This window comes from Salinivirga sp., assembly GCF_055145285.1.
The window spans coordinates 1-57,671 of the sequence record NZ_JBSRDC010000062.1 but is presented as its reverse complement, the minus strand read 5'-3'; the positions used below and the strand labels follow the sequence as shown (position 1 = coordinate 57,671).

At 39.5% G+C, this 57,671-nt stretch carries 43 protein-coding genes and 5 tRNA genes (1 of these 48 running past the window's edge); 11 read left to right on the top strand and 37 right to left on the bottom strand.

The genetic code is table 11. From position 1 onward, the window contains the following. Positions 1–493, bottom strand: partial view of a carotenoid biosynthesis protein gene (locus tag ACTB0Y_RS12770; RefSeq protein ID WP_463207212.1) — the 5' portion only. 170 nt of this gene lie to the left of the window's left edge; the window shows 493 of its 663 coding nt (coding positions 1–493); its start codon is at positions 491–493; its stop codon lies off the left edge, out of view. A gap of 9 nt (positions 494–502) precedes the next feature. After that, positions 503–1,975: a 1-hydroxycarotenoid 3,4-desaturase CrtD gene (gene crtD / locus ACTB0Y_RS12765; protein ID WP_463207211.1), complete on the bottom strand. Its 1,473-nt coding sequence runs from the start codon at positions 1,973–1,975 to the stop codon at positions 503–505. Between the two features lie 216 nt (positions 1,976–2,191). On the opposite strand from crtD, the gene ACTB0Y_RS12760 reads away from it, so the two are divergent. Together ACTB0Y_RS12760 and ACTB0Y_RS12755 are read left to right on the top strand one after the other, a co-directional pair. Next, entirely contained in the window at positions 2,192–3,691 is a 1,500-nt protein-coding gene (locus tag ACTB0Y_RS12760) for a phytoene desaturase family protein (RefSeq protein WP_463207210.1), read from the top strand. Further along, positions 3,657–4,490: a phytoene/squalene synthase family protein gene (locus tag ACTB0Y_RS12755; protein ID WP_463207209.1), complete on the top strand. Its 834-nt coding sequence runs from the start codon at positions 3,657–3,659 to the stop codon at positions 4,488–4,490. The genes ACTB0Y_RS12760 and ACTB0Y_RS12755 overlap by 35 nt, the downstream gene beginning before the upstream one ends. A 27-nt stretch (positions 4,491–4,517) precedes the next feature. Here ACTB0Y_RS12755 and ACTB0Y_RS12750 read toward each other — a convergent pair whose 3' ends face one another. From ACTB0Y_RS12750 to rpsU, 21 genes are all read right to left on the bottom strand, one after another. Next, positions 4,518–6,362, bottom strand: coding sequence for a tetratricopeptide repeat protein (locus tag ACTB0Y_RS12750; RefSeq protein ID WP_463207208.1), 1,845 nt, complete (start codon positions 6,360–6,362; stop codon positions 4,518–4,520). Positions 6,363–6,428: 66 nt separating this feature from the next. Then, positions 6,429–6,887 carry a DUF4293 domain-containing protein gene (locus ACTB0Y_RS12745; protein WP_463207207.1) on the bottom strand — a complete coding sequence of 153 codons (459 nt, stop codon included), beginning with the start codon at positions 6,885–6,887 and terminating at the stop codon, positions 6,429–6,431. 115 nt (positions 6,888–7,002) lie between these two features. Next, a complete protein-coding gene (locus ACTB0Y_RS12740) occupies positions 7,003–7,866 on the bottom strand; it encodes a hypothetical protein (RefSeq protein ID WP_463207206.1) in 864 nt (287 codons plus the stop codon). 92 nt (positions 7,867–7,958) lie between these two features. Then, the gene (locus tag ACTB0Y_RS12735; RefSeq protein WP_463207205.1) at positions 7,959–8,282 is read right to left on the bottom strand and encodes a DUF3467 domain-containing protein; all 324 of its coding nucleotides are present in this window, start codon (positions 8,280–8,282) and stop codon (positions 7,959–7,961) included. A 117-nt stretch (positions 8,283–8,399) separates the two neighbouring features. Further along, positions 8,400–12,671 (bottom strand): DNA-directed RNA polymerase subunit beta', encoded by a 4,272-nt coding sequence (gene rpoC / locus ACTB0Y_RS12730; RefSeq protein WP_463207204.1) that lies wholly within the window; start codon positions 12,669–12,671, stop codon positions 8,400–8,402. A gap of 49 nt (positions 12,672–12,720) precedes the next feature. After that, entirely contained in the window at positions 12,721–16,536 is a 3,816-nt protein-coding gene (rpoB, locus tag ACTB0Y_RS12725; protein WP_463207203.1) for a DNA-directed RNA polymerase subunit beta, read from the bottom strand. Between the two features lie 104 nt (positions 16,537–16,640). Next, on the bottom strand, positions 16,641–17,015 hold the full coding sequence (rplL, locus tag ACTB0Y_RS12720; protein WP_463207202.1) for a 50S ribosomal protein L7/L12: 375 nt from the start codon (positions 17,013–17,015) through the stop codon (positions 16,641–16,643). A gap of 40 nt (positions 17,016–17,055) precedes the next feature. Further along, positions 17,056–17,571, bottom strand: a complete 516-nt coding sequence (gene rplJ / locus ACTB0Y_RS12715; RefSeq protein ID WP_463207201.1) for a 50S ribosomal protein L10 — start codon at positions 17,569–17,571, stop codon at positions 17,056–17,058. A 21-nt stretch (positions 17,572–17,592) separates the two neighbouring features. Next, positions 17,593–18,288 carry a 50S ribosomal protein L1 gene (gene rplA, locus ACTB0Y_RS12710; RefSeq protein ID WP_463207200.1) on the bottom strand — a complete coding sequence of 232 codons (696 nt, stop codon included), beginning with the start codon at positions 18,286–18,288 and terminating at the stop codon, positions 17,593–17,595. 24 nt (positions 18,289–18,312) lie between these two features. After that, the gene (rplK, locus tag ACTB0Y_RS12705) at positions 18,313–18,750 is read right to left on the bottom strand and encodes a 50S ribosomal protein L11 (RefSeq protein ID WP_463207199.1); all 438 of its coding nucleotides are present in this window, start codon (positions 18,748–18,750) and stop codon (positions 18,313–18,315) included. Between the two features lie 21 nt (positions 18,751–18,771). Beyond that, entirely contained in the window at positions 18,772–19,305 is a 534-nt protein-coding gene (gene nusG / locus ACTB0Y_RS12700; protein ID WP_463207198.1) for a transcription termination/antitermination protein NusG, read from the bottom strand. Between the two features lie 24 nt (positions 19,306–19,329). Then, entirely contained in the window at positions 19,330–19,524 is a 195-nt protein-coding gene (secE, locus tag ACTB0Y_RS12695; RefSeq protein WP_463207197.1) for a preprotein translocase subunit SecE, read from the bottom strand. A gap of 14 nt (positions 19,525–19,538) precedes the next feature. Beyond that, positions 19,539–19,611: transfer RNA gene (locus tag ACTB0Y_RS12690), tRNA-Trp, on the bottom strand. 40 nt (positions 19,612–19,651) lie between these two features. Then, the gene (gene tuf / locus ACTB0Y_RS12685; RefSeq protein WP_463207196.1) at positions 19,652–20,842 is read right to left on the bottom strand and encodes an elongation factor Tu; all 1,191 of its coding nucleotides are present in this window, start codon (positions 20,840–20,842) and stop codon (positions 19,652–19,654) included. Positions 20,843–20,905: 63 nt separating this feature from the next. Beyond that, positions 20,906–20,977: transfer RNA gene (locus tag ACTB0Y_RS12680), tRNA-Thr, on the bottom strand. Between the two features lie 9 nt (positions 20,978–20,986). Continuing rightward, positions 20,987–21,059, bottom strand: a tRNA-Gly gene (locus ACTB0Y_RS12675). 6 nt (positions 21,060–21,065) lie between these two features. Further along, positions 21,066–21,148 (bottom strand) — tRNA-Tyr (locus ACTB0Y_RS12670). 24 nt (positions 21,149–21,172) lie between these two features. After that, positions 21,173–21,246 (bottom strand) — tRNA-Thr (locus ACTB0Y_RS12665). 87 nt (positions 21,247–21,333) lie between these two features. Beyond that, entirely contained in the window at positions 21,334–21,633 is a 300-nt protein-coding gene (gene hpf / locus ACTB0Y_RS12660) for a ribosome hibernation-promoting factor, HPF/YfiA family (protein WP_463207195.1), read from the bottom strand. Between the two features lie 22 nt (positions 21,634–21,655). Next, positions 21,656–22,531 carry a tyrosine-type recombinase/integrase gene (locus ACTB0Y_RS12655; protein WP_463207194.1) on the bottom strand — a complete coding sequence of 292 codons (876 nt, stop codon included), beginning with the start codon at positions 22,529–22,531 and terminating at the stop codon, positions 21,656–21,658. A 46-nt stretch (positions 22,532–22,577) separates the two neighbouring features. Continuing rightward, positions 22,578–22,775, bottom strand: a complete 198-nt coding sequence (gene rpsU / locus ACTB0Y_RS12650; RefSeq protein WP_463207193.1) for a 30S ribosomal protein S21 — start codon at positions 22,773–22,775, stop codon at positions 22,578–22,580. A gap of 193 nt (positions 22,776–22,968) precedes the next feature. On the opposite strand from rpsU, the gene ACTB0Y_RS12645 reads away from it, so the two are divergent. Continuing rightward, complete coding sequence (locus ACTB0Y_RS12645; RefSeq protein ID WP_463207192.1) at positions 22,969–25,128, top strand: elongation factor G; 2,160 nt, start codon at positions 22,969–22,971, stop codon at positions 25,126–25,128. Positions 25,129–25,200: 72 nt separating this feature from the next. On the opposite strand, the gene ACTB0Y_RS12640 is transcribed toward ACTB0Y_RS12645, so the two are convergent. From ACTB0Y_RS12640 to ACTB0Y_RS12620, 5 genes are all read right to left on the bottom strand, one after another. Further along, the gene (locus ACTB0Y_RS12640; RefSeq protein WP_463207191.1) at positions 25,201–26,622 is read right to left on the bottom strand and encodes a gliding motility-associated C-terminal domain-containing protein; all 1,422 of its coding nucleotides are present in this window, start codon (positions 26,620–26,622) and stop codon (positions 25,201–25,203) included. A gap of 92 nt (positions 26,623–26,714) precedes the next feature. After that, on the bottom strand, positions 26,715–28,580 hold the full coding sequence (gene yidC, locus ACTB0Y_RS12635) for a membrane protein insertase YidC (protein ID WP_463207190.1): 1,866 nt from the start codon (positions 28,578–28,580) through the stop codon (positions 26,715–26,717). Positions 28,581–28,588: 8 nt separating this feature from the next. Then, positions 28,589–30,208: a CTP synthase gene (locus ACTB0Y_RS12630; RefSeq protein WP_463207189.1), complete on the bottom strand. Its 1,620-nt coding sequence runs from the start codon at positions 30,206–30,208 to the stop codon at positions 28,589–28,591. Positions 30,209–30,223: 15 nt separating this feature from the next. Continuing rightward, positions 30,224–32,548 carry a TonB-dependent receptor gene (locus ACTB0Y_RS12625; protein WP_463207188.1) on the bottom strand — a complete coding sequence of 775 codons (2,325 nt, stop codon included), beginning with the start codon at positions 32,546–32,548 and terminating at the stop codon, positions 30,224–30,226. A 102-nt stretch (positions 32,549–32,650) separates the two neighbouring features. Beyond that, the gene (locus ACTB0Y_RS12620) at positions 32,651–34,792 is read right to left on the bottom strand and encodes a DUF349 domain-containing protein (protein ID WP_463207187.1); all 2,142 of its coding nucleotides are present in this window, start codon (positions 34,790–34,792) and stop codon (positions 32,651–32,653) included. Positions 34,793–35,071: 279 nt separating this feature from the next. On the opposite strand from ACTB0Y_RS12620, the gene trmD reads away from it, so the two are divergent. The 3 genes from trmD to ACTB0Y_RS12605 are packed head-to-tail and all read left to right on the top strand — an operon-like array spanning position 35,072 to position 37,639. Next, on the top strand, positions 35,072–35,755 hold the full coding sequence (gene trmD / locus ACTB0Y_RS12615; protein WP_463207186.1) for a tRNA (guanosine(37)-N1)-methyltransferase TrmD: 684 nt from the start codon (positions 35,072–35,074) through the stop codon (positions 35,753–35,755). 13 nt (positions 35,756–35,768) lie between these two features. Continuing rightward, positions 35,769–37,013, top strand: coding sequence for a M28 family metallopeptidase (locus ACTB0Y_RS12610; RefSeq protein WP_463207185.1), 1,245 nt, complete (start codon positions 35,769–35,771; stop codon positions 37,011–37,013). Beyond that, complete coding sequence (locus tag ACTB0Y_RS12605) at positions 37,010–37,639, top strand: HD domain-containing protein (protein WP_463207184.1); 630 nt, start codon at positions 37,010–37,012, stop codon at positions 37,637–37,639. Before ACTB0Y_RS12610 ends, ACTB0Y_RS12605 begins: the two co-directional genes overlap by 4 nt. Positions 37,640–37,786: 147 nt before the next feature. Here the strand turns inward: ACTB0Y_RS12605 and ACTB0Y_RS12600 are convergent, their stop codons facing one another. Together ACTB0Y_RS12600 and ACTB0Y_RS12595 are read right to left on the bottom strand one after the other, a co-directional pair. After that, positions 37,787–40,126, bottom strand: coding sequence for an ATP-binding protein (locus ACTB0Y_RS12600; RefSeq protein WP_463207183.1), 2,340 nt, complete (start codon positions 40,124–40,126; stop codon positions 37,787–37,789). Between the two features lie 21 nt (positions 40,127–40,147). Beyond that, positions 40,148–41,239 carry a sensor histidine kinase gene (locus ACTB0Y_RS12595; protein ID WP_463207182.1) on the bottom strand — a complete coding sequence of 364 codons (1,092 nt, stop codon included), beginning with the start codon at positions 41,237–41,239 and terminating at the stop codon, positions 40,148–40,150. Positions 41,240–41,399: 160 nt separating this feature from the next. Between ACTB0Y_RS12595 and ACTB0Y_RS12590 the strand changes: the two genes are divergently transcribed. Continuing rightward, the gene (locus ACTB0Y_RS12590; protein ID WP_463207181.1) at positions 41,400–42,179 is read left to right on the top strand and encodes an FkbM family methyltransferase; all 780 of its coding nucleotides are present in this window, start codon (positions 41,400–41,402) and stop codon (positions 42,177–42,179) included. Between the two features lie 115 nt (positions 42,180–42,294). On the opposite strand, the gene ACTB0Y_RS12585 is transcribed toward ACTB0Y_RS12590, so the two are convergent. From ACTB0Y_RS12585 to ACTB0Y_RS12560, 6 genes are all read right to left on the bottom strand, one after another. After that, a complete protein-coding gene (locus ACTB0Y_RS12585; protein WP_463207180.1) occupies positions 42,295–44,586 on the bottom strand; it encodes an NADP-dependent malic enzyme in 2,292 nt (763 codons plus the stop codon). A gap of 110 nt (positions 44,587–44,696) precedes the next feature. Beyond that, positions 44,697–46,307, bottom strand: coding sequence for a dipeptidase (locus ACTB0Y_RS12580; RefSeq protein WP_463207179.1), 1,611 nt, complete (start codon positions 46,305–46,307; stop codon positions 44,697–44,699). Positions 46,308–46,348: 41 nt separating this feature from the next. Next, positions 46,349–47,002, bottom strand: a complete 654-nt coding sequence (locus ACTB0Y_RS12575) for a deoxynucleoside kinase (protein ID WP_463207178.1) — start codon at positions 47,000–47,002, stop codon at positions 46,349–46,351. 75 nt (positions 47,003–47,077) lie between these two features. Then, complete coding sequence (locus ACTB0Y_RS12570; protein ID WP_463207177.1) at positions 47,078–48,067, bottom strand: NAD(P)H-dependent glycerol-3-phosphate dehydrogenase; 990 nt, start codon at positions 48,065–48,067, stop codon at positions 47,078–47,080. A 163-nt stretch (positions 48,068–48,230) separates the two neighbouring features. Further along, positions 48,231–49,151 (bottom strand): DUF6263 family protein, encoded by a 921-nt coding sequence (locus tag ACTB0Y_RS12565; RefSeq protein WP_463207176.1) that lies wholly within the window; start codon positions 49,149–49,151, stop codon positions 48,231–48,233. 30 nt (positions 49,152–49,181) lie between these two features. After that, positions 49,182–50,351, bottom strand: a complete 1,170-nt coding sequence (locus tag ACTB0Y_RS12560) for a hypothetical protein (protein WP_463207175.1) — start codon at positions 50,349–50,351, stop codon at positions 49,182–49,184. A 178-nt stretch (positions 50,352–50,529) separates the two neighbouring features. Here ACTB0Y_RS12560 and ettA point away from each other — a divergent pair, with 178 nt between their 5' ends. Further along, a complete protein-coding gene (ettA, locus tag ACTB0Y_RS12555; RefSeq protein WP_463207174.1) occupies positions 50,530–52,221 on the top strand; it encodes an energy-dependent translational throttle protein EttA in 1,692 nt (563 codons plus the stop codon). Positions 52,222–52,317: 96 nt separating this feature from the next. Here ettA and ruvB read toward each other — a convergent pair whose 3' ends face one another. Continuing rightward, on the bottom strand, positions 52,318–53,337 hold the full coding sequence (ruvB, locus tag ACTB0Y_RS12550; RefSeq protein WP_463207173.1) for a Holliday junction branch migration DNA helicase RuvB: 1,020 nt from the start codon (positions 53,335–53,337) through the stop codon (positions 52,318–52,320). A gap of 126 nt (positions 53,338–53,463) precedes the next feature. On the opposite strand from ruvB, the gene ACTB0Y_RS12545 reads away from it, so the two are divergent. The 3 genes from ACTB0Y_RS12545 to ACTB0Y_RS12535 all read left to right on the top strand — a co-directional run bounded on the left by ACTB0Y_RS12545 (position 53,464) and on the right by ACTB0Y_RS12535 (position 57,346). After that, positions 53,464–53,892, top strand: coding sequence for a low molecular weight phosphatase family protein (locus tag ACTB0Y_RS12545; protein ID WP_463207172.1), 429 nt, complete (start codon positions 53,464–53,466; stop codon positions 53,890–53,892). A 41-nt stretch (positions 53,893–53,933) separates the two neighbouring features. Further along, entirely contained in the window at positions 53,934–55,988 is a 2,055-nt protein-coding gene (locus ACTB0Y_RS12540; protein WP_463207171.1) for a hypothetical protein, read from the top strand. 140 nt (positions 55,989–56,128) lie between these two features. Then, positions 56,129–57,346 carry a 6-phosphofructokinase gene (locus tag ACTB0Y_RS12535; RefSeq protein ID WP_463207170.1) on the top strand — a complete coding sequence of 406 codons (1,218 nt, stop codon included), beginning with the start codon at positions 56,129–56,131 and terminating at the stop codon, positions 57,344–57,346. The last annotated feature ends 325 nt before the right edge of the window (positions 57,347–57,671 follow it).

Sequence of the window (57,671 nt, the reverse complement as noted above, 5' to 3'; positions counted from 1 at the left end):
CCTCCCATGTCCACATACCGGTGTAAATTGCAAATGGCTCTAACGCAATATCAAAAATAAGCATCATGGTGGCAGCTACCACAGGGACAAGCCAGGGGTTTGTTATTTTTTGACGAGCCATAAGATTAGTAGCCAGCACAAGCAACAACCAGTTAACCCCTATAAAAAGCGGCGTTTCGAACAACTTAATTCCCAGTATATTGCCATAAGTATAAGCACCAAAAGGCCAGCCGGTATTTACCCCCACAACTTCAATTGCGTATCCCAGTAAATAAACCAAAATAAAAATTCCCCAATGTCGCCAATTTAAATCAGCCCAGGTAGCTATGAAAAGCATAGTCAGGCTAAAAAACAGATTTAAAACGGTAAGATTCACAAAAAGGTCGTGGGTATAGGGTATTAAAAAACCCAACACACCGATGATATAGACGGACACAATGGTTCGGACTAACTTTTCATTGCTTACAGTAATATTTTCAAACAATTTTCGCATACCTGCAATCTATTTTTCGTTTTGAATATCTTCACTTACAATGCCTGCTGAAGCAATACATAATGGGATACCACCTCCCGGATGCACGCTTCCTCCTACGAAATGCAATCCTTTAAACCTGCTCATGCGGTTAGGGTGTCGCATAAATGCAGCAAACCTGCTATTGGAGCTACTGCCATATATTGAGCCTCCGGCAGATGAAGTTTGTTCTTCAATGGTGAGCGGCGTTCCAATTGTTTCAGAAACAATATGTGAAGCCACGTCATTTTTAAGCATTCTGTTTAATTTACTCAAAATATTTTCGCGCATTTCAGACATAACTGTTTCATTATATTGTCCTTTATTGACAGGAGCATTAATCATCACAAACCAATTTTCCATTCCTTCGGGAGCATCGCTTCCGGTGACTTTATTACTTATAAAAACATAAACGGTTGGGTCGTGATATAGTAATTTTTTACGGAAAAGATATTGAAACTCTTCTTTGTAATTTTCAGCAAAAAATATATTGTGTAAATCCAGATTGGGAAATTTTTTATTCATACCCCAGTAAAAAATAACAGCCGAACTCGATTTCTCCATTAATCTTAGTCTGAGGGGCAGATTTCTGTTTGGCATTAAATGTTTGTAGAAATTTGTTACATCCATATCATTTACCACACGATCGGCCGAAAAAACCCCGCCGTTAACTTTTAAACCTGTTGCTTTTTTTTCTTCCAAAAGCACCTCCTGTACCCGGGCATTGAAGCGAAAATCAACACCTAACTTTTGGGCATGTAGCACAAGTTGTCTTACAATATCATACATACCTTTCTCCGGAAAATAAGCACCATCAGTATGCTCAAGGTGCGAAATCATATTAAGGGTTGCAGGGGCTTTGTATGGGTTCGATCCGTTATATGTTCCATAGCGGTCAAAAAGTTTTATAAGATGCTTGCTCTTAAAGCTCCTTTTATTACGCTGATGCATGGAAAACAACATATCTAACTTGTGCAGCTGGCGCGCCACTTTTTTTCCTGCATCTGATTTGAATGTTTCCCAGCGTGCAAAAGGTTTAAAAATAAAAAGGTCTGCAGAGAGGTCGTACATCTCGCCCATCTTACGGAGATAATTATGAATGCGCCATACCGGCTCATTTACTTTTTCGCAGGCTTCTGTGGCAAAGCGTTCCGGATCGGCCCAGGCATTAAGCACAGTGCCATCTTCATAATAATATTTGCAAACAATATCGAGCTTGCGATACTTAAAAGCATCAGATGGTTCCACTTCTCCTAAACTTAATAACTCATCTACTAAACCGGGAAGTGTAAATAACGAAGGCCCTGTATCGAATCGAAATCCATCCTTGTTGATCTCATTCAATTTTCCACCCGGATTTCCGGCTTGCTCAAATACCGTGACTTGATGTCCTTTGGCCGCAAGTCTAATGGCCGATGCAATTCCTCCAATTCCAGAACCTATTATTGCGATTTTTTCATTCATCTTTAAACATTTTTTAACAAACTCGTTTTGCAAAGACCAACAAATTCTGCAAAACAATCTTCACGATTATTAAACCTTGTCTAATTTACAAACTAATATAAATGAGCCAAATCAATGATTTTTGTATAATCTTGTTTAACTGTCAAACAAAAATTTCACTTCCTTGTTGAACAGTTGAATAATTTTGTTTAAATATTTAACGCAAACAATACACAAATGCCAAATGCATTAATTATAGGTGCCGGGCTTGGGGGATTAACAACAGCGCTTAGATTATCCAGAAGGGGTTACAGCGTGCATATGGTTGAGCAATATCACCAGGCTGGCGGCAGGCTGAATCAACTAAAAAAAGATGGTTTCACTTTTGATATGGCCCCCTCCTTTTTCAGCATGAGCTATGAATTTACTGAATTTATAAACGATGCTGAAATCCCCATGCCTTTTGAGTTTATAGAACTAGACCCACTCTATTCTGTCAACTTTCGCGATACAGGTGCAACATATAACATTTATAAGAATCTTGACAAATTAGCTAATGAGTTTAAAGCTGTTGAGCCTGAATTCCGCGAAAACATTGAAAAATACCTCAACTCTGCCGGTAAATTTTTTCACGACAGCACTGACCTTGTCATCAAACGCAATTTTAGCAATATAGCCGAATACATTCTTACCCTGGCGAGGGTTCCCTGGGGCCATGCTCCTAAAATGCTTCGATCTTTCTGGACCGAAGTTAGTAAATACTTCACCTCGAGAGAAGTAAAAGAAACACTCTCGCTGGTTGCATTTTTCCTTGGGGCCACACCATTCGATACACCTGCTATATATTCCCTGCTGTCCTATACCGAACTGGTCCACGATGGCTACCATAATGTTAAAGGTGGTATGTACAAAATTGTGGAAGGATTAATCAGGGAAATGGAAAAACAAAATATAGATATTACCTATCATACTTCAATTCAAAGTTTTGAATCGAATGGTAATAAAGTAACTGCATTTGTTGACCAGAAAGGAAAAAAATGGGAAGCAGATATTTTTGTAGTAAATGCAGATGCAGCGGTATTCAGAAATAAAATAATGAATAAAAAATCATACAGCACACCTAAACTCGATAAGCGAAAATGGACCCTTGCCCCATTTACCATGTACCTTGGAATAGACAAAAAATTACCTGAACTGGAACACCACTCCTATTTTCTGGGCGACAATTTTAAAGAATATGCCAGTAAAATATTTAAAAACAGCATTTCATTAGACAAACCATACTATTACGTAACCAACGTTTCCAAACACAATGCAGAATGTGCTCCTGAAGGTCAGGAAGCCGTTTTCATACTCTGCCCTGTTCCAGACCAGAGATACAAACCCGATTGGAGCGACCAGGATGAACTAGCCAATAATATCATTGAAGATTTGGGCAACCGTATTGACACAGACATAAAAAATCATATTGTAAGTAAGACAATATTTGCTCCGCCATTTTGGGAAGAAACCTTTGGATTGCACCGGGGAAGCGGCTTAGGATTGGCGCACGATTTAAATCAAATAGGAGCCTTCAGACCTTCGAATATCGATGAAGATTACAAAAATGTATTCTACGTAGGCTCTTCAACTGTACCAGGCACGGGGTTACCGATGGCCGTTATCAGTTCTAAATTAGTTGTTGAACGAATAGAAAAAGACTATGGACCTGTACACAAAAAACGCACTACAGTGTAGTAAAAATACTACACGCAATTACAGTACATCATTCTCTTTAGGAGTAAGGTTATTATCAAAAAGGTTCAGAATGCCCATTCATGGCATCTACGGTTTTGTAAGATTTGCCGATGAAATTGTCGATACATTTCATGAGCATGATAAAGAAAGGCTATTGAAAGAGTTCAGAGCCGATACCTACAAAGCAATAGAAGATAAAATCAGCACTAATCCAATCCTCCATAGCTTCCAACATGTAGTACATAAATACAGTATCGATAAAGAAATTATTGATGCTTTTCTGGACAGTATGCAAATGGACCTGAAACACGAAGAATATGATAGCCACACGTTCAAAAAATACGTTTATGGTTCTGCAGAAGTTGTAGGCCTGATGTGTTTAAGGGTATTTACTGAAAATAATGAACAACGATACCAGAAATTAAAGCAGCCTGCTAAAAAGCTTGGCGAAGCTTTTCAGAAAATTAATTTCCTGCGCGATATCAGAAGTGATTACATAGAAAGAAGCCGATCGTATTTCCCCCAAATTGATCCTGCATTTTTCTCTGACAGCGATAAAATTAAAATTGAGAAGGATATAGCAAAAGATTTTGAGGAAGCCTACGAGGGCATCAAACGGCTCAACAAAGATTCACGATTGGGCGTATTCCTGGCATACACCTATTACAAGAAACTATTTCTTAAAATCAGGCAAACCAAAGCAAACAATATTATGAGCAAACGTTACCGAATTTCTAACACACATAAGTTTGTTCTGCTTTTCCAGGGCTACATTAAACATAAGATGAACTTAATTTAACGAACATCAAACGCACGTCAATTTAGTCTAATTGACTATTTTTTCTCTTAATTTTCTTATGTGTTTTCTCACCGTTGGTTGGTAAATACTCATCGGATAGTTTTTGAGCAACTTTTTAAATATATCAAAAGCCCTGTCAGGTTGACCTAATTGCTCCTCGAACAACAATGCCGCATGAAATCCTGCCTCCGCAGCAAAAGGCTCATCCGGAAATTGCTCAAAAACCTTTAGAAACAAATCTGCTGCTTCGGTAAATTTCTTATTGCTTCTCATTAGTTTAGCTTTTACCATAAGCGCATCATCTAAAACCGGGTGATTGGGATATTTTAAAATCAGGGAATCAAGAATTTGTATAGCCACAGAGTCCTTGTGTTGGTGTTTTGCCAGCCTGGCCTTTGCATAGCGGCACAGGGCTACCTGCACAGAATCTTCAGTTTGGTTTTCAAATATTTGCAAAGACAATTCAGCCGCATCATTTGCAATAAGTTTAGATGTGCTGGCTTTGAGCACATCAACCTGGCCTAATGCCCACTGAAAATCGCATTGATAAAACGCCATAAGTGCTTTTTTCAATTTAGCTTCATAGCCAATTGGGTTATTTTTAAGCCTTCGTTCAACGCCTGCATAAATGAGCGTTGCATCAAAAATTTGCCCGTCAACGAGTTTCACATCAGCTTCCAGAATCTTTACTCGGTTCTCATCCATTTCAGATAATTGCGGCAATTTCGAAGCTTTTTGGACAATATTTAATGCTGAATCGATTTCGCGCATATAAAAAGCATAGAGCCGGGTAAGGTCTGTATAAAAAGGCAATAGGCGAGCTCCCGGTCTACTTTCATTAATAGCTTGCCGGTATTTTTTAGCCAGACTAATCATTTCATTTCTTTCGTATATTATGCCTTCTTCTATCTGGCTAAAACGTGATTTTAGATAAAGATGCCTGGCCAAAATATAATAGTTACCCCCTTTTCCTTTGTTCATAACATATTCAGCCGCACGGGCAACAACATCATATTGATTCTTTCTAAGGGCCTTTTGTGCGATATCAACAATTCTTTGCCCATCTTCCATATTACGTCTGTCAAGGGCTTTTGCCTGAATCAAAGCTCGGTTAAATTCGTCGTCATGCAAGTGTGCCCACACAAGTAACTCATTAAAAACATCACGGCCCTCATACCTTTGACTCATCAGTAGCAGCCTTTCTTTCAATAAATCTGTAAGCGTATCATCTGTATCGCTGTACACTGCATGGTTGAGTCGGTTTTTGACGGTATTCAGATATTGATCATTCACTGCTAAAAGTTCCAAATAAGAATCAATCATTTTTGGATAGTTGCGCTGGTAATAATAAACATTGGCCAACTCATAGTTAAATTGGTAATGTTTATTGCGCTTTGCTCCTTCAAGATAAACTTCCTCAGCCCAGCCAAACTGTCGGCGACTAATAAAAATATTGGCGAGCTCCCTCATACGGTTTATATTATCACCAACTGCTTCTATAATATCATTATAAACCTCAGTAGCCTTTTTATCTTCGCCTTGTTGTTGGTAAACCTGGCCCAGCTCAACATGGGCATTTAAATCATGGGCATTTCTGCGAATATGTCTTTTGGCCACTCTTTCAGCTTTGCGGTAATCCTCAACACCCATCAATGACCGGATATAGTAACGCAAAAAAACCGATGAAGATGGCTGAAGTCCATATAACTTCTCATATAATGTTACGGCTTTACTATATTCTTTATTGCGAAGATATTCCCTTGCCAGTTCGATATCACTCCTGCTCTGCCCTGATAAGTGAAGATTTGCAGAAAACAAAAAGACAATAAAAAGAATAATGTATACTGTAAAAAAATGCTTTTTACTTATCATAAACAATTAATTAGCTAATGCTATAACGAGAAGGTATTAAAAGTGTTATTAGGTCAGCGCAATGTTTTACCTTATGCGATCAACAGAGCGAACAAGATCTTCATCTTTCCGGATGTACTTGTTTGCGAATAAAATAAGAATGATTAAGACAACAGGTATAAATAAAACAACATGTGGTCTGAGCTCCAACAAAATTTCAAAATTTTGAAAATAACTATAGGCATGTATCAGACCAACTCCGTACCATAGTAGAAGCAATATTATAATAGCTTTACCTGTTTGAATCTGGCGTATACGCTTTTTAAAGCTAAATAACTGATAAAGAAGAAGAAAAGAGATTACCCCAGACAATATTAAAAAAGGATAGAGTAAAGTAATTATTTTACCCGAACTACTTAAAAACCCCTTCGCGGTAAAAATTAAATCGCTGGATTCTGTAGGGAAAATGGCGATAGGCCAAATGTAAAAGCCAATGGAAACAATAAAGGCCATTGCTAAAAATATGGATTGAATTCTCTGCAACATAAGTCAATCAGTTTAACTTTTGATGGCGCAAATTAATAAATTCCTGATTAAAAAAACTCCATATCATAAAAAAAGCCGCCGGATTACTCAGGCGGCTTTCGAAAATATTTCATTACTACATGTCGCTCAAATCTAAAACCAGGTTTAATTCAAGGTTTTGCGACACGAAATTCAAATTAAAATAGGAATTACATGTGGGTTCTGTTAGAATGTTACCACTGGCATCAATATTATAGGTAAGTGTAAGGGTTGTCTCACGGTCTGTACCCACATAATTTTTGAGTTGTTGCTCACCATACATTACATAGTCACAACCTGGTGAAAATACCAGCGGAACTAAAATCTCAGAAGTATAATTTGTTTGATTAGAGGTACGTCCTTCTGAACTTCCTTCAACCTCATAAATATCATCCATCTCATCTATTGGAGTATCAAAACCCTCTGTCCATGTCAAAGTGCGGGTTCCCATCCAGGTAGTCTCTGCGTTTCCATCCTGAATATTGAGTTCTGCACCATCGGGTGTTGAGACAGTAATAGTAATAACATTAACATCTGAAACGACCATATCAAAAAGCAGTGTTCCATTATAGACAACTGTTCCTTGCGTATAATCATTCAATTCAGCTTCAGCGGTAATGTGATTAAAATTATGCAAAGGATTTGTATTGTATGTAACTACAATTTCGCCACCCATGTTTTCAACTCCTGAAAAATCTATGGTTACAACCAGCGAATCAGCACCTATTGAGTAAACTGGATTACTACTCATTGCTTTTTTTCCTGAAAGGTCTTCATCTAAACCGTATGGATTCATGAGGTTGGCTGAATTCATAACACCTTGTTCAGCTTTCGTATTATCCTCTATTGGCTGCAAGTCCTCTTCTGCCGGGGTCCCAATGCTTGTTTGATTATCCTCTTCACATGCTGTAAAGGAGAACAAAAACAAAGGAATGAATAGAACTAATAAAAAATTTTTCATAACTAATAATTTTTTTGGGGTTACATTAAACACTATACGCATAACAAGCTCAAATGTTGTATCTATTGCCCTTGTTATTATATCATTAACAATCAGGCTTGTGCTGTAGGTCCGCCAAATCCCATTGGCATATCAGATTTACCACCTCCTGATGACTTTATTGGTCCATTAACGGACTCAAATTTATCAATATTATCTTTCAGGGCATTCATCAATCTTTTGGCATGTTCTGGAGTGAGTATTATTCTTGACTTTACGGGTGCTTTAGGCAACCCTGGCATAACCCGCACAAAATCAATCACAAATTCGGCCGGGGAATGCGTAATTACAGCTAAGTTCGAATAAATACCTTCTGCAATATCTTCTTTCAGTTCAATATTGACCTGATTTTGTTTCTTTTCGTTAGATTGGTTCATAATAGTTAAAGTTTTAGTTTGGTATAAAACATAAATGTAAGAAAAAGTGAAGGAATAAAAGAAAAAAGAGCGCAACATATTGCCGCGCTCTTAATTAATATCTGATAAAATTATTGTTTATGACTTCTGGGTTTCTCTTTTAGATTCTATGAGTTTATCAAACTCTTCTTTAGAACCAACCAAAAGGTCTTCAAATTTTCGCTGGCCTGTTCCGGCAGGTATTTTATGACCCACAATTACGTTCTCTTTGAGACCCTCGAGCCCATCTATTTTAGCTCTAATTGCGGCTTCATTTAATACTTTAGTCGTTTCCTGGAACGATGCAGCACTAATAAACGATTTGGTTTGAAGTGCAGCTTTTGTGATACCCTGCAACACCTGACTTGATGTAGCTGGAATTGCATCACGCACCTCTACCAATTTCATATCTTTACGTTTAAGTATTGAATTTTCTTCGCGCAGCTGTCGCAGACTAACGATTTGTCCCATTTTCAGGTTTTCAGAATCGCCAGGTTCTTCTACAACTTTACGTCCATAAATCCAGTTATTTTCATCCATGAAAGCGATCTTGTCGACCTCTTGTTTTTCGAGGAATTTAGTATCGCCTGGATCAACAATAATTACTTTACGCATCATCTGACGAACAATTACCTCAAAGTGCTTATCGTTAATTTTCACACCCTGCATACGGTACACTTCCTGTACTTCATTCACAATATATTCCTGAACCTTAGTTGGTCCCTGAACACTCAGAATGTCGGCAGGAGTAATAGCACCATCAGAAAGCGGAATACCGGCACGCACATAATCGTTCTCCTGTACAAGAATCTGCTTAGAGAGCGAAACCAGATATTTTTTGGTTTGTCCGGCTTTAGATTCTACGATAACCTCACGATTACCACGTTTAATTTTACCAAAGCTGACTTCACCATCAATCTCAGCCACTACAGATGGGTTGGATGGGTTTCTGGCTTCGAAAAGCTCGGTTACCCGTGGCAAACCACCTGTGATATCGCCAGATTTGCCGGCTGAACGAGGAATTTTAACAATTACCTGACCAACCTTCACTTTTTCGCCTTCCTCTACTGCAATGTGTGCTCCAACAGGCAGGTTATACATCTTAGTGACTTCCCCATCCTTATTAAGCACCTTAATCATGGGGTTTTTAGTCTTATCTTTAGTTTCAGTAATTACTTTTTCGCGGAAACCGGTCTGTTCATCCATTTCTTCGCGGAAAGTAATACCTTCAATAACATTTGTAAATGATATACTACCTTCTGCCTCAGAAATAATAACTGCATTATATGGGTCCCATTCACAGACCAGGTCACCTTTTTTCACTTTATCTCCATCCTTAATGTAGATTTTAGCTCCATAAGGTATGGTGTGAGTACTTAATGCCAACTCTGTATTTTCATCAATAATGCGAAGTTCGCCCAAACGGCCGATCACAATGTGGTTTACATTACCTGAATCGTCTTTATATTTGACTGTACGAAGTTCATCTATATTAGCTATACCGTTATATCCGGCCACAATACTGGACTCAGCTGCAATATTGGACGCAGTACCACCAACGTGGAATGTACGCAGTGTAAGCTGTGTTCCCGGCTCACCAATTGATTGTGCCGCAATTACACCTACCGATTCACCAATTTGCACATCTCTACCAGTTGCAAGATTTCTTCCGTAACATTTTCCACAAACACCATGTTTGGCTTCACATGTAAGTACAGAACGTATTTCAACCTGTTCAAGTGGAGATTCTTCAATATTTGCGGCGATTTCTTCAGTAATAATATCACCTGCACCCACCATCAGATCTCCTGTTAATGGGTGATATACATCGTTCAATGCAGTACGGCCAAGAATACGCTCATATAGTGTTTCTACTACTTCCTGATTCTTTTTAATAGCAGTAGCCATAAGACCACGTAAAGTACCACAATCGTCTTCTCTAACTACAACATCCTGAGCCACATCTACCAAACGACGAGTAAGGTAACCCGCATCGGCTGTTTTCAGGGCTGTATCGGCCAAACCTTTACGTGCACCGTGAGTAGAGATAAAGTATTCAAGAACAGACAATCCCTCTTTAAAATTCGATAGGATAGGGTTCTCAATAATCTCTGCACCTGTAGCACCACTCTTCTGCGGCTTAGCCATAAGACCACGCATACCTGAAAGCTGACGAATCTGCTCTTTCGATCCACGAGCACCGGAGTCGAGCATCATAAACACAGAGTTGAAACCCTGATTATCTGTACTCAATTGTTTCATCAGTATTTGAGTTAAGCTGGCATTGGTATGTGTCCAGATATCAATCACCTGATTATAGCGCTCATTATTTGTGATGAATCCCATGTTGTAGTTATTGGCAACTTCATCAGCCTGAGCATATCCTTCTTTTACAAGTTTTGCCTTTGCTTCTGGTATAATTACATCATCAAGGTTAAAGGACAAACCTCCCTTGAACGACATTCTATAACCCATATCTTTTATATCGTCGAGGAATTGGGCAGTAACACTTGTTCCACTCAGTTTATAGATTTGTCCAATAATATCTCTCAGGGCTTTTTTAGTCAGAAGTTCATTAATATATCCTGCATCAGCAGGTACAACTTCATTAAACAGCACCCTACCTACAGTGGTTTTAATGATTTCATCCTTAAAACTCCCATCCTTTTGTTTTAAGGTGATACGGACTTTGATTCCGGCATGAAGGGCTACTTTTTCCTCGTTGTAGGCAATCTTCACTTCTTCCGGGGAATAGAATGTAAGTCCTTCGCCTTTTACTCCTTCTCTCTCCTTGGTAATGTAATATAGTCCCAAAACCATATCCTGAGAAGGAACCGTAATAGGTGCACCATTGGCCGGGTTTAAGATATTATGCGACCCCAGCATAAGCATTTGGGCTTCTAAAACGGCTTCATTGCCCAACGGCAAGTGAACAGCCATTTGGTCACCGTCAAAGTCGGCGTTAAATGCAGTACATGCAAGCGGGTGCAACTGAATAGCTTTACCCTCAATTAGCTTGGGCTGGAATGCCTGAATACCAAGACGGTGAAGTGTAGGGGCACGGTTAAGCATAACCGGATGACCTCTCAATACATTTTCAAGAATATCCCAAACCACAGGGTCTCTGCGGTCGACAATCTTTTTAGCAGATTTAACCGTTTTTACAATACCGCGCTCTATAAGTTTACGAATTACAAAAGGTTTGTACAACTCTGCAGCCATATCTTTTGGAAGACCGCATTCATGCATTTTCAGCTCGGGTCCTACCACAATTACTGAACGTGCAGAATAATCGACACGTTTACCGAGTAAGTTTTGACGGAAACGTCCTTGTTTTCCCTTTAAGCTGTCGCTGAGTGACTTTAACGGACGATTGGCATCTGTTTTTACGGCATTAGATTTTCTTGAATTGTCAATTAATGAATCGACAGATTCTTGCAGCATGCGTTTCTCATTACGCAAAATTACCTCTGGTGCCTTTATCTCTATTAACCTTTTCAGGCGGTTATTACGAATAATCACCCGACGATAAAGGTCATTAAGGTCCGATGTAGCAAAGCGACCTCCATCAAGTGGTACCAATGGCCTCAACTCAGGAGGTATGACCGGAACGACTTTCAGAATCATCCATTCCGGACGGTTTTTACCTTTTGCAGCTCTAAAAGCCTCCACAACCTGCAAACGCTTAAGTGCCTCGTTTTTACGTTGTTGAGAAGTTTCTTTACTTGCTTTATCGCGCAATGAAAATGAAAGTTCATCTAAATCAAGTTGCGAGAGTAATTCATTTAATCCATCTGCACCCATTTTAGCAATGAACTTGTCAGGATCAGTATCTTCAAGATACTGATTTTCCTTTGGCAACGAATCAAGAATATCAAGATATTCTTCTTCGGTAAGGAAATCGAGATATTCAATACCGTCTTCTTTTTTAACTCCTGGGTTAATTACCACATAACGTTCGTAATAAATAATGGAGTCTAGTTTCTTGGTTGGCAAACCAAGCAGGTATCCGATTTTATTTGGCAATGATCTAAAGTACCAGATATGCGCAACGGGCACAACAAGATTAATGTGCCCCATGCGTTCTCTACGTACTTTTTTCTCTGTAACTTCTACCCCACATCGATCACAAACAATGCCTTTGTAACGGATACGTTTATATTTACCGCAGTGACATTCGTAATCTTTTACCGGACCAAAAATGCGTTCACAAAACAAACCGTCTCTTTCGGGTTTGTATGTGCGATAATTTATGGTTTCCGGCTTTTGAACTTCACCATACGATCTTTCCAGAATTTCTTCCGGTGAAGACAAACTAACGACTACTTTCGTGAAGTCACTCTTAACTTTATTATCCCTTCTGAATGCCATAATTGACGTATTAGTTTTTATTGATATAAAGTGCCTTAGGCACCGGAAATTACTCGAGGCTTATACTCAAACCAAGTCCTCTTAGCTCATGCAACAATACATTGAATGACTCTGGTACTCCGGGCTCGGGCAATGAATCACCTTTTACAATATATTCATATGCCTTGGCGCGACCTTGTACATCATCTGACTTGATAGTCAGGATTTCCTGCAATATATTAGATGCTCCAAATGCTTCGAGGGCCCAAACTTCCATCTCACCAAAACGCTGACCACCAAACTGAGCTTTACCACCCAATGGCTGCTGCGTAATAAGTGAATAAGGTCCAATGGAACGCGCGTGCATTTTATCGTCAACCATGTGGCCAAGTTTCAGCATATAAATAACTCCCACTGTAGCTAACTGGTGAAATGGCTGTCCGGTTTCGCCATCAATAAGTTGAGTTTTACCATAACGGGGTACTTCTGCCTTATCGGTATACTCATTAATTTCATCTAGCGAGGCGCCATCGAAAATTGGTGTAGAAAATTTCACACCAAGTTTTTGTCCAGCCCAACCCAGAACAGTTTCATAAATCTGTCCAAGGTTCATACGTGAAGGCACACCCAGCGGATTCAATACAATGTCTACTGGTGAACCGTCTTCGAGGAAAGGCATGTCTTCTTTGCGTACAACTTTTGCTACAATACCTTTATTACCGTGACGGCCGGCCATTTTATCACCGACTTTAACCTTGCGCTTTTGAGCTACATATACTTTGGCTAATTGAATAATACCATTAGGCAATTCATCACCGATGGTTATGTTGAATTTTTTACGTTTAAATTCACCATCGATCTCCATATATTTCACAGTGTAATTGTGAATAAGCGATTCGATGAGCTCATTCTTTTTCTTATCGGTAGTCCATTTTGAAGAATTAACCTGCAAGTAATCGATATCATTCAACAATTTTTGCGTAAACTTGGTTCCTTTGGCAACTACCTCGGTGTTGAAATAATCTTTGACACCTTGCGATGTTTTGCCATTGACCATGATGAAAAGCTTGTCGATCAGCCTATTTCTAAGCTCAGCAACTCTGCCTTCCATTTCTTTGTCAAGTTTCTCGATAAGAACTTTCTCTGCTGATTTTACCTTGCGGTCTTTAACAGTACGGGAGAATAGTTTTTTATTTATTACCACTCCATAATCAGAGGGTCCGGCTTTTAGCGATGCATCTTTCACATCACCTGCTTTATCCCCAAAAATAGCGCGGAGCAATTTTTCTTCGGGCGAAGGATCTGACTCACCCTTAGGTGTAATTTTACCAATAAGTATATCCCCAGGCTTAATATGTGCTCCTATTCTAATCAGACCATTCTCATCAAGGTCCTTTGTGGCTTCTTCGCTGACGTTTGGAATATCAGCTGTAAGCTCTTCCATTCCGCGTTTAGTGTCTCGTACTTCCAGATTATGCTCAACAATATGAATGGAAGTAAACACATCTTCACGAACAACACGATCGCTAACTACAATGGCATCCTCAAAGTTATATCCTTTCCAGGGCATGAACGCAACTTTAAGGTTACGGCCAAGTGCAAGGTCGCCCTCTTTTGTGCCATAACCTTCTGTAAGTACGTCACCTTTTTGAAGTTTTTGCCCTTTATGAACAATAGGTCTTAAATTCAGCGATGAGCTCTGATTAGTTTTATGAAATTTGTCAAGTCTGTATCTTACTATATCGTCACCAAAAGTTACAAATCTCTCATCTTCAGTGCGATTATACCGTATCACTATCTCTTCTGCATCAACGTAGTCTACAATACCATCTGCTTCTGCCACGAGTACATTACGAGAGTCCAGAGCAGTTTTACGCTCAATGCCGGTTCCTACAATAGGTGATTCCGCCTTAAGCAATGGAACAGCCTGACGCATCATATTAGATCCCATAAGTGCCCGGTTTGCATCATCATGTTCCAAAAATGGAATAAGAGATGCTGCAATCGAAGCAATTTGGTTTGGTGCCACATCCATGAGGTGCACCTCATCAGGTGAGGTTATAGGGTAATCGGCTTCCAAACGTGATTTAACACGATCATTCACAAATTTACCTTGTTCATCAAGTGGGGCATTAGCCTGAGCTATAATTTGTTCTTCTTCCTCTTCTGCACTTAAATAAACAACCCCTTTATCGGACATATCGACTCGTCCGCTTTGTACTTTGCGGTAGGGTGTCTCAATAAAACCAAGTTCATTTACTTTGGCATAGACAGTCATAGAAGATATAAGACCAATATTCGGACCTTCTGGTGTCTCAATGGGGCACAATCGTCCATAGTGTGTATAGTGCACATCTCGTACTTCAAAACCGGCTCTTTCACGTGAAAGACCGCCTGGTCCAAGTGCAGACATTCTTCTTTTGTGCGTCATCTCGGCCAATGGGTTTGTTTGATCCATAAACTGAGACAAAGCATTGGTACCGAAGAAAGAATTAATTACGGAAGAGAGTGTTTTTGAGTTAATCAAGTCAACGGGCGTAAACACCTCATTGTCTCTTACGTTCATTCTTTCTCTGATGGTACGTGCCATACGTGCCAAACCTACACCGAATTGGTTGTAGAGTTGTTCACCAACTGTACGTACACGTCGGTTACTCAGGTGATCAATATCATCAACATCTGCTTTAGAGTTGATAAGTTCGATCAAATATTTAATGATAAGAATAATATCTTCTTCAGTCAGTATGCGTGTATCCATGTCAATATCAGCACCTAACTTTTTATTTAGTCTGTAACGTCCCACGTCTCCGAGGTCATAACGTTTATCGGAGAAGAAAAGCTTATCAATCACGTCTCTTGCAGTAGCTTCGTCTGGTGGTTCGGAGTTACGCAATTGACGATAGATGTGCATTACTGCCTCTTTTTCGGAGTTACAGGGGTCTTTTTGGAGTGTATTGTAGATAATAGCATAGTCGCTCAAATTGGTATCTTCTTTATGCAGAAGAATTGTTTTGGCTCCTGAGTCTATTATTTCTTCAATATGTTCGTTTTCGAGTATGGTTTCACGATCGATGATAACCTCATTTCTTTCAATAGAAACCACTTCTCCTGTATCCTCGTCCACGAAATCCTCGATCCAGCTTTTAAGAACACGGGCAGCAAGTTTGCGTCCAACAGCCTTTTTAAGGCCAGTCTTGGTCACTTTAATTTCGTCGGCAAGATCAAAGATTTCGAGAATATCTTTATCACTCTCAAAACCAATACTCCTTAACAGCGTAGTGACCGGCAATTTTTTCTTACGGTCGATATAGGCATACATGACATTATTGATGTCTGTAGCAAATTCGATCCATGAGCCTTTAAACGGTATAATACGGGCCGAATAAAGCTTAGTCCCGTTAGCGTGCACACTTTGTCCGAAGAACACACCTGGAGACCGGTGAAGTTGGCTAACTATAATTCTTTCTGCTCCGTTAATGATGAAAGTTCCCTTAGGACTCATGTAAGGAACGGTTCCAAGATATACATCCTGTACAACCGTATCAAAATCCTCATGTTCGGGATCGGTACAGTAAAGTTTAAGTTTTGCCTTTAGGGGCACACTGTGAGTGAGCCCGCGTTCTATACACTCATTAATGGTGTATCTAGGTGGGTCGACCTGATAGTCGAGAAACTCAAGAACAAAATTGTTCCTGGTATCTGTTATTGGAAAATTTTCCTGAAACACCCTACGTAAGCCTTCACTTTTTCTATGAGCCTGGGTAGAGTTCAATTGGAAGAACTCATAGAATGATTTCAACTGAATCTCGAGAAAATCGGGATATTCAAGTTGATTTTTAATGGAGGCAAACGAAATCCGTCCGTTGATATTTTGTGTTGAAGCCATACTCAAAGTTAAGATAAATTAAACTGAATAAAAATAACACGAAAAAGGCCTAGAGTCCTCTCTCAGGACTCTAAACCTCATAAATTCAGTTATTTAGGAGTAAATTATTTAATTTCAACTTCCGCTCCAGCTTCTTCTAATTTGTCTTTTAAACCGTCAGCTTCGTCTTTTGATACTCCTTCTTTAATTGCTTTTGGTGCGCCATCAACTACAGCTTTGGCTTCTTTAAGTCCAAGGCCTGTTAATTCTTTCACAAGTTTTACAACTTGCAGTTTAGCGCCACCGGCTGCTTTAAGTATAACATCGAATTCAGTTTGTTCCTCAGCTTCTTCGCCACCGTCTCCTGCTGGACCGGCCACAACGGCTGCTGCTGCTGCGGGCTCAATTCCATGTTCTTCTTTCAGGATATCAGCCAATTCGTTTACCTCTTTTACAGTTAAGTTTACCAACTCATCTGCAAGTTTTTTCAAATCTGCCATTTTCCTACAATTTTAATTATTGTTGATTAATCTTTTAATTTTACTTTTTTGATAGTGTTTCAAGAACACCATGAATTTTAGAGCCTCCTGACTGCAATGCTGAAATAACGTTTTTAGCAGGTGATTGCAACAGAGCAACAATATCTCCAAGCAATTCTTCTTTGGACTTGATATTTGCTAATGCTTCAATTTGTTCATCTCCTACATAAACAGCTTCTTCCACAAATGCACCTTTCAGGGTGGGCTTTTTATGCTTTTTCCGGAACTCTTTCATAAGTTTTCCGGGGGCATTACCTACTTGAGTAAACATTACTGAGGTATTGCCTTTAAGTAAATCATAAACCTCGCTATAATCTACATCAGCCTTCTCCATGGCCTTACGTAACAGTGTATTTTTGGCAATAACCAATAATACATCATTTTTAAAGCATACACGGCGAAGGTTCGATGTTTGTTCAGCGTTTAAACCTTTGGTATCAGTCAAATAAAAATGACTGTACTCATTAAGTTTTTCTGTTAGCGATTCGATGATTTGTAGCTTATCTTCACGCTTCATTACTTCGATTCTTTAATTGTGTTAAACATCAAATGACTTCGCATCTACCGGTATACCCATACTCATAGTTGATGAGATAAATACACTTCTTACGTAGGTGCCTTTGGCTGCAGAAGGACGAAGTTTCATGATTGTATTCATGAATTCTGTCGCATTTTCTGCAATTTGCTCGGGACTGAATGATACTTTACCAACTGAGGTATGGATAATTCCATATTTGTCAACTTTAAAGTCAATTTTACCCTGTTTAATTTCCTGAATAGCCGGTCCCAAATCCATGGTAACCGTACCACTTTTAGGGTTAGGCATCAAACCGCGTGGTCCTAAAACACGACCAAGCGGCCCAACTTTACCCATAACAGGGGGCATTGTGATGACAACATCAAAATCTGTCCATCCACCTTTGATCTTTTCAATGTATTCGTCCAGTCCGACATAATCCGCACCGGCATCTTTAGCTTCTTGTTCCTTATCAGGTGTACAAAGGGCCAACACACGTACTTCTTTTCCGGTTCCATGTGGCAGCGTAACAACGCCACGAACCATCTGATTGGCTTTCCTTGGGTCTACACCTAAGCGGATATCCATATCCACAGATGAATCAAACTTAGTATTGGATATTTCCTTCACTAAATTTGCTGCTTCTGAGATAGGGTAAGATTTACCAGCTTCGATCTTCTCCTGTGCTATCTTTTGTTTTTTTGTCAGTTTAGCCATTGCTAATAAGATCTTTGTTTGGTTTTAAAATGGGGCATCACCTTTAGTTGTAATACCCATGCTTCTGGCTGTACCTGCAACCATCTTCATTGCAGACTCAACAGTAAAACAATTCAAGTCGGACATTTTTTCTTCTGCAATTGCCTTAACCTGATTCCAGGTTATAGAAGCTACTTTCAGACGGTTTGGCTCTGCCGAACCGCTTTTTAGTTTTGCAGCTTCTTTTAGCATCACTGCAACGGGTGGTTGTTTAACAATAAAGTCAAACGATTTATCACCGTAAACAGTAATAATTACAGGCAAAACTTTCCCGGCTTTATTCTGGGTCCTGGCATTAAACTGCTTACAGAACTCCATAATGTTTACGCCTTTAGCACCAAGAGCAGGGCCCACGGGTGGTGAAGGATTTGCCGCCCCACCTTTAATTTGCAACTTAATAATTCCTGCAACTTCTTTTGCCATAATTCAAATTAATTCAAAATTTTACTCTTTTTCGACTTGCAAAAATCCCAGTTCTAAAGGGGTTCTTCGCCCGAAAATTTTGACAATAACTTTCAACTTTTTCTTCTCCTCATTGATATGTTCAATAACTCCTGAAAAACCGTTGAAAGGACCATCAATAACCTTCACAGTTTCACCAACGATATACGGCACATTGATTTCTTCTTCTTTTTCAGAGATTTCATCAACTTTGCCTAAAATCCGGTTCATCTCATTGGGCCGAAGTGGAACAGGTTGGCCTTCTTTAGTTCCCAAAAAACCAATTACATTAGTCATATTTTTAATAATATGGGGAACTTCGCCAACTAATATGGCCTCGATAAGCACGTAACCAGGAAAATAAGACCGCTCTTTAGATATTTTTTTACCATTGCGTATTTGGTAAACTTTTTCAGTGGGTATGAGTACCTGAAAGACATAATCTTTCAATGTGGAGCTCATCTCACTTTCTAACAGCTCTTTTACCTTTTTTTCCTTACCACTTACCGCACGGACTACGTACCACTTTTTTTCCATCAGAACCTAATTTTCGCCAATCGCTTAGTAAAACATGCTGTAAATAATCTTCATCACATTGGTGAATGAAGTGTCCATCAAATAAATGATGAGCGCTATAATTAAGGAAGCAACCATTACAACTACTGCACTGTTTTGAAGTTCCTTCAGTGTCGGCCAGCTCACTTTGTGAACCAGCTCTTCATAGACATTCTTAAAATATGTACGAATTTTTCTCATACTTCACAAATTTGCACGGGAGGAGAGACTCGAACTCCCGACACCTGGTTTTGGAGACCAGTGCTCTGCCAACTGAGCTACACCCGTGTATAAAGTGCTTCCCCGAAAGGAAGCACTTATATATTTATTACTCAAGAATTTCAGTTACCTGTCCAGCTCCAACTGTACGGCCACCTTCACGAATTGCGAAACGCAATCCCTGGTCAAGGGCAACAGGATAAATAAGCTCTACAGTGATTGTTACATTATCACCAGGCATTACCATTTCTGTTCCTTCTGGAAGGGTAACAGCACCTGTTACGTCAAGTGTACGCAGGTAAAACTGCGGGCGGTAATTTTTATGGAATGGTGTGTGACGTCCACCTTCTTCTTTTTTCAACACATAAACCTCTGCTTTAAATTTCGTGTGAGGTGTAATTGTTTTTGGGTGAGCGATAACCATACCACGTTTAATTTGGTTTTTGTCGATACCACGCAGTAGCAGACCAACATTATCACCGGCTTGACCTTCGTCAAGAATTTTACGGAACATTTCCACACCAGTAATAACTGATTTTTTACCTTCAGCACCAAGACCCATGATCTGTACATCGTCACCGGTATGAACAACACCAGTTTCGATACGACCAGTAGCCACGGTACCACGTCCTGTAATTGAGAATACATCCTCAACAGGCATCAGGAATGGTTTATCAACGTCGCGCTTTGGAAGTGGGATATACTCATCAACGGCTTCCATGAGCTCCATAACTTTGTCTTCCCATTTTTCTTCTCCGTTCAAACCACCAAGAGCAGAGCCCTGGATTATAGGAGCATTATCGCCGTCGAATTCGTAGAAATCAAGTAGTTCTCGAACTTCCATTTCAACAAGTTCGATAAGCTCTTCGTCTTCTACCATATCAACTTTATTAAGGAATACAACGATTTTAGGGACGTTTACCTGACGAGCAAGCAGGATGTGCTCGCGAGTCTGGGGCATGGGTCCATCTGTTGCAGCAACTACAAGAATAGCACCGTCCATCTGTGCAGCACCAGTTACCATGTTTTTCACATAGTCAGCGTGACCTGGACAGTCTACGTGCGCATAGTGTCGATTTGCAGTTGAGTACTCTACGTGAGCAGAGTTAATTGTAATTCCACGTTCTTTTTCTTCGGGAGCATTATCGATAGAATCGAAATCGCGCTCTACACCGAAACCTTTTTTTGCCAATACTTTAGTAATAGCGGCAGTTAAAGTAGTTTTTCCATGGTCTACGTGACCAATAGTACCGATATTAACGTGCGGTTTTGACCGATCAAATTGTTCTTTTTTAGCCATAACTTCTCAAATTATGTTATTTAACTTTCAATGATGTTTAATTCTCTCAAACATAAAAATTCGAGCCAATGACGGGAATTGAACCCGTGACCTCTTCCTTACCAAGGAAGCGCTCTACCCCTGAGCTACATCGGCGAAAACCAGAGCGGGAGACGGGATTCAAACCCGCGGCCCTCAGCTTGGAAGGCTGATGCTCTATCAACTGAGCTACTCCCGCTTTTAGTGGGGAGAGAAGGATTCGAACCTCCGAAGGCGTACGCCAGCAGATTTACAGTCTGCCCCAGTTGACCGCTTTGGTATCTCCCCGATAAAAAATACATTTGCAACCTGAGCCGATGGAGGGATTCGAACCCACGGCCTGCTGATTACAAATCAGCTGCTCTGACCAACTGAGCTACATCGGCATTTTTTAAAGAACCTACCTTCTTGTTTTCAGGGTTGCAAATGTATAACCTTACTTTTTAGCGTCCAAATAAATAATGAACTTTTTTCTAAATTCCACGAACTTTTTCTTTATGCTTTTTTATTTGTCGCCTTAAAGCTTCTACAGACTGGTCTGTTGCTTCTTCAAACGATTTACATTGTTTCTTGGCAAATAATTCATTCCCGGGAATGCTAATTTTCATTTCAACCAGTTTATTTTCTGTATTCTGGTTTTTACTTAGACGAAGGAATACTTCAATTTCTATAATATTATCAAATAATTGCTCAAGCTTTGCGATCTTAGATTCAATAAATTGAATCAATTTTTGATCTGCATCGAATTTGATTGAATGAATTTTTACGTCCATAATAACCTCCTTTTTAAATATGTTATGCCCGTGGATGGGCTTGATTATAAGTATTTTTCAGCTTTTGAAAACTATTGTGTGTATATATTTCAGTGGCTGCCAGATTTGCATGTCCAAGCAATTCTTTTATGGCATTCAAGTCTGCGCCGGAATTAAGCATTTGTGTGGCAAAGGTATGCCGTAATACATGTGGGCTTCTTTTTTGGAGCGTTGCAATGCGGCTTACATAGTAATTGACTATTCGGTATACTAATTTTGCATATAACTGTTTATTTTTTAGCGTAATAAACAAATTATCTGGTCCATCAGAAAAATGCTTTTTACGAAAGTTGATATACTCTTTTAGTTGATCAAGCAACCAAACAGGAAGTGGAACAGACCGCATTTTATTACGTTTACCTGTAACAGTTATTACGCCCCGGCTGAAATCAACATCATGAATGTTCAAATCAATTAACTCCTGACGCCGCATACCAGTAAGATAAAAAAGATGTAAAATATTTTGGTCTCTCAGTCCTTCAAAATCATTGCTAAAAAAGGTATCATCAAATAAAGCATCCACTTCATTTTCTTTAATAAACTGTGGCAGTTTTTTTTGTTTTTTGGGCAGTATAGCTTCGGCAGCGGGGTTATCTTTAATAAGACCTTCGCGCTGGATAAAGTTGTAATATGATTTCAGACTTGAGAGCTTTCGATGAACAGTAACCGAATTTAAATTTTGGGTTAATAAAAAAATAATCCACCGGCGGATATCTTTGGAGGTAACCGACAATAGATTATTAATTTTTTGATCTTTACAGAACTGTTCAAACTGAATTAAATCAGTTTTATAGGCAGCTATTGTATGTTTGGAAAGGTGTTTTTCAAACACCAAATGTTCAAAAAATGCTTTTGGCATAAAGGTGGAAGGTTTACGTCAAATGTATAAAAATTTAACGTAAAAATTACCCGTTTTGTTCGTCGTTTTGCATTTTTTGTTTGTAAATAGCTTTAATTTTTTGCTCACGCCTTTTAGCTGATGGTTTATCGTATTGCTGACGCTGACGTAGTTCTTTTACTACACCAGTTTTTTCAAATTTACGCTTAAACTTTTTCAAAGCGCGATCAATATTCTCCCCTTCTTTTACCGGAATAATAATCATAATTTCCTGTTTATTTTTCGTTTTAGGGCTGCAAATATATGAACTATTTCATTGAACACAAAAAATTATGTGTTTTTTTCCAGGTTTATGAATGGTATTTTTCCGCAAAAACAATATCCATAAAGTTGGTGATTATTAAATTATTATTAATTTTGACCTCCTCAATCCTAACAAACCTATAAACAAGCATATTATGAAAGTATATCAACCAGATGAGCTCAAGAACATTGCCCTAATCGGTAGTGCCGGCTCAGGGAAAACCACCCTCGCGGAGGCCATGCTTTTCGAGGGTGGCGTAGTGAAGAGAAAAGGTGATATCGACAGTAAAAATACTGTATCAGATTATCACGATATTGAGCACCAACAAGCTCGTAGTATTTTTTCTACGGTTTTATACACTGAATACCAAAACAAAAAGCTAAACCTGATAGACACCCCGGGGCTTGACGATTTTATAGGTGGTGTTGTTTCTTCCTTAGCTGTAAGTGACACTGCACTATTTCTTATTAGTGGACATCAGGGTGTAGAAGTTGGAACTGAAATAATGAGACGTTATACTGACAGGTTTAAAACACCAATTGTATTTGCAGTAAACCAGCTCGACCACGAAAAAGCTAACTATGATAAAACTGTTGAGGACCTAAAAAACAAATTCGGAAATAAAGCTGTACAAGTTCAGTATCCAATTAATCCTGGCATTGAATTTAATGCTGTAATTGATGTCCTTAAAATGAAAATGTATAAATGGGGACCTGAGGGAGGAGAACCCACTATTGAGGATATACCTGACAGCGAAAAAGAAAAAGCAGAAGAGCTGCACAACACATTGGTTGAATCGGCTGCAGAAAACGATGAAGAACTCATGGAGCTTTTCTTTGAGGAAGGCACACTCAATGAAGATCAAATGCGCTCTGGAATTAAAAAGGGACTTATTAATAAAGACCTCTTCCCTATTTTCTGTGTTTCAGCCAAGAAAGATATGGGCGTACGCCGCCTGATGGAATTCATGAATAATGTTGCTCCTCAAACATCAGAAATGCCAACTCCAAAAGACTCGGAAGGCAACGAAATACCTATTGACCCGAATGGGCCTGCTTCCATATTTATATTCAAAACATCTGTTGAGGAGCACCTTGGCGAAGTTGCCTACTTTAAAGTAATGAGTGGGAAAATTGAAGAGGGTATGGACCTGATCAATACACGTAGTGAAAATAAAGAACGTTTATCACAGCTATACTGTGTAGCAGGAAACAACCGAACAAAAGTTGACTCCATGGTAGCGGGAGATATTGGAGCCACTGTAAAACTTAAAGACACCAAAACCAACGATACGCTCAATACCAAAGGATCTGACTGGATGTTCCCATCAATTCAGTTTCCAAAACCTAAATACCGCACAGCCATTGAACCTAAAAACAAAGGTGAAGAGGAGAAAATGGGTGAAATTCTGAACCGCATGGCAGGAGAAGATCCAACCTACGTAATTGAGCATTCTAAAGAGCTGAAACAGGTAATTATACACGGACAAGGTGAATTCCACCTGAACACACTTAAGAAACAAATTGAGAATATTGATAAACTTGAGGTTGATTTTATCACGCCCAAAATACCATACCGCGAAACCATAACTAAATATGCCCAGGCAGATTATCGCCACAAAAAACAATCTGGAGGTGCCGGACAATTCGGTGAGGTTTACATTATCATAGAACCGTTTAAAGAAGGCATGGGAGATCCGAAAAGCTATAAAGTCAACGGTAAGGATATATCAGTTACAAACCGTGGTACAGATGAGCATGAATTACCATGGGGCGGAAAACTCGTATTTGTCAACAGTATTGTAGGTGGATCTATCGATGCCAAATTCCTTCCAGCTATTCTGAAAGGTATCATGGAAAAAATGGAAGAAGGACCGCTTACGGGCTCATATGCACGTGACATCAGAGTAATTGTGTACGATGGAAAAATGCACCCGGTTGATTCAAACGAAATTTCTTTCAAAATTGCCGGCATGCAAGCATTCCGTACTGCATTTAAACAAGCTGCTCCAAAAATTCTTGAACCTATATACAAGGTAGAGGTTATGGTACCATCTGAATTTATGGGTGATGTAATGAGTGATTTACAGGGACGCCGTGCAATGATTGAAGGTATGAACAGTGAAGGTGGATATGAAAAGATTACAGCTAAAGTACCCTTGGCTGAAATGAACAAATATTCTACCTCGTTAAGTTCACTAACCTCTGGTCAGGCTATGTATACTATGAAGTTCGAAGAGTATATGGCAGTACCTGGAGACATTCAGGAAAAACTACTAAAAGAATACGAAGCTGCCCAGGCAGAAAATGAATAAACACAACTATTTTAAATAATAAAAGAGGATGTCAGACGGCATCCTCTTTTTATATGTATAAAAAATATTTTTTTAATTGCCCCCTGTTTTGGAGCTGAATACATGAAAGAAGCCTTTCTTTTCGAATGTTCTGCCATCGTAACCCCGGGCTTTAATTACGTAGTAATAAACTCCTGAACCAACATAATCGCCATTATATTTTCCATCCCATGCATCTTGCTCACTCCACTCTGACCCATTATAATGGTAAACTCTCAGACCGTAGCGATTGTAAATAAAAATTTCAAAGTTCTGGATTGATGTGGATGTCATATTTGTAGGCACATCTAATTGTTCATAATCCCAGTTCTCGATATTTTTAAAATAGAAAACATCATTCTTGCCATCATTATTTGGAGTAATTACATTAGGCAATTCCCCTATAAATGAATTATATATGGTAACATAAAGTCTTTTACGGATAGAGTCGACACATGTATTCTCCTCGTTATCCTGAATAAAAACCCGGCCTTCGGCTTTTAATTTAACATCATAATAGCCTGGGTATTTATAAAGTATTGAATCAAGAGGTTCATAATAATTAGAGGTTCTGAGTATAGCATCGGCGCCATTGTTCACTCTATTGGTATCGTTATAAAAGGTCCATTCATGCAATTCTGCATTGACGGATTTGTTAACAAATCCTAATTTGACAGGGGCCTCAAATAAAAGCGTATCAGGACTGAAATCATCTACATTTCGCGAAGCTTCAAAATCTGCATCAACAGCAATGGCTTCGTAAACAACAGAATCTTCTTTGGTATGGCCTAAGCTGTCTGTAACTGTCACCTTAAATAGGTATGTTTCATATTCAATGGGCGGTGTTGAAAAGTATGGGTTGGGGTTTATTGTTCCAAACTGCAGCGAGTCGAGTAATGTCCATTGCTGTGTTTGTTCATCGAGATAAAAATCCTGCCATTCCCACTGAAGGCCATTTGCTACAGCATAGTTAAGATCCAATGTATCGGGATGGAAGTAAAGGAAAGATATGCCCCCGTCTATACCTTGAATAAACAATTCATTGCATGATTCCTGGTAATATGGTTCTACTATTAAATTATCGAAATAGGCCCACCTTGTGAGGGTGGTATCTAATGTACCATTGGAGAAATGAACCTGATAACCGGGAAATCCGGCCTGTTCAATAGTTCTCAAAGTTAACTGGTTGGTGTCTGCCGCTTGCACTACAAGCTCGCGTTCAATTGCAGTTCCATCGGTATTTCTCCGTATTTTATACCATTGTATGGTTCCTGTGCCAGCATAGGGAAAATGGGCAGTCATTTCAAGCGTATCGCTAAAACCTGTTGGGCCGGGGCCAAATACTACATATATACTGTCAGATCCCACCTGACGCTCATATTTTACTGGTAAAATGGTATCTGCATTACTAACAACTTGAGCAGAAAGGCCCAATGATATAGTGATATACGTAAATATTAATAAAAACCTATACATTAATGGTATTTTTCCAAATCAATATTGTAAACGAACTTATACCCTAAAAAGTACATAAAATACCGGCGAACTTTTAAATTCGCCGGAGGATGCTATCGTCGTTTTTGCTGTTGCTGTTTAGACATCTGTTCCATACGTTGCTGAAATTTAGATTTTTTGACAGGTTTCTTTTTATTTATATTTATCTGTGCCCGAATAGCTTTATCATCTATCATTTGACGGAAAATCCAGGTCTGCGTAAGAGTAATCAACAACGAAACAAAGTAGTAATAACTTAATGCTGATGCATAACTATTAAAGAAAAACAGCATGAAAAATGGCATGATATACATCATTGTTTTCATACCGGGCATACCTGTGCTTTGTGGGTTATTTTTGTTATTCATGTTGATGTAAATAAAGTTTACTATAGTCATCAACAATACGAACAAACTCACGTGATCGCCGTACCATGGTATTTCAAAAGGCAATTGTAAGACAGAATCGTATGAACTAAGGTCATCGGCCCATAAGAAACTTTGCTGACGCAATTCGATAGATGCCGGGAAGAACCTGAATAAAGCAATCAAGAAAGGTAACTGCAGAAGCATTGGCAAACAACCGCCCATTGGACTTGCACCTGCCTTTTTGTAAAGGCTCATGGTGGCTTGTTGCTTCTTCATGGCGTCTTCTTTCTTGGGGTATTTTTTAGTAATTTCTTCAATTTCAGGCTTCAATACACGCATTTTGGCGGTTGAACGGTATGAACGGTAAGTTAAAGGGAACAAACCAGCCTTAATTATTAATGTAAGAATCAGAATAATGATACCGTAGTTTGAGATATATTTCCCTAACCATTCGAAAAGGTTAATAACAATCAGTTTATTGACCCAACCAAAAATACCCCAACCGAGTGGTATTAGTTCCTCAAATTCTTTATCATAAGATTTAAGTCTTTCGTATTTGTTTGGACCAAAGTAAAAATCAAAGCTGTAGTCGCTTTCACGCTGGGCCATATAGGGCATGTAGACTTCGGATGACACATATTTCACAAACTGCTGACTGGCCGTCATTTCGCTCTTAATAAGCAAATCTGTAAAGGGTCTTTCAGGAATTAATATGGAGCTAAAAAATTGCTGTTTAAAGGCTATCCATTCGATTTGTTCATTAAGTTTCTCCTCATCATCGCTGGTTTCAGAGAGGTAATCTACCTCACCGCCTTTAAACCGGTAATAGACAGATGAATTGCGTTCTTCCCACTCATAACCTTTCTCAACACTAGGCATATAAATTGCCCAGTTAAAGGACAGATAATCATTTTTAATTACATCACCCAGGTTATGCAAGTTCACATCGAACTCCACCATGTAGTCATCTTTGTGCAAAGTATATTTATAGTCCACATAGCGATCTTCACCGGCTTTTAGTCTCATAACCAACTGCTGGCCACTGTCGGTTTTTGTTTGTTCGAGTGCTTCAAAGTATAGCTGCTGAGTTTGAATGGGTACCTGCGCATCATTTGTCACCCAATTAAAACCAAACTTTGTAGAATCGCCGTCAAACAATTTGAGTGGCAGCGAATCATATGTTTGGTATTCCTTTAATTTAACATAATAGGGTCTGCCGCCGAGTGCATGAATTTTGACTTCAATTTTTTCATTTTCAAGTGTGTAAGATTCATTCTCACCTTGGGCAGATACGGCAAACGCGCCATACTTTTTCATCAACTTACCACTTGCCGTATCTTCGGATGAAATGACATCCTTTTCCGGAGCGATTGTTGGTTCTGCCTTTTTCTCCACACCTCGTTTAATGTCTTTTTCTTTATCGAGCATTTGGTTTTGCTGCTCCACTTGTGCCAGAGAATCGCGCTGCCTGCGTGCAGCTTCAATTTCTTCTTCGCTTGGGCTGGCAAAATAGCTCCATGCAATCAAGACCGCCCCAATCAGTAATATTCCAATAATCGAATTTCTGTCCATCTCTTACTTTATGATTTATTTTTTACTATTTGATTTACAGCTGCTTTTACAAAACCTACAAATATGGGATGTGGGTTTACAACAGTACTTTTATATTCCGGATGAAATTGTACCCCAACATACCATTGATGTTCGGGGATTTCTACTATTTCAACTAAATCTGTATCTTCATTGATCCCTGTGGCCATCATTCCGGCTTTTTTGAAGTCCTCAAGATACTTATTATTAAATTCATATCTATGTCTGTGGCGCTCCCAGGTATGCGTTGTATTATAGGCTTTTGCAGCCAGAGATCCTTCTTTTATCTGGCATGGATAGGCCCCCAAACGCATTGTTCCGCCCATATCGAGTATATTTTTCTGATCTTCCATAAGTGCAATAACCGGGTATTGGGTTTTTCGATCCATTTCGGTAGAATGTGCTCCTTTAAATTTTAGTACATTCCTTGCAAATTCGATCACTGCACACTGCATTCCCAAACATACGCCTAAGAAAGGAATGTTATTTTCCCTTGCATAACCCGCAGCGAGCAACTTGCCATCAATGCCTCGATGGCCAAATCCCGGTGCAATAAGTATACCAGCACAGTCTCTAAACTTTTCTTTGAGGTTTTTTTCTTCAATTTCTTCTGAGTGCACCCAACAAATATTGACTTTTACATTATTTACTGCTCCTGCATGCACAAAAGATTCTGCTATGGATTTATAGGCATCGGGAAGCTCGACATATTTACCTACAAGGGCTATCTTTATTTCACTACCGGGATTATGAAGGCGGTGTAAAAATTCTTTCCAGGGTTTCATCTCAGGCTCTTCCAAAGGATCGAGTTCCAGTTTTTGCAGTGCAATTCGATCAAGGCCCTCGTCCTGCATCTTGAGCGGGACTTCATAAATGGTTTTTACATCGATCGACTCAATTACAGCATCTATATCTACGTTACAAAATAATGCCACTTTTTGCCGCACATCATCGGGCAGGGTATACTCTGAACGCAGTACAACTACATCTGGTTGAACGCCAGCTTCCAGGAGCATTTTCACCGAGTGTTGTGTTGGTTTTGTTTTCAGTTCGCGGCTTGCCGCAAGATATGGCACCAATGTGAGATGAATAACCATACTCTTCCGGCCAAGCTCCCATTTTAGCTGCCGCACTGCTTCGATATAAGGCAGGGATTCAATATCTCCTACGGTACCTCCTATTTCTGTAATTACAACATCATATTTATCCCGGTTACCTAATAATTTGATACGACGCTTTATTTCGTCTGTGATATGTGGAATTACCTGAACGGTTTTCCCAAGAAAGTCGCCACGGCGTTCCTTATCAATTACAGATTGGTATATACGACCTGTGGTGACATTGTTGGCCTGAGACGTTGCAGCACTTAAAAAACGCTCATAATGGCCGAGGTCAAGATCTGTTTCGGCGCCATCGTCAGTTACAAAACACTCTCCGTGCTCATAAGGGTTCAGGGTTCCGGGATCCACATTAAGATATGGATCTAATTTCTGGATGGTTACTTTATATCCTCTTGACTGAAGCAATTTAGCCAGGGAGGCTGAGATTATTCCTTTTCCCAACGATGAAGTAACACCACCTGTAACGAAAATATAACGTGTATTTGCCACAATATTGATTTTTATCTAAAATTTAAAGGTTATTCCAAAACTAGGTAATACAGGTAACTGGTAAATTACCTCATTAGCCAGTCTGTTTACATAAAAAACATTGTTTCTGTCATATACATTGGTCACACTTGCAACTAATTCCACCTCTACATCTCCTTTCAGGTAAAACTTACGTTTCACATTCAAATCCAATCTATGGTATGAGGTAAGTCTTCTTTCGTTTATTTTGCCATATATGGTACCAATATCTCCGGTTGTGTTTGTATACTCGTCATTCATTGAATTAAGAGACAGGCTCTCATAATAAGCTACTGATGATGTAAAGGGCAATCCGCTACCGTAATTCCAACGCATGCTCACGACCCAATTCAACTTTTCTCCAAAGGTATATGAGGTAAGAAAATTTATATTTAACCGCCGGTCGAAATGTGGTGGATATTCAATTAAAACGGCCTGCTGGGTGAGATCGTCATAAAAATATCCTGTGCGATTAACATAACCCCATGAGCCAACAGTCCAAATATACCAGCGTTTGTAATCATATTTGATGGATAAATCAAATCCATAGGCATCGCCTTGTTCGAACATGTAACTGGTTTTTAATATATCAGGAATATCATTGAATGTTGTATTTTCATCGAATCGTTTATTGGGGTTTATGTTAATGAGTGGGTTCATGTATTTGTAATATGATTCGAAATTGAATGTAATGCGTGAATTCAAATCAAATTCTACCCCTCCTACAATGTGTTTAGCTTTTTGCAACTTGGTATCAATCTCTTCTCCTCTGAAGGAATTAGGGAGGCTCTCCGGCGAACTAAGAAAACCATAAAACAGGTCTACCACACTGCGTTGAGAGTTTGCAGCAATAAGATTTTGGCTATAAAAACCGCCCGATGCTTTCAGCCGAATTTCGTCAGTTATTTTATATTTCATCCCCAGCCGTGGTTCTAAAGATGGTTCACCCAGCGAAGCGTAATAAATAAGTCGCACGCCCGGTTCTACTATAAAATTTCCCCATTGACCTTTGAACTGAATAAAAGTGCTGTATTCGGCTGTATTTTGTTGGTGATTTACATTAAAACCATATGCGTTATAAAATGAGTAGTCGGTTGCAAAACTAGAGAAATCGAAACCATAAGATATTTCGTTTTTTCCAATAAAGGATTTCACGCCCAATCCAAACCCAAAATCGCTTATGCTACTTGAGCTGGGCTGTATTTCGCTGGTTTCCATACTTATTTCATAGTTGGAAAAATTCACATTAAAATCAATGATACTATTAGACTGAGACGGGACAACAACAGCTGTTGCGCCACCACCGCCATTGCTCCACTTTAGATCTGTAAGGCCCTGATAGTTTACCTGGTCGGTGAAATTAAATCCAAACACATTAAATTTATTTCCACTTTCGCCGGTAAGTGAAACCTTACCGTATAAATCTGTAAAACTGAATGGTAAACCATCTTCGTTCACATAACTGTAAAGTTCTTTTGAAGATTGTTGGAGATACGAATGTTTCACTGAAAATGCATAAGTTACGGAACTTGGGTTTTCTTCGGTAAACTTTTTTAACGGACCTTCCAAAAGCATACTGGAGGCAAAGGTGTTCATACTAACTTTTCCTGCAAATTTTTTCTTATTACCCTGTCTTGTACGCAAATCCATTATTGAACTTATTCTGCCGCCATATTCTGCATTAAATCCACCTGTATAAATATCGGCATTGAGTAACAAATCAGTATCAAAAACAGAAAACATACCTATTGAATGGAACGGGTTATAAATGGTCATTCCATCGAGTAGTACTTTATTGTGAATGGGAGCACCACCCCGAATATAAAGCTGACCTCCCTGGTCGCCTGTAAAAACCACACCAGGCACAACCTGTATATACTGCGCAATATCTACCTCAGCACCGACAGATGGCATTTTTTCGATCTGTCGGGGCGAAATTTTTACAACTGCTGTATGTACCTGATTTTTCATTTCTTGCCTTTCGGCACTAACAACAATATCCTGAATTGTGATAGATGCCGGTTGTAAATACAAATTTTTTGTGACTGGCTTGCCAGAAATTATTTCAACATCAACAACCAATGTATCATAGCCTAAATATGTAACCATGAGCTCGTAATTCCCGGCTGGTACTTTCGAAATAAAATAAAAGCCATTTACATCAGTAGCGGCTCCAAAGTTGGTTCCTTTTAGCACTACGTTTGCAAATAACGCCGGCTCACCAGTTTCTTTATCATAAACAAAACCTTTTACACTGCCTTTTTGTGCAAACGCACCAGTAACATACAAAAGAGTAACAAACAAAAATATTTTCTTCATCATAAACGGGTATTTTAACAGCCAATTACAGCAAAAGCTGCACATTAACTGCAATAGAAATTATTACACATTCAACAAACTGAAAATTAAACGGGTAGTATATTTTTAATCGTCCAGTTCGTCCAGAACATCTAATTTTTTACGGAGCAAAGATATACGTTTTTTGGCTCGCTCAATTTTTTCCTGGATTTCATCTACGAGTGCATTTGAAGATTTAGAATCGTTAAAGAACCCAATATTGTTTTCGTAGAGCGTAATTTCGTTTTCCAGGTCTTTTATTTTATTGATAATTTTATTCCGTTCGGGTCCAATTTTCTTTTTTAAACGTGAATTATCCAACCAATTTTCGATTTTATTTCTGAAGTTCATAAGATTTCGCGTCTCATCTTCGATCTTCATACTGTCGAAATGCTTGTTTATGGCCTGCCTAAATTCTTTTTGCACCTCGTCTTTTTTATCGAAAGGCACAAAACCAATTTCGGACCATTCTTTTTGATAATCACTTAAAGTTTTAAGATCTGCCTCATCGTTGCCGGTTAATTCAAAATTTTTCACTTTCTCAATTAACTGATTTTTATCTTCCAGGTTATCATCCTGTCTTTTGTCGATATTGGAGAAAAAATCTTTTTTGGCTTCGAAGAAATGGTCGCAGGCTGCTCTGAAACGTTTCCATAGCGCCTCAGAATTTTTTCGTGGAACGGGGCCGATTTGTTTCCATTCCTTTTGCAACTGAATAAAGTCACCGGTAGTTTTTTTCCAATCTGTACTTTCTTTCATTGCCTCTGCCTGCTCGCACAGTTCATTTTTCTTATCAAAATTCTCTTGTTCTTCGGCATGCTTCTCGGCAAAATAGGCCCGTTTAGCATCAAAAAAGGCATCACATGCAGATTTAAACCGCTGATAAATTTCGTTATTATATTTTTTAGGAGCAAACCCTATTGTTTTCCAAAGCTTTTGAATCTCAATAATTTCCTTACTTTTTTCTTCCCATTTTTTGGGTTTAACTAGATTAAGTTTATTGATTTCCTCCACTTTTTTACAAAGCGCTTCTTTTGCCTCCAAATTTTTTTGTTGATCTTTCTTTAGTCCTTCGAAAAATTCCTGGTGGCGCTTATTAATTTTTACTGTAGCTTCTTTAAAACGCTCCCAGGTATCTTCTTTCTTTTCGCGGGGAACAGGTCCAATCTCACGCCATTGCTGATGATACTCCTGCAGTGTTTTAAAGGCTTTTACAACACTCTCTTTCAGGAGCAGCTGTTCGGCTTTTTCGCATAAATCAATTTTGGCATCTAGGTTTTTCCGAAGGTCAAGATCGCGCAGTTCTTTATTGATTTTTACATAGTCGTAAAACTGCTCTACCGCAAAATGATATTTTTCCCAAATAGCTTTAACTTCACTCTGGGGCACTTTGCCAATCTCTCTCCATCGCTCCTGCAATGCACGAAATTCCTGAAAAGTTTTATTCAGAGATTCTTCTTTATTGATAAGATTTTTTATGCTCTCGATAACCTCATAACGCGCCGTGAGGTTATCTTCTTTATTCTTTTCAACTTTGTCCAGGTAAGCAGCTCTTTTATCTTTATATAGCTGCATTAAATTATTGAAATTCTCATTTATGGGGTCGGGAGTCGGCTGAAATTCCTTTTCATTTCCTTCCTCTTCTAAAAAGGTCTCTTTTTGCTTGACCAGATCGCGTTGATGTTTTTTATAAAACTGGCTTTTAATGGCCTCGACCCGTTTGCGGATTTTTTGTATTTCAAATTCGTTGAGTAATCTTTCCAACTCAGAAGTTAATTGGTCTTTACTCAATGCACCATAATCGGAATAGTCACCTTCCTCTTCATCTTCATAGGGACTCTGCGCTGGCGGCAATAGCTCATCCTGCTCAGCATAAGAACCTGTTACATCGTCGCTTTCAGTATTTTTGTTCTTGCCCTGATCTGTACCATCATCGTTTTCCCGCGCCTCATCGCTCGCTCCTGATGATTGGGAATCTGCTTTTTCCTGTTCACTTTCTACTTCCGAATTATCGGCAATTTCTACTTCAACCTCCTTATTTTTAGACGCTTCCACTTGATCTTTCGCTGGAGATTGCTCTTCGTCAGAAGTTAAATTAGCTGATTCTTCATCTGGCGAAGATTGTGATTCTGTCAAATTTTCATCAGGTCGCTGGTTTTCAGCGTCTGATGCATGAGAATTATCATTCTCAGGCGTCTGCTGCTTTTCGTTGAATTCATTAGTATTCATACTACGGCGGTATTTTGCTCTGTTTTATTGAAAAACTCCTACTTTAAACCTTACGAAAATAGATATTTCATTGAAATTCCTCAAAAATATTGCGAACTGTTTTTATATTTTTAAGTTTCAAACGAAAATTAGTCAATTAATTACGATAAATGGTCGTTATTAACCACATTTTATCTATCCATCATTAAAGGGTTTCTCTATTTAAAAAGTTCGCCAACATAAAACGAATAATACAATACCCGACGACTTACTAATTTTTGCTAATTTTGCACAAAAAAAATGCGCATCGATATACTTGCTGTGATTCCTGAAATTCTTGAGAGTCCGCTTAACAATTCCATAATTAAAAGAGCACGCGAAAGTGGTGCTGCAACTATTCAAATTCATAGTTTAAGAGCATACTCAGACAACAAACATAATAGAATTGACGATTATGCTTATAGCGCTGGTGCGGGCATGGTGTTGCGCATTGAGCCTGTTTACAGAGCTATTGCTGATTTGAAATCGCAAAGGGAATATGATGAAATTATATATACATCGCCCGATGGAGATGTGTTTAATCAGCAACAAGCGAATCAGATTTCTACTTTTAAAAATATTATTATTTTGTGCGGACATTATAAAGGTATCGATCAAAGAATCAGAGATCATTTAATCACAAAAGAGATATCTGTAGGAGACTATGTATTAACCGGAGGCGAACTGGCGGCTGCTATAATAACAGATAGCGTGGTGAGGTTGTTACCCGGCGCCATGGGAGACGAAACCTCAGCACTTACAGATTCTTTTCAGGATGGGCTTTTAGCACCACCTGTATACACGCGGCCGGCAGACTTCAACGGATGGAAAGTACCCGATGTACTATTATCCGGCAATGATGCTGCTGTAGAAGATTGGAAAATGCAACAAGCCCTTGAGCGAACTAAAAAATTAAGACCCGACCTGCTGGATGACAATGAATAAAAAATACATACAAATGAATATTTTTAAGCCTTTTTTTTTACTTACGCTATTGTTTACGATAACAACAGCCCACACTCAAGACAAAACCTTTGCAACGAAAATTATTGAGAGATTAGCTTCTGAAGCTTTTGACGGCCGTGGTTATGTGAATAATGGCGACATTAAGGCTGCGAGATATATAGCTGCAGAGTTCAAAGAGATTGGTGCAACACCTATCGGAAAAAGCTTTTTACAACCATTCAACATTTCTATTAATACCTTTCCGGATACCGTTTATGTGGAAATTGACGGGATAAAATTGGCGACAGCACGCGATTATATGATTGGTGGTGGCTCACATAAAACTGAAGGCACGTTTGAGCTTATACATTTGGATACAAGTGCTTTAAAAAACACCGAAGATATCAAAAAAAACCTTCACAACAAGGTGGTAGTACTACCATCTGTTGCAGAGCGTGATGAGCGCACATACAAACTAAATGCAGCAGGTTACATTTTTACGCATAAAAAGAACATGTATTGGCGGTTAAGCGATGCTGTTGAGGTAAAACCTTATTTTTATCTTCATACTTACGATTCCCTTATTAACAAAGCAAAGCGTATATCGATAAAAATCAACAATAATTTTTATAAAAATTATCGCACAGCAAATGTTATAGCCATGGTAGAAGGCAGCATACAGCCAGATTCGTTTTATGTTTTTACGGCGCATTACGACCATCTGGGGCGCATGGGAAAGAATGTGTTTTTTCCGGGGGCAAACGACAATGCCAGCGGTACAGCCATGATACTGGATTTGGCCAGACATTACAGTAAACCCATGAACAAACCTGAATATTCAATGATTTTTATGGCTTTTGCTGCTGAAGAATGTGGTTTATTTGGCAGTAATTACACTGCAAAGAATCCACCTGTAAGATTAGACAGAATTAAGTTTCTCTTCAATCTCGACATGGTAGGTTCAGGCAGTGAAGGAATAGGAATGGTCAATGCTAAAGCACAGCCGCGGGCAGATAGTTTAATCAATGAAATTAATAGTACAAAGAAATATTTTGCAGACATCAGATCCGGAGGAGCCAGTTGTAATAGTGACCATTGTGCTTTTGCGAAAAAAGATGTGCCGGCAATATTTATTTTCACAAGAGGGAAAGAATACAGACATTACCATACACCTTCCAACAAAGGTCCTGTTCCACTTACAAAATGGAATGAGTTATTTAATTTATTAGGTGATTTCATGCGCTTGTATAAAAAATGAAAGATATAACCCTTATCGATAAAGCTGCAAATTATGTGCGAAGTGTACTTTTAAACTTCGAAGAAAGTGGACATGATTGGTTTCATACCTACCGGGTTTGGAAAACAGCGAGAGAAATAGCAAGATATACAGAATGCAACCTACAGATAGTGGAGCTCGGTGCTCTTTTCCACGATATTGCAGACGCAAAGTTTACGGAAGGAGATGAAACACTTGCCCTAAAAAAAACCGAAAAATGGCTACGGCAGGCAAAAGTGGAAGAAAACGATATTATTGCAATACTTCACATCGTAAATAACATATCGTGGCGTAAACATTACAAATTTGATTCAAAAAAATATCCTGAGCTGGCCATAGTTCAGGATGCTGACAGGCTGGATGCCATTGGTGCCATTGGTATTGCCAGAGCTTTTAGCTATGGAGGATTCGCTAACCGCCCTATTTACTTGCCACCATCAGAAATAAAAGATTTTAAAGAAAATCGGGATACCATTACTCATTTTTACGATAAATTATTACACATAAAAGACAGCCTGCATACCACCCATGCCCATCAAATAGCACAGCAAAGACATGCATTTATGCTCCAATTTTTGGATCAATTTAAAAATGAGTTAGAAAATTAACCATAACATGAATAATTACCACGAATGCGAGAGATTTCACACAAAAATACAAGAAAACACCTGATCTAACTTTTACCTTCAGAATCTTTTTTTTATTTGACAGGCACAATCAGTTCCATATTATAAAACTGAAATTAAACATTAAAATTAGTTAACCTGACCCATTAAATACTTCACTTTTTGAAGCAATGTGTAAGAAGATATGGGTTTTGATACATAACTATCGCACCCTGCATCGAGCGCTTTTTGTTCATCTTCTGCGAGTGCAAAAGCTGTAGTGGCAATAATGGGAATGTCAGGGGCGATTTTTTTAATATACCTCGTTGCATCATATCCATTCAGTTCAGGCAACCGAATATCCATAAGAATAAGGTCTACCGGCTTATTTTTCACGAACTCAATAGCCTGATAGCCGGTAGAGGCCCTGTAGACATTTACGTGCTTTTTTTTCAGCATTGAAGCCAGATAATGATATGAGGTATCTTCATCCTCTACAATAAGCACATTTTTATGAGCAAACTGCTTCCACTCATTTAAATCATTAACTCCCTCATGGTCGACACCTCCCTGGTTATATGGGATTGTGAACATAAAAACAGAGCCCTCTCCTTCAACAGAATCCACATTAATTGAGCCACCCATTAACTCAACCAATCCACGCGATACGGCAAGTCCAAGCCCTGTACCCCGATAGATTTTATCTGCCGGATTATCGAGTCTTCTAAAACGCTCAAAAATATATTTTCTGGCCATTTCAGGAATACCTATACCTGTATCGTTTACTTTAAACTCAAGGAAATTGTTCTTTTTGTATAATTCCACAGTAATTTCACCAGTTTCAGTAAATTTTACAGCATTAGAAATTAAATTTTGTAAAACCTGCATCAACCTGCTTTTATCGGCATTAATGTGTGCCTGACTTTGATCTGGTAAGCCTTCAAACTTCAATTCCAGGTCTCTATCGCTCATATCGAGTTCTTTCTGGTAAACTTTTTCCAGATCGCTCAATAAATCATTAATGTTAAAATCAACAGGATTCAGCTTTAGCAAATTTGCCTCAATCTTAGATACATCAATTATATCATCGATAAGTTGAAGAAGCTGATGGCTGTTTTTTTCAATTATGTTGAAATATTCCTGCTTTTCATCGTTTGGTATTTCTTCCTGGAGCAGCAGCTCAGCAAACCCAATAACGCCGTTCATAGGTGTGCGTATTTCATGCGACATATTGGCCAAAAATGCTGATTTCAGCCTATCTGATTCCTCTGCAATAAGCTTGGCTTTCACGAGTTCTTGTTCTGCCTGTTTTCTTGCAGTAACTTCGCGCACTATGGACAGCACCTCGCCATTACCACCAGGGACCATCCGTGCTTCAAAATGTGCTGTACGGTTATTCACTTGTAACTGATACTCATGAATTACGTGCTGTTTACTCTTTAGTACTTGTTTTATTTTTGCATGGTTCATACTGGCGATTTCCGGCGGTAACAGATCTATTGCTTTTTTACCAATAAGTTCATCAGACTTAACAAATAATTTTTTCATGTGTCCTTTAGGGGCATGAAAATCCAAAAAAACGCCGTGTGCATCCTGAGTAAACATCATATCCGGAATTGCTTTGAGCATAGCATCCTTCTCCTGGGTCTCGCGAAAATGTTCAGTTTCTAAGTTACGTAGGTCTGAAACATCTTGTAGAATACCAAAAACCACAACTGTATCACCTGTATCTGTGATTAGCTCACAATGAATTAAATGATATCGCATTTGTCCCTTAATGCGGGCTTTGTATTCATACTCAAATCTTCCGTGTTTCTTTATATAATCCTTAAGCCCCTTTGTTATTGCAGCCTGATCCTCACTATGAAGGAATTTAAAAAAATCAGCCATACCAAAGTTTTCCACCGTTTCAAGCTGAAATAAATTTGCGGCTTCTTCAGAAAAACTTGCCTTGTCGGTCTTCAGGTTCCATTCAAAATAAGCCAGGCGGGCAATTTCCTGAGCTCGCTTTAGCTTATACTGGCTTGTTTCAACCAACCGTGCAATGTTCTTGCGTTCAGTGACATCCATTACGAGAAAAACGTAGCGCTCCTTTTCACTACCTATAATAGGAGCTATTCTACCTTCGAACCATTTGAGTTCAGCTCCTATAGGTAATTGATATTCTATAATTGACGGATTGCCCGTTTCTTTAACTTTCTTTATACCTTCATTGGCTTTCTTTGTAACGTGTTCGGGTAAGACTTCGCTGAAAGTCTTATTAAGCAAATAGGATAAATTTTTGTATAACAGCTCTTCTTTGTCTGTTAAAATATCGAGGTAAGTGCCTTCACCGTCAATAAGAAAGACGATATCGGGCAAAGAATGAATAATCGTTTCGAGGTAGCCTAGCTGATTAACATCCGATTGACTGTCCAACAGTGAGCGTAAGCGCTTATTTTCTGCTTCAAGCTTTTTTATTCTATCTTCATATGAACTGTAGTCCTCCATGTGGCTTTGTTTTAGAAAAAGTTACTCGTTTTCTTTTTCCTGATTACCTTTCAAAGGCAATGAGAAAGAAAATGTACTCCCTTTCCCCGCTTCACTTTTAACCATTACATCGCCTCCGTTTCGCTTAGCAAACTCTTTGCACAATATTAGTCCCAATCCTGTTCCTTCTTCGTTGGCTGTTCCAACCTGAGATTTATTGTAACCAATTTTAAACAATTTATCCAAATCTTCATCGTTTATTCCAATACCTTCATCCTGTACACTTGTAATTAGCATACCATCTTCAATGGTGGTGAATACATTAATTTTACTATTGTGGTTACTAAACTTTATGGCATTGGTCAGGATATTACGTAGTATGGTATTTACCATATCGGCATCTGCCCACACTTCTGTATCTTGATCTACATTGTCTTCAATTTTTATTTGCTTTACCTCAGCACTGGCATGGGTTAGGGAGAAGTTATCCATGAAAATACTATGCATATTTAACTTTCTGGGTTTATATGATAGTCTGCCTGTTTGTGCCCTGGACCACTGTAATAAGTTTTCAAGAAGCGAATGAAGTTGCTTTGAAGATTTGTGTATTAATTCAATAAACTCTTGCTTCTCTTCATCAGTAAAGGAATTCATATCCTGTGCCATAACCTCGGTTAATCCAAGAAACCCTGCAATCGGGTTTTTTAAATCATGTGCAATAATAGAAAAGAATTTATCCTTGCTGGTGTTAAGTTCATGAAGTTGTTTGCGCTGATATTCAATTTCTTTTTTCTGATTGTTGATGATGTTGTATGCTTTGCGCAAATCAACCATTTTACCGAAAAGTTCTATGGTACGTTTTCGGAACTTGACATAAGTATTTTCAAGAGCTGCACGCTTACGATTTATTTCTTCATTTTTCTTCTCGAGCTCCTCATTTTGTATACTAATGATTTTTTTAGCCTTTTTGAGGTCAATCATTTTACCAAAGAGCTCAATGGTGCGCTGACGCGATTTTTCGTTTTGCAACTCAATCTTTTTTCGGTGCTTTTCCAGTTCGTCATTCTTGTCCTGCACCTTTTTTATAAGCTCTGTCAGCCGCTCTTTTTCACTATTTGAAAATCTTTCTTCCATCTGAAACCATATATTGTGTACAAAGCTAAAAAAAATTGACCTTTACAATAATGATTTTCTGTAGTTTGTTCTGATAAAGCATAAATAAATTACTAGTTATTGAATTATTTTACAACAAAAAATTTGATGCATCTACATTAACAAGTAAATTCGCAGGATTTTGATTATTAGAACTAATGCTATAAATATGTTTTTCATCAAGAGATTTCTGTATAAAACACTTGGACTTAAACACTACTTAAGCCTTATAAGTCAGGTATTTTTTCTTTCGTATAAAAATGGATGGCTCAAAAACAAAAAAGAATATTATTGTCATTATTTCATAAACAAATTGATAAATAGAGGTGATATAATAATCGATATCGGTGCAAACCTTGGTTATTACAGCCGCATTTTTGCGCAACTAACAGGCAAAGCAGGCAAGGTATACGCCGTAGAACCAGTTGAATTGTTTCGCAGCATATTGCATAAAAATGTACAAAGGTTTCCGAATGTTAAAATTTTGCCTTTTGCTTTAGGCAAAACCAATGGCGAAAAGATATCAATGGGCCTGCCTGCAGGCAACAAATACCTGAGTCATGGAAGAACACATGTGGTTGAAAAAAATGAGCAAAATAAATTTGAACGTAAGTTCACAGCTGAAATGCGCAACCCCAATGACCTTTTTAACGAGTTAGAAAAAATTGATTACATAAAATGCGATATAGAAGGTTATGAGGTGGTGGTAATTCCAGAAATGCTTCCACTATTAAAAAAGCACAAGCCAGCACTTCAAATTGAAACTGATGGTGCAAACCGACAAAAAATCATAGATGTACTTGTGCCAATAGGCTATAAAATCTTTTATATAGATGCCCATGGTGCAAAAAAATACGATGTAGCAAACCCGCCAGAATTTACGGGTGACTTGATTTTTAGCAAGCGAGACATCTCCATGTAACCGAGATAATTAATATATCCAGTCATTAGACTTCTTATTATTGATAATTAAAAAAAGGTGGTTTTGTTCATGAACAAAACCACCTTTTTTTAATTATCAAGCCAACTGTAGCAATTTACAACAAGTGGTGCTTACTTCCTCTTTGATAAAACTGTGCATCAACCACTGCCACGCTAATCATTCTTATAATTTCATTGATACTGCTTTCGAGTTGCAACACATGTGCAGGCTTACGCGTTCCCAACAAAATGGGTCCGATAAGTTCAGCATCAGATACACCACTAATGAGCTTATAAGCAATATTACCAGAGCTTAGGTTAGGGAAAATAAGGGTGTTGATTTGGCGACCCACAAGTTTACTAAATGGATACCGTTTAGTAATTAATTCCGGGTTTAGGGCAAAGTTAGCCTGCATCTCACCATCTACGACCAAATCAGGGTAATTTTTATGCAGTATTTTAACAGCCTCTCTTACTTTTGCAGGGCTACCGCCACTCACTGAACCAAAATTTGAATAAGATAGCATTGCAATGTGTGGGTTAAAACCTAATTTTTGAATTTCTTCTGCTGCCAGAACCGTAATATCGGCCAGTGTTTGAGCATTAGGCTCTCTATTTACGGCTACATCTGCAAGAAACAAGGGACCTTGCTTTGTAAGTACAATATACATACTGGCTACCCTGTTAACACCTTCGCGGGCACCAACAAGTTCAATAACGGGGCGAAGTGATTCTCCATACTTAGTTTTTTGACCTGTTATAAAAGCATCTGCCTGCCCGGTTTCAAGCATCATAGCTCCGTAATAGTCGCAATTACTCATTAGCCGATAGGCCGCATTTAGGCTAATGCCCTTACGCTGCCGTAAAGCAAACAGCTGCTTTGCAAAATATTCTCTGCGTTCCTCCTCACCCTGACAAACATTGTCGATGAGTTTCAGTTTTGATATATCTAAATGATACTCTTCAGCGATTTGCTTTATTTTTGTGGTATTTCCAACTATGATGGGTTCAGCAATTTGCTGTTCCTTGGCCATGAGTGCTGCACGAATAACCTCATAACTATCAGCTTGTGAAAGCACAACCCGTTTAGGATCTTGTTTTGCTTGTTCATAAACCTGCTTAACCAGCTTATTTTCGAGTCCAGCACGGCGACGCAATTCTGCTTCATACTCTTCCCAGTTTTCAATAGGCGTGCGAGCCACGCCGGAGTCCATTGCTGCCTTTGCCACAGCTGGAGCTATTTCAGTAATCAATCGCGGATCGTTTGGTTTGGGAATAATATATTCCTTACTAAAAGTTATTCCTTTAAGGTTGTAGGCTTTATTGACCTCCTCGGGAACAGATTTCTTAGCAAGATTTGCCAGTGCATACACTGCTGCAATTTTCATATCCTCATTAATATCCGTTGACCTGACGTCGAGAGCACCTCTGAAAATATATGGAAATCCCAACACATTATTGACCTGGTTTGGGTAGTCAGAACGGCCGGTAGCCATCATCAAATCATTTCTTGCATCATGTGCATCTTCCCATGTGATTTCCGGATCAGGATTGGCCATGGCAAAAACAATGGGGTCACTGGCCATACTCCTTACCATTTCTTTTGAAAGGACATTGCCAACAGATAAGCCAAGAAACATATCGGCATCCTTCATGGCATCTTCAAGGGTATGAACATCTCGACTGGTAGCAAATTCCTTTTTTTGTTCGCTTAGCTTCTGCCTGTCTTTACGCACAACACCTTTACTATCGCACATCACAATATTATCCGGATTAACACCAAGTGCTTTATAAATACGCAAACAGGCAATGGCTGAAGCACCGGCTCCATTAGCTACCAGCTTTATCTGATCGATCTTTTTCCCACCAATTTCCAATGCATTCAAAAGCCCGGCACCTGAGATAATAGCCGTACCGTGCTGGTCATCGTGCATTACGGGAATATCTAACTCCTCTTTCAGCCGTTTCTCTACATAAAAGCATTCGGGAGCTTTAATATCTTCAAGATTGATACCCCCAAAAGTTGGGGCTATGGCTTTAATATGTTCTACTAACTTATCCGGGTCTTTCTCATCAATTTCGATATCAAAAACATCTACATCAGCAAAAGTTTTAAAAAGGAGGCCTTTACCTTCCATTACCGGCTTTGAGGCACTTGCGCCAATATCGCCGATTCCCAAAACAGCCGTTCCATTTGAAATAACAGCTACTAAATTACCTGCGGCTGTATATTTATAAACATCATCGGGATTTTTTTCAATTTCCCGGCAAGGTTCAGCCACCCCGGGAGAATAGGCTAAGGATAAATCATACTGCGTACTATTCGGTTTGGTCGGAATCACTTCAATTTTTCCGGGTCTTCCGGAGGAGTGATAATCTAATGCTTCTTGTTTTGTGAATTTTTTCATGATGTATTGGATTTATTATTCCCTACAAGTGTTTAAAATGTTTTGCTACATTTTCAGGTCATCAAATAAAGTTTAATGCAATAAAACAGTTGCGCTCAGTAGGTATATGATTAAAATTTCTCATCGTATTTGGTCCACAAATAATCGCCTAATTCCCAGGCTTTCTTCACTACTTTTTCGCCTTTTTCTATTACATATTCAGTTAAAAACTCACGGCGTGCCTCTTCATTCTTGATACTTGCTGCCTTTTCATCTGTGGCTTTTAGTTCCTCGATAAATTCTTTTTGCATGGGATTCCAAACAGTGTCTAAATCTTTATGCATATCGCCCCATCTTTGGGCAGCCAAAGTTCCAAGGCGATTAAAGGCCCACCAGGCTGATTCACGGGTATAGCCATTAATTCGGCCCGGTGTTTTATAAGATTTTGGTAAATCTGTAGCTCCACAATACACCGGAATATAGACGGAAGAAGCGATATTATCCTGGGCTAACCAGACAACACCACCTACATCATCTGGGAGCCAGTCGCGGCTCTGCGTAATAGTTCCGTACATAGTGTACCAACGAGCGATTGTACGTTCCCCGAGGAAACGAATATGTCCATCATCACTGGTATGGTACCATCCACCACTTACATCATCGATATCTAACTGGTCATAAGGCAGAAAAGGGTTTGCCAAAGGCGATATTACAGTTTCCCCCTCTTCATTGGTTGTAGTGATATTCCGGCGCATATCGTATGGAGTACCCTGATAGTAATCTTTAAACACGCGCCGCATATCTTCAACGGATACTTTTTTATCTGGTTTTACTGAAAACGGATAGTTTTCTGATGTGGGACTCAGGTTGAGTGAAGGGGCCAACAGGTCAAATACACGCCATTCGCGTCTTCTCGAAGCAACAGACTTTCGACTTCCCGGTGCATACACATCACAAAAACGAAAAGTTTCGTCTTCTTGCCACCAACCTTGTTCTTTGGCATAGCTGTAGATATTTTCTGATGCCTTAAAATAGTCGGTCTTCTCCAGATCAATTTCCTTAATGGTCGAAGCATTGGCGTTAACAGAAATATGGCCATCGGGTACTCGCTGCGCCACCCAAATAGCACCAACATTTCCTTTGCCCGGCCCTACAACCTCAAAGTGCCATACTTCTTTTGGATCTGCAATGGTAAGGGCTTCACCATAATCGCGCCATCCATGTTGAGCCAGCAGCCTACGGGCAAGTTTTATGGCTTGCCTTGCGGTGGTTGCCCGTTCTAACATTAATTGCACCAACCGCTGACAATCTATCTTGCTTTCTTTACTAAACAGCTCCTCACGGCCACCAAAAGTAGATTCTCCAATTGCAAGCTGATGCTCATTCATACAAGGATAGGCCGTATTAATGAACTGATACGTATGCTCTGCCTGCGGAATGCTTCCGATTGGAATATGCGCGTATGCAGGCATTGCGAGTGAATCAGTCGATTCACGTTTGTATACAGTAAATCGCTCACTGGGTTTGTGATTCTGTGCCGGAACAATATCCATCCAGCTTCTGGTCCGGTGGCTGTCGTCTGTATGCGAAGTCATAACAGAACCATCAGCACTGGCATTTTTACCAACTGTAATGGAGGTACAACCTTCGGGGTACCCGCCTTTCCAGTCGCTTTTATCCTGTGCGTGAGAGGAAATAGAAAAAAGGCCTAAAACGAAGACTAAAAGTGTAAGTTTTCTCATTTTCAGATATTTTAAAATTTATGATTTATTTTTCCTGATTGCTATTTGTTCAGTTCAAATATATTGAAACCTTTATTAAATGAATGCTTTGGTATTTCGAGTAGCTTACTTAAATAATCATCATCAATAACAAAATCTATGCTTTGACAGTCGACAATTACTATGGGGAAAGCTGAAACTTGTTTGAAAAAGCGGAAATAACTTTGTTGTATTTGGTCGAGATATGTGCGGGAAATATTGCTCTCATAAGTTCTTCCTCTCTGCGCAATATTTTTTAATAATTGTTCAGGATTTTGGTGGAGAAAAATAAGCAAGTCCGGTTCCGGCAGGGTATTGGTCATGGAGTGAAATATACGTTTGTATAACTTAAAATCATCCTCGCTCAGGGTTGTTGAAGCAAACACCAAAGACTTTTTCAGGTAATAGTCTGCAACAATTGCATCGTGAAACAGGCTGCTCTCCAACTCTTCTTTTAATTGTTTGAAGCGCTCTACGAGAAAAGACAATTCCAGTTGAAGGGCATATTTTTTCTGATTTTCGTAAAACAAGGGCAAAAAAGGATTGTCCACAAATTGTTCATAAATTCCTTTTGCGTTAAAATGCCGGCAGAAAGCATCGGTGAGGGTGGTTTTTCCGGCACCTATATTCCCTTCGATAACTATGTAACGATAACCAGAGCTATGCTTTTCGGTCATATAACGAAGATATAAAAAAAGTAGTTCAAAAAGAAAAAATCATTACAGCACAATCAATAAGTTTGATTGCAGAAGTTACGACAATTCATTAGTCAATTCGGAGAAGAGGGTTGCTGCTGCTTTGCCATTGTATAGCACTTCAAACACAGCATGTGCAATGGGCATATCGATATTCAATTTCTCCATAAAATGCGCCAGACCTTTGGCACCATAGTAACCTTCGGCAATTTGCAACATTTCCATTCGTGCATATTTTACGCTGTACCCCTTACCAATCATTACTCCAAAATTACGATTACGGCTATATTGCGAATACATGGTTACCAGTAAATCACCAAGATAAGCCGATTCAACAATATCTGCGTTTACGCGGCACACTTTCGACATAAATTCGCGCATTTCCTGGGTTGCGTTACAAACCAATACTGCCTGAAAATTATCACCATACCCCAATCCATGATAAATCCCTGCAGCAATGGCATACACATTTTTGGCAACTGCAGCAAATTCGGTTCCTACAATATCATGAGAAATCTTCACATTGATGTGGTGATTAGACAACAAGTCTTTTATTTCTTTGGCCAAATCGACATGTTCTGATGCTACGGTTAAATAGGTCAATTTTTCTGAGGAAACCTCTTCAGCATGGCTTGGTCCTGCAATCATTGCAAAGTGTTCTCTGGGTACATCAAATTCTCTGAATAAATAATCGGCTACAATCTCATTTGTTTCGGGAATTATCCCTTTTATTGCAGAAACTACTTTTTTATCTTTTAAAGGATAGGTTGACTTCGACAATACACCATGTAAAAATGCTGAAGGCACTACCAGGATTATAATTGAGGAAGCTTCAATTAAATCATCAATCTTTACTGTTACCCTGAGCTTCGACATATTCAGGTATGCAGATGATAAATAATGTGGATTGTGCCCATGGGCATACACATGCTCTCTGATTTCTTGTGTTTGCACATACCAGTTTACATGATACCCATTTTGAGTAAGTAAATTCACAAGGGCGGTTCCCCAGCTTCCACTACCAATAACTCCGATTGTCGTTTTCACATTTGAATGTTTTATTGCAAATATTACTGCATAATTTGAAATACAAAATAAACAGAATCCAGTCTGAATATCAATTTTATGGAGAGAAAACAGTTAAGCCAACAAAAAAGCGCCTCACAAAAAACTCATTGCAAGGCACTTAACCAAAAAATTAATTAATGGATTATTCCATTCTCATTTTTATGTTCATATTCATTATTATTTTCATCTGGTTTGCGGTCATATTCATCACCATTTTCATATCAGATCTTTCAAGAAGACCTTTCTTCAGGTCAAATAAAACCCAACCACCAATGGTATTGTCCTCAGCCTTCATCTCAACACCTTCCTGCAAGCTTTCCATAACAAACGCTCCCTTAGGCTCCAGAATCACATAACGTTTATTTTCACCAATACTCAACACTTTATATTTCATATCAACTTGCATGCTCATACCTCGACTTCCGGTTTCTATTACACCGGCATCGTACACATCGCCTTCTTTGACAGGTTCATCGGGTAATGCAATAAAAGCATTCTGTGCAAATTGGTCAGACATAGACTCCATTTGTGCTTTCATTTGAGCTCCCTGTCCCTCTGGCAGATTATTCATAATGGCATCCATGTTCATATCCACCACTTTTCCTTTAGGCGTAATTTCTGAACTAATCTCCTTGTTGAGTAATGCTGTAAAAACGGCAGCAGCTGGGTTATTTGCCATGTCTTCTTCGTTATCAGAATCAAATTTCATAGGCTGCGGGCCTTCCATTGAAATTGCAACCCGTGTAAATTCCACACCTACTTTAGCATTGCCATTTTCTGTAACTTCTTTTATCTTATAATCACTCTCCATTGTCATGTGCATAGGCATTTTTTGGCCCATCATTTCCATGTTCATTTCTGTCTCCATAATCATGTGAGCAGAGTCTCCTTCAGTAAAATTATATTGCAACTTCACTGCTTCATCTGTTGTGGCAGATAGTTCGGGAATACCATTTTCAGTATCATAATTTATGGTAACTGATGATCCACTATTCTGATCGTTTCCACTTTGGCAGGCCACCATGAACAGGGCTGCAACCAAAAAAAACATAATTTTTCTCATAATATCAATTGTGTTTAGTTAATAAGTCTTTTAATTGGGATAAATTCGTTTTAAAGTTAATATAAAATCCTCTCTATTAGCCAATTTTTCTGAAAATTCACTATTTCTTAATACCTGAAAATTATCATATCCTTTTTTTAGAGCTTTACTTAATTTTTTCATAGCTTGGTCATATTCACCCTTGTACAACAAAATTTTCGCAGCCAAAAACTCCACGTCCGGGTTTTCGGGATCTATTGCTCTGTAAATTGCCAAACGTTGTTCGGCCTTTAAAAATTGCTGTTCTCTGATATAATTGTCGATCGCCATAAATTGCAACAAGCTCATATATTCGCGTACCCGTTCTCTAAAGTAGTTGCTTTTGTCTGACGAGTCTAATTCTTGTAATTTTTCGAGCCAGAACGCTTTATTGTTGTTAACAAAGTTAGTCCTTAATATATTTTGCCATTTTTGTTCCGCCTCAAACTCCTTTTTTAAATCCACAAATGTTTGCTGCACCGCCTTGTTAACACTCATAAAGACTTGATTTTCTGAATGCTTCAAAGACTTATATAAAAAATAACGATTCAATTGCTGTAACTTTTGTTCTGCACTAATCGCGGACAGTTTTTTTCCGGGTTGCATACACCATTTCACAGCTGCAACGAAAACCTCAGTCGGTGCCCATTCATGTCCTCCGTCGAATACCATGCATAAATCAGGTTTACCATAATGTTCACTCATTGGGTATTGCATTACATCGCGAAAGTTGAAATCAGACATTCCTGTTACCATTACTTCAGGGATTTGCCCGGGTGTTTTTTGCGGGTTGCCTGCACCCATAGTAATTACTCCTTTCACCGCCCTGGCGGATTGTGACAACATACGCACCAAATGAGCGCCACCACTAAAACCTGCAACATAGATTTGTTGCATATCAGCGCCATTGGCAGCAGCTTCTTGCAGCATTTTATTTACAATTTTCTGCGATTTTTCGCCATTTATGCCATTTTTCCATCTATTAGATGCTACCACACCTACTCCAACATCTGATAAAGGAGTAGCAAAACGTTTCACAAATTGCGCCCCCCTGGCCTGAGCATCAAAAAACAGCAGTACGGGCCATTTTGTACTGTCATTATTTGGTTTGCTTATGGTCACAGCTGGTAAAGCGGGCAGTTTTGCCAACCCGTTTCCATTACTATTTTTATTTTCAGACACTGGTTTACAGGCCATTACACCCAACAGCGTTACAAAAATCCAAACTTTTTTCATTGCAAAATGTATATATTAAGCGAAATTATAAAATTCCAAATAAACACAACTTAAATCCACAGAGTTATTTCCTTTCGGCTGTTTAAATCACTACTTTTGCACTCACAATCAAAAATTACAAAACATGAGTACTGATGATAAAAAGGTGATTTTCTCCATGGTAAACGTGAGTAAGAAAACACCACAAGGAAAACAAATTCTCAAAGACATATATCTTTCTTTTTTTTATGGTGCCAAAATTGGCATTCTTGGTCTCAACGGATCAGGAAAATCTACTGTGCTACGCATAATTGCAGGATTGGATAAAGAACACGAAGGGGAGGTACATTATGCCCCCGGCTATTCTATTGGTCATCTGTCACAGGAACCCTATCTTGATGATGAGAAAACCGTAATGGATATTGTAAAAGAAGGTGCGCAGGATACTGTTGATTTACTAAATGAATACGAGCAGATCAATGCCGCATTTATGGATGAGGAAGTAATGAACGATCCGAACAAAATGGACAAACTTGTAAAGCGACAGGGCGAAGTACAGGAAAAACTCGACCATGTAGGTGCCTGGGATTTGGATTCCAAACTGGAATTGGCCATGGATGCTTTGCGTACACCTTCGGGCGACACCCCGGTAAAAATTCTCTCGGGTGGAGAACGTCGACGTGTAGCCCTTGTGCGCTTGTTGCTTCAGGAGCCTGACATTCTGTTGCTGGATGAGCCTACAAACCACTTAGATGCCGAGTCTGTGCACTGGCTCGAACAGCACCTGCAACACTACAAGGGTACGGTAATTGCCGTAACCCACGACCGGTATTTCCTCGACAATGTTGCTGGTTGGATTCTGGAACTTGACCGCGGCGAAGGTATTCCATTCAAAGGGAACTATTCATCGTGGCTGGAACAAAAAATGAAGCGCCTTCAGGAAGAAGAAAAGCAGGAGTCGAAACGTCAAAGAGCCCTGAGTAACGAGTTAGAATGGGTGCGCCGGGGCCCCAAAGGCAGACAAAGCAAAGGCAAAGCCCGCCTGAACAACTATGAGACAATGCTTGCTGAAGACATTAAAGAAAAAGAAAAAAACGTAGAAATCCCGATTCCTAACGGACCTCGCCTGGGGAGCGAGGTCATAAAAGGCATTAACCTAACAAAAGCTTACGAGGACAAACTGCTTTTTGAAGACCTGAACTTTGAATTACCACAAGCCGGCATTGTAGGTATTATTGGACCCAATGGAGCAGGTAAAACAACCCTTTTCCGCATGATTATGGGCGAAGAACAACCGACTTCGGGAGAAATAAAACTCGGTGAAACGGTTCAAATTGGATACGTTGACCAGCAGCACGAAGATATCGATCCTGGAAAAACGGTTTACGAAGTAATCAGCGGTGGCGAAGAAGAAATTGAGGTGGGTGGCCAGCGTATTAACGCCCGTGCCTATACCAGTCGCTTTAACTTCAGCGGACCTGACCAACAAAAAAAGATTGGTGTGCTCTCCGGTGGTGAGCGAAACCGACTGCATCTTGCCATGACACTCAAGACGGAAGCAAACGTATTGTTACTTGATGAGCCCACCAACGACATTGACGTGAATACCTTGCGTGCTTTAGAAGAAGGCATTCAGCATTTTGCCGGCTGCGCCGTGGTAATTTCCCACGACCGGTGGTTCCTCGACCGCATTTGCACACACATTCTGGCATATGAAGGAGAATCGAAAGTACACTTTTTCGAGGGAAGCTATTCAGAATACGAAGATAACCTGAGAAAACGCATGGGCGGAGAAATCATTCCGAAACGCATCAAGTACAAAAAGCTAACACGTTAGTTGGCTTTTCAAATCCCAAAAGGCCAGTAACTTATCAGCTCCAATTTTAACAGGAGCAGGTTAATTTCTGGAATTTGGGATTTAGAATTTATAAAACTAAAACAACGAGCCCTGATTGGCAGGATCGATCTTTCCAAGATGTTTATAGGCCAGTGGTGTAGCTTCGCGCCCTCTTGGTGTACGTTTCAGAAAACCCTCTTTTATCAGGAAAGGTTCGTACACTTCTTCTATTGTACCCGCATCCTCTCCTATTGCAGTCCCAATTGTATTTAACCCGACCGGGCCACCCTGAAATTTATCAATGATGGTAGTCAGAATGCGGTTATCCATTTCATCAAGGCCATATTTATCAATATTGAGTGCCTCCAGCGAATACATGGCAATTTTTTTATCAATATCACCCGTTCCTTTTACCTGAGCAAAATCGCGTACGCGCCGTAACAGAGCGTTGGCAATACGTGGCGTACCGCGGCTCCGGGAAGCAATCTCTTCGGCGGCATTGTCATGAATTGGGATATTTAAAATGCCGGCAGAACGATGAATAATGCGTTTGATGACCTCAGCATCGTAATATTCGAGGTGAAGATTAATTCCAAACCGCGCTCTTAAGGGACTGGTGAGCAACCCCGAGCGAGTGGTAGCTGCCACCATGGTAAAAGGTTCCAGATTAAGCTGCACGGTACGCGCGCTGGGCCCTTTGTCTATTACAATATCAATACGAAAATCTTCCATGGCCGAATACAAATATTCCTCCACAATGGGATTCAGCCGGTGAATCTCGTCAATAAAGAGTACATCATGCGGTTCGAGGCTTGTAAGAATACCGGCCAAATCGCCCGGTTTATCCAATACCGGTCCACTGGTTAATTTAAAACCCACGTTGAGTTCATTGGCAATGATATTGGCCAGTGTGGTTTTACCCAGTCCCGGAGGACCGTGCAAGAGCGCATGATCCAGCGCATCACCACGCATTTTTGCCGCCTGAACAAATATCTGAAGGTTCTCCAGTATTTTGGCCTGGCCATGGAAATCATCAAATGTAAAGGGCCGCAACTGCTGCTCAAAATCCTGATCATCTGAAGCCCCTTGCGCCCTTATATCAAATTCTTCACTCATCAAACTTAGATTTTAGAAGGTAAAAATACATATTTCATAGATGAATGGGAAATCAATTTCACTATACTTTATTGTACATGCCCGTACACTTTTTTATTTTCACTAATGATATATTAACTTTACCTCATGACAATGAAAATTCTGGTACTATCAGATAAAAACGAAACCCGTGGTCTCATCCTGGAAGGATGGTTAAAGTACTATGCGAAATCAGACGCTGAAATTAAAAGCGCGGGACTACAATCAGGAAAATTAAACCTCATAGCTGCCAAAGCAATGATGGAAGCCGTAATTGATATTACTAAATACAAAAGCCAAGCACTCGACTCAGTAGAGAATGATAAGTTTGATCACATCATAACCCTGACAGAAGAGGCACACAACTTAAGCCTTAACAAATTCCCGAAAGCCCAGATTCACCACAAACCAACAGCCCACCCATTAAATGAAAAGGACGAAGACATCGAGAAACTCAAGAAACACCGTAAAACAGTAAACGAACTGGAAGAGTATGCCATGGAATTTACCCATAAACATATAAGAAAACTATTTTAAAAGTTATATCACTTCAAAACAATAAAATTAAATATAAACACATGAAACGTCCCATTTTATTCATCACTATTCTTGCAATTCTGTTTGCCATGAGCTGCAACCAGCAAGAAAATAAAAATGCAGACCAACCTAAATCTGCCATCACAGAAAAAACCGTTAATAAAGTTGTAAAAGCACTCGCTACAGCACATCCGCGAGCCAATCAAGAACGCATAGCCCGTGGAGTAGAACAAACAGCTTCACTTTGGTTTTCTGCGAACGGAGATAGTGAAGCTTTTTCGGATTTCTGCAAATCCAATTTTATTGCTGATGAAGAGGCTCGCCACTTAGCGTTCAAAAAGTTCTCAAGAAATTTTGAGATTCTGGACGGCCATTTTAATAAAATAAGTCTGGAATTGCTTGAGCCCTTGCATCTGGACATTGGGCAAGTAACCAAAGTTGATGAAAAATTTGGCTCCTACAGTGCCGGAGCGCATGTAAAGAGCGATTTGTACAAAAACAAAATTGCCTTTATGGTTACGCTTAATTTTCCGCAGTATATATTGGCAGAAAAAAACAAGCTGGGTGCCAACTGGAACCGTAAAGAATGGGCTTATGCACGTATGGGCGACCGTTTTACAGCACGGGTTCCAGCAAGCCTAAAAATGGATTACAGTGAGCAGGAAACAGCCGCCGATATTTACATTGCCGATTACAATGTTTTTGCCGGGCAGCTACACAGCGAAAACGGCCAAAAACTTTTCCCTGAAGGAATGAAGCTTCTCTCGCACTGGAATATCCGCGACGAAATTAAATCGAACTATGCTGATAAAACCAACGGGCTGGAAAAGCAGCGCACCTTGTACCGTGTAATGAAGCGCATTGTGGACCAAAGTATTCCAAAAACAGTCATCAACAATGAGGAGCCTGAATGGAATCCATTTACCAATCAGGTTACCCTGGCCGGGGAGCCGAAGGAAGCAAAAGCAGAGCCTGACACACGTTATCAACATATGCTTAACCTGTTCCACGCCCTGAGTGCCATGGATGATTATTACCCCATGCTGGATACCTACATCAAAAGGAAATTCTCAGGCAGCATGGAAATTTCGCAGGAAGAAACAGAAAAACTATTTGTAGAATTTATTTCATCGCCTGTATTAAAAGAGGTAGGTGCATTAATCAGCAAGCGGCTGGGACGCGATTTGGAACCGTTCGACATTTGGTACGATGGATTCAAAACACGCAGTTCCCTGGACCAGGACAAATTAAATGATGCAACACAAGAATGGTTCCCTAATGCTCAGGCAATGGAGAACGAGTTACCTGAAATTCTTCAAAAACTGGGATTTTCCGATGATAAATCGAAATACCTCGCTGATAAAATTGCCGTTGACCCGGCACGCGGTTCAGGCCATGCCTGGGGCGCCAGCATGAAAGGCGAAAAAGCACACTTGCGTACACGCATTCCCGAATCGGGCATGAACTATAAAGGTTACAACATTGCCATACACGAGTTTGGACACAATGTAGAGCAAACCATCTCGCTTTATGATGTGGATTATTACATGATGAGCGGAGTGCCCAATACAGCCTTCACCGAAGCACTGGCTTTCATGTTCCAAAGCCGCGACCTGGAAATTCTGGGCATGTCTATTAGCAATCCCAATAAAGAACACCTGAGAACGCTGGACAAATGTTGGAGCCTTTATGAAATTATGGGTGTAGGACTTGTAGACCAACGTGTTTGGAAGTGGCTGTATGCCAACCCTGATGCCACAGCAGCAGACCTGAAAGAAGCTGTGATGCGTATCTCCAAAGAAGTATGGAACGAGTTTTATGCTCCCGTATTTGGGCAAAAAGACGAAACCCTGCAGGGTATATATTCTCACATGATTGCCAGCCCACTGTATCTTTCGGCCTATTCATTCGGGCAAATTATTGAATTCCAATTGGAGGAATACATTGCCGACAAGGATTTTGCCAGTCAGGTTCAACGCATTTTCCAGCAAGGCCGCCTCACACCCAAGCAATGGATGATGGAAGCCGTGGGCGAACCGCTCTCTGTGCAGCCTATTTTGAATAAAACAGAACAAGCATTGAAAGCTTTAAATTAAAGATTAGAATAGTTTACTACAAACAAAAAAATTCAATAAGGGCCTTTGCGTTAAGCAGGGCCCTTACTGTTTTAAAATTATTCTCTCCTTTTATTTTCATACATAAAAAGCAATAGCCATTTTTGTAAAAAAATAAACTCATGCAGGAAGCTATTGCGATAATTTGTGGCGGAGGACCCGCGCCGGGTATAAACAATGTTGTAAGTACCACAGCCCGCGTATTTCTCAAAAACGGGTACCGCGTAATTGGTGTGCACGAAGGTTTTAAAGGACTCCTGAGCGAAGACCGGCAAACGGTCGACATCGACTTTGAATTTGCCGATCGCATTTTTCATCAGGGAGGCTCAGCACTAAAAATGAGCCGGTTTAAACCCAATGATGCCGATTTCGATGCCAGCTTCTTTAAAAAGCACAATGTGCGCTTACTGGTTTCCATAGGTGGCGACGATACAGCATCAACTGCCGCGCGCCTTGCCGATTATCTGCAAACACAAGATTTGGATGTAAAAAGCATCCATGTGCCAAAAACTATCGACAATGACCTGCCGCTTCCTGAGGGTGTTCCCACTTTTGGTTATCAAACAGCCAAAGAAACGGGTGTAACCCTTGGAAATACTGTTTATGAAGATGCACGCACATCGCAAAACTGGTTTGTAATGTGTGCCATGGGCAGGGAAGCCGGCCATTTGGCTTTTGGAATTGGAGCTGCCTGTCATTTCCCCATGATTATCATTCCTGAAATATTCAATAAAACTGCTATTACCATTGACAAAATTGTACGTCTGGTAATATCATCCATTGTGAAGCGCCGATTGATGAACATCAGGTACGGCGTAGCGATGATAAGCGAAGGGGTTTTTCATTTTCTGGAGAAAAGCGACCTGGAAGCCACGGGCATTCAGTTTGAATACGACGCCCACGGCCACCCGGAACTCAACCAGGTGAGTAAAGCCCACATATTCAATCAACTGGTTATGCGCAAAATCAAGGAGCTTAAACTTGATCATAAGTCCAGACCTGTAGAATTGGGCTATGCCATGCGCTGCGCCAAACCGATAGGGTTTGACCTTAGCTATACATCACAATTGGGCCGCGGCGTTTACACACTTTTCAAAGCCGGGCATACAAAATGTATGGTAAGCCAATCACCGGAAAAAGATGTTATCCCGCTCTACCTGGATGATCTTCGCGATGCTGACGGCCGCATCAAAACCCGGCTGGTCAATATTAATTCGCATAAAGTGAGTACCGTATACGAAATGTTGCATTATCTTACTGAAGATGATATCGAAGCAGCAAAGGAATTCCTGCCCAACCCGGAAGAATTTGTATTCAATCGTATTTTGGAGTGGAAATAATTACAGCTTCTGCTTTCGCCCCATTAGGGCGAACTCCATTACTTGCATATATGATGGGTGAAAACCTGCTGCGTTACTTGTCCTGAAAGGGTAAAAGCAAGCAACAATAAATCAAGCACATTGAGGCTCCTGTTTTGTGCACCATGATGAGTACCCAAAGCTCCACACCTGAATATCAGTTAGTTACGAGTAAAAAAATTGCATTTTGGGTCATGCGGAACAAATTTTAAGGGTACTTGATTCAAATAAACGGATTTATTAATAAGTGGTCTTTCTTGAAATGATATAAAAGATTAAGATGAAATAACATTAATTATCATCGCCT

Coding starts and splice junctions, on each gene's coding strand:
- ACTB0Y_RS12610 (WP_463207185.1), top strand. CDS start 35,769: ATGAATATTTTTAAGCCTTTTTTTTTACTTACGCTATTGTTTACGATA.
- ACTB0Y_RS12600 (WP_463207183.1), bottom strand. CDS start 40,126: ATGGAGGACTACAGTTCATATGAAGATAGAATAAAAAAGCTTGAAGCA.
- ACTB0Y_RS12750 (WP_463207208.1), bottom strand. CDS start 6,362: ATGATAAGTAAAAAGCATTTTTTTACAGTATACATTATTCTTTTTATT.
- secE (WP_463207197.1), bottom strand. CDS start 19,524: ATGAGAAAAATTCGTACATATTTTAAGAATGTCTATGAAGAGCTGGTT.
- rpoC (WP_463207204.1), bottom strand. CDS start 12,671: ATGGCATTCAGAAGGGATAATAAAGTTAAGAGTGACTTCACGAAAGTA.
- hpf (WP_463207195.1), bottom strand. CDS start 21,633: ATGGACGTAAAAATTCATTCAATCAAATTCGATGCAGATCAAAAATTG.
- rpoB (WP_463207203.1), bottom strand. CDS start 16,536: ATGGCTTCAACACAAAATATCAACGGACGGATTTCGTTTGCCTCCATT.
- rplL (WP_463207202.1), bottom strand. CDS start 17,015: ATGGCAGATTTGAAAAAACTTGCAGATGAGTTGGTAAACTTAACTGTA.
- ACTB0Y_RS12735 (WP_463207205.1), bottom strand. CDS start 8,282: ATGAACCAATCTAACGAAAAGAAACAAAATCAGGTCAATATTGAACTG.
- ACTB0Y_RS12740 (WP_463207206.1), bottom strand. CDS start 7,866: ATGAAAAATTTTTTATTAGTTCTATTCATTCCTTTGTTTTTGTTCTCC.
- rplJ (WP_463207201.1), bottom strand. CDS start 17,571: ATGAAGCGTGAAGATAAGCTACAAATCATCGAATCGCTAACAGAAAAA.
- ettA (WP_463207174.1), top strand. CDS start 50,530: ATGAGTACTGATGATAAAAAGGTGATTTTCTCCATGGTAAACGTGAGT.
- nusG (WP_463207198.1), bottom strand. CDS start 19,305: ATGGAAAAAAAGTGGTACGTAGTCCGTGCGGTAAGTGGTAAGGAAAAA.
- tuf (WP_463207196.1), bottom strand. CDS start 20,842: ATGGCTAAAAAAGAACAATTTGATCGGTCAAAACCGCACGTTAATATC.
- ACTB0Y_RS12620 (WP_463207187.1), bottom strand. CDS start 34,792: ATGAATACTAATGAATTCAACGAAAAGCAGCAGACGCCTGAGAATGAT.
- yidC (WP_463207190.1), bottom strand. CDS start 28,580: ATGGACAGAAATTCGATTATTGGAATATTACTGATTGGGGCGGTCTTG.
- rplK (WP_463207199.1), bottom strand. CDS start 18,750: ATGGCAAAAGAAGTTGCAGGAATTATTAAGTTGCAAATTAAAGGTGGG.
- ACTB0Y_RS12575 (WP_463207178.1), bottom strand. CDS start 47,002: ATGACCGAAAAGCATAGCTCTGGTTATCGTTACATAGTTATCGAAGGG.
- ACTB0Y_RS12745 (WP_463207207.1), bottom strand. CDS start 6,887: ATGTTGCAGAGAATTCAATCCATATTTTTAGCAATGGCCTTTATTGTT.
- crtD (WP_463207211.1), bottom strand. CDS start 1,975: ATGAATGAAAAAATCGCAATAATAGGTTCTGGAATTGGAGGAATTGCA.
- ACTB0Y_RS12645 (WP_463207192.1), top strand. CDS start 22,969: ATGAAAGTATATCAACCAGATGAGCTCAAGAACATTGCCCTAATCGGT.
- rplA (WP_463207200.1), bottom strand. CDS start 18,288: ATGGCTAAACTGACAAAAAAACAAAAGATAGCACAGGAGAAGATCGAA.
- ACTB0Y_RS12640 (WP_463207191.1), bottom strand. CDS start 26,622: ATGTATAGGTTTTTATTAATATTTACGTATATCACTATATCATTGGGC.
- ACTB0Y_RS12655 (WP_463207194.1), bottom strand. CDS start 22,531: ATGCCAAAAGCATTTTTTGAACATTTGGTGTTTGAAAAACACCTTTCC.
- trmD (WP_463207186.1), top strand. CDS start 35,072: ATGCGCATCGATATACTTGCTGTGATTCCTGAAATTCTTGAGAGTCCG.
- rpsU (WP_463207193.1), bottom strand. CDS start 22,775: ATGATTATTATTCCGGTAAAAGAAGGGGAGAATATTGATCGCGCTTTG.
- ACTB0Y_RS12565 (WP_463207176.1), bottom strand. CDS start 49,151: ATGAGAAAAATTATGTTTTTTTTGGTTGCAGCCCTGTTCATGGTGGCC.
- ACTB0Y_RS12585 (WP_463207180.1), bottom strand. CDS start 44,586: ATGAAAAAATTCACAAAACAAGAAGCATTAGATTATCACTCCTCCGGA.
- ACTB0Y_RS12755 (WP_463207209.1), top strand. CDS start 3,657: ATGGACCTGTACACAAAAAACGCACTACAGTGTAGTAAAAATACTACA.
- ACTB0Y_RS12595 (WP_463207182.1), bottom strand. CDS start 41,239: ATGGAAGAAAGATTTTCAAATAGTGAAAAAGAGCGGCTGACAGAGCTT.
- ruvB (WP_463207173.1), bottom strand. CDS start 53,337: ATGAGTGAAGAATTTGATATAAGGGCGCAAGGGGCTTCAGATGATCAG.
- ACTB0Y_RS12540 (WP_463207171.1), top strand. CDS start 53,934: ATGAAACGTCCCATTTTATTCATCACTATTCTTGCAATTCTGTTTGCC.
- ACTB0Y_RS12760 (WP_463207210.1), top strand. CDS start 2,192: ATGCCAAATGCATTAATTATAGGTGCCGGGCTTGGGGGATTAACAACA.
- ACTB0Y_RS12580 (WP_463207179.1), bottom strand. CDS start 46,307: ATGAGAAAACTTACACTTTTAGTCTTCGTTTTAGGCCTTTTTTCTATT.
- ACTB0Y_RS12545 (WP_463207172.1), top strand. CDS start 53,464: ATGACAATGAAAATTCTGGTACTATCAGATAAAAACGAAACCCGTGGT.
- ACTB0Y_RS12535 (WP_463207170.1), top strand. CDS start 56,129: ATGCAGGAAGCTATTGCGATAATTTGTGGCGGAGGACCCGCGCCGGGT.
- ACTB0Y_RS12625 (WP_463207188.1), bottom strand. CDS start 32,548: ATGATGAAGAAAATATTTTTGTTTGTTACTCTTTTGTATGTTACTGGT.
- ACTB0Y_RS12605 (WP_463207184.1), top strand. CDS start 37,010: ATGAAAGATATAACCCTTATCGATAAAGCTGCAAATTATGTGCGAAGT.